Here is a 56,979-nt window from a genome sequence, read left to right on the forward strand (position 1 = left end):
TTGGAAGGAATAAACAATCGAATAAAGGTCATCAAACGAATGGCATACGGTTACCGGGATAGCGAATTCTTTTTCATGAAGATCAAGAGCGTCTTTCCCGGTAATCCGTGAAGAACCTTTTTTATGCCTGCGATTCTTTGATCATCACGCCCGCTGCGAGAGCGAACACAACGATCTCAACCGGTAAAAACCAACGCCTGCGGCACATCCACGTCCCACAACACGCCTGCATCCGCCAGTTCTACCTCGACAACCTGCCCCGCGGCAAACAATGGCCTGGCACCTCGATCCCCGGACAGGCCCTGCAACGCCTGCCCAAAGGCCGCGCCAAAAGCCACCGGATGACCATAGGCACCGTCATGCACAGGTACCCTGATCATCCGCTCGCCCAGCCCCCGCGCCACACTTTCGATACTCGACGGCAGGATAAAGGGCATGTCCCCCAGCAGCACCAGCCAGCCACTGGCATCGGTACAGGCTCCGACGGCGGCCGCGAGGCTGTCGCCCATGCCCGGCGAATCCAGAAGCACCACCTGGCAGCCATAGGCTTCAGCCAGGGCAATCACTTCGCGGCGATCCGGTGTTGTCACCAACACCCTACGAGCCAACAACGCGGGCAAGTTCTTCAAGACCTGTTCGATTACCGGCCTGACCACCCTGTCCCGCCCCTGGCATGAAGCCAGCAACTTGTCCTGCCCGGCCCCTGCCGCCTGCCGATAACGGCTGCCCTGCCCCGCGGCCAGGACCACCGCGCACAGCGACTGACTCAAGCGCTCACCTGCGCAGTGACTTGAGACGGCTTTTTCTGCAGCAGGTCGATGCCGTTCTTGATGGCGACGATCTCCGACATCACCGACAAGGCAATCTCCGCCGGCGTATGGCTGCCGATATGCAGGCCGATAGGCCCGTGCAAGCGTTCGATGGCCTGCGGCTCCAGCCCCAGCTGGGCTAGGTTCTCCCGACGCTTCTGACTGTTGACCCGAGAACCCAGCGCCCCGACGTAAAACGCCCGGGAATTGAGCGCGGTCAGCAGCGCCATGTCATCCAGCCTCGGGTCATGGGTCAACGCGACAATGGCGGTACGCTCGTCGGTCTCGATGCTCAGCACCGCATCGTCCGGCATCCCCGCCACAAAACGCCCATGCTGCTCTTCCCAGCCGTAGACGAACTCCTTGCGCGGATCGCAGATCAGCACTTCGAAGTCCAGCAGCCGCGCCATTTCCGCCACATACCGCGACAACTGCCCGGCGCCGATCAGCAACAGCCGCCAGCGCGGGCCATAGATCGCCCGCAGGGTCGTGTCATCGAAGCTCAGCACGTCGGTCTTGCTGGCCGGTTTCAGCAGCACTTCGCCGCTGCTCAGGTTCAACTCCCGGGCGACGATCTCATGCGCCTCGCAACGTGCCAGCAGTTCGGCGACCCAGGCCGGATCGCCAACCCGCTCCTCGGTCAGGCGCAGGGTGCCGCCGCAAGGCAGGCCAAAACGCGCGGCCTCCTCGCGGGTCACGCCATAGGTCACCAGCTGGACCGGCGGCCCGTCCTGAGGCAGGCGGCCATCGTGCAAACGGGCGATCAGGTCGTCCTCGATACAACCACCCGAGACCGAGCCGATCACCATGCCGTCTTCGCGCAAGGCCAGCATGGCGCCCGGTGGCCGCGGCGCGCTGCCCCAGGTCTGGACCACGCTGTACAAGGTCACGCGCTGCCCCGCGCGGCGCCATTCCAGCACGCTGCGCAGGACATTCAGATCAACGCTGTCCATCAGGCCTTGCTCGCTTGTTGCCAGCCTTGCAGCTGATAACGCACTGGCAGGTTGCGGATACGCTTGCCGGTGGCGGCAAAGATCGCATTGCACAGGGCTGGCGCGATCGGCGGCACGCCCGGCTCACCGACACCACCCAACGGCACATCGCCCGACGGCGTCACCAGGTGCACGGCAACCTCCTTCGGCGCCAGGGACATGCGCGCCACTTCATACATATGGAAGTTGTCCTGCTGGACCTTGCCGTCCTTGAAGCTGATCTCGCCCACCACCGCATTGCCCAGGCCCATCACACAGGCGCCCTCGAATTGCGAGCGGATACGCTCGGGGTTGATCTGCGGACCGCAGTCCACGGCGATATCGGCCTTGTGCACGATCAGGGTGCCATCATCCTTGACCTCGACCTCGATCACCGCCGCCACATAGGTGACGAAGCTGTAGTGCACCGCCAGCCCCAGGCCACGGCCCTTGGGCAGGCTGCGTCCCCAACCCGCCGCCTTGGCCGCGGTCTCCAGCACGCCGCGCATGCGCGCAGTATCGATCGGGTAACGCTCCGGCGACTCACCGTAGTTCCATTCTTCGCTCAAGGTCCGTGGGTCGATCCGGCGATCCGGCCCCAGCAGCTTGAGCTGGTACTTCAACGGGTCCTGACCGGCCTTGTGGGCCAGTTCGTCGACAAAGCTCTGGATGGCGAAACCGTGGGGGATGTTCGACACCGAGCGATACCAGCCAACCCGGGTATGCGCGGCGGCCTCGGGGTTTTCCAGGCGCACGTTGGGAATCGCATAGGCCAGGTTGGTAAAGCCCATGCCCAGCTCGAAGGCGGCCTCATGGTTCATGCCCGGGGCGAACAGCGCGGTGATGCTCGGCGCCACGGTGCGGTGCAGCCAGCCGGACGGCATGCCGTCCTTGTTCAGGCTGGCCTTGAGGTATTCCGCCGACACGGTGTGGAAGTAGGAGTTGTGAATGTCGTCTTCGCGGGTCCATTGCACCCGTACCGCCTTGCCCGGCACTTCCTTGGCGAGGATCGCCGCCTCGAGGATGAAGTCGGGTTTGGATTTACGCCCGAAGCCACCGCCGAGCAGGGTGATGTTGACCGTCACCTTGTCGAAGGGAATACCCAGGCGCTCGGCGATACGTTCGCGGGTCACCTGTGGCGCCTGGCTCGGGGCCCAGGCTTCGCACTGGCCGTCCTTGAAGCGCGCCACGGCGACCATCGGCTCCATCGGCGCCTGCGCCAGGTGCGGCAGGTAGTAGGAGGCTTCCAGGCTGCTGTCGGCGCTGCTCAAGGCTTCGTCGATGTTACCGGTGCTGCGCACCACCTTGCCCGGCTTGAGCGCCGCGGCTTCCAGCTCCTTGCGGTAGGCAATCGAGTCGTAGCCGGCGTTGACGCCATCGTCCCATTCGATCTTCAGCGCCTCGCGGCCCTTGATCGCCGCCCAGGTGTTGCTGGCGATCACCGCCACGCCTCCCAGCGGCTGGAACTCGGACGGCAGCGGACGGCTGTCGATCTGCAGCACCTTGATCACGCCCGGGACCTTCAGCGCCGCGCTGCCATCGAAGGATTTGACCTTGCCGCCATAGACCCGTGGGCGTGCAACCGTAGCGAAGAGCATGCCGTCGAAATGCACATCGGCGCCATAGACCGCCTGACCGTTGACGATATCCACACCGTCAATGGCGCGAGTGCCCTCCTTGCCGATGTAACGGAATTCGCCCGGCTGCTTCAGGCGCAGGCTGTCGCGGGTCGGCACCGCCAGGGCGCTCGCCGCGGCGGCCAGGGCGCCGTAGCCCAGTTCGCGGCCGCTCGGTTGGTGGATCACTTTATGCAGTTGGGCCCGGCACTCGGCCAGCGGGACTTTCCACTGCTCGGCCGCTGCCTGTTCGAGCATGGTCCGGGCGGCCGCGCCGCAGCGGCGCATCGGCTCGTACCAATGGCGCATGCTGCGCGAACCGTCGGTGTCCTGGTTACCGAACAGCGCCTCGTCGCCCGGCGCCTGCTTGACCTTCACCAGCGCCCAGTCGGCCTCAAGCTCGTCGGCAACCACCATGCTCAGGCTGGTACGCACGCCCTGGCCCATCTCCGAACGGTTGCAGAGCACGGTCACGCTGCCATCGGCGGCGATGCTCACGTACACCTTGGGGTCATCGACCCAGCCATGGGGCATGCCGTCGGCACCGAACTTCTTCTCTTCGGCAAAGGCATCCTGCCAGCCCCAACTGGCCGCCAGCACCAGCGCACCGGTGGCGCCAACGCCCTTGAGAAAACCGCGGCGGCTGAGGTTGCTCAAGGCAAAATCATTCGGCAGCTGGCTCATGCCTTGGCCTCCTTCAGGTGGCTGGACGCCTGGCGGATCGCGGTCTTGATCCGGTTGTAAGTGCCGCAACGGCAGATGTTGCCGACCATGGCGGCTTCGATCTGTTCGTCGCTGGGGTTGGGGTTGACCTTGAGCAAGGCGGTGGCCGACATGATCTGCCCGCCCTGGCAGTAGCCGCACTGGGCCACCGCGCTGTCCAGCCAGGCCTGCTGCACGACTTTGCCGACCGGGTCGCTGTGCAGGTTGTCGATGGTGCTGACGTTCTGCCCGACCACCGAGCCGATCGGCGTGATGCAACTGCGCGCCGGGGAGCCGTCGATATGGATGGTGCACGCGCCGCACAGGCCCATGCCGCAACCGAACTTGGTGCCGTTGTAGCCCGCCACGTCGCGGATGGCCCAGAGCAGCGGCATGTCCTCGGTGACATCCAGTTGATGATCTTGACCGTTGAGTTTCAGAGTAATCATGGGCACGCCCGCATATTTTCCGTTTATGGGGTCGAGCAATCTGCCGTTGAGTACAACGACTTGCAGGAGCAGATCGACTCAGGCTAATGGGCTCTCTTATGAAGACGGGACGTCTTCACCGGGCCTTTGGAGGTACAAATAGTTGCATTGTTAGCAGGCTAAGTTAAGCCGCGATTAACAAAAAAGCCTTGCAGGGTGTGAACCCGTGCAAGGCTTTGCTAGTGCGCTCTGAGCTTAGCTCAACGGGCTCAATAGAGATTGGGCTCCATCTCCAACTGAACATGGAAGCGCTCCGCGATATCCTGCTGGATCCTTCGCGCCAGGCTCAACAACTGCAAGCCCGTGGCACCGCCATAGTTGACCAGCACCAGCGACTGCAAGCGATGCACCCCGGCATCGCCATCGCGAAACCCTTTCCAGCCCGCCTGCTCGATCAACCAGCCAGCTGCCAGTTTCACCTGTCCATCCGCCTGTGGATAACCCACCAGCCCCGCATGCCGCTGCCTGATCTCGGCCGCCAGCGCCGCGGGCACCACCGGGTTCTTGAAGAAGCTGCCGGCATTGCCCAGCACGGTCGGGTCCGGCAGCTTTTCGCTGCGGATGCTGCAAATGGCGCGACTGACATCACTGGCCGTCGGCTGCTCGATGCCCTGCTCGCTCAAACGCTGGCGCACCGGGCCGTACTCCAGATGCAGATGCTCGCTGCGGGCCAGGGCAAACCGCACCCGCAGAATCAGCCAGCGGCCGGCCTCTTGCTTGAACAGGCTGTCGCGGTAGGCGAACTGGCATTGTTCCAGGCTGAAATCGCGCAGCTCGCCGCTCTGCCGATCCAGCGCGGTCAGGCCGGCGAACACATCCTTGATCTCGACCCCATAGGCGCCGATGTTCTGCATCGGTGCCGCGCCCACGGTCCCCGGGATCAGGCTGAGGTTTTCCAGGCCGGACAAGCCCTGCTCAAGGGTCCATTGCACGAACGGGTGCCAGGTCTCGCCGGCTTCGGCCTCGACCACCACTTGCTGGCCATCGTCGCTCAGCAGGCGAATGCCCCGGGTGCTCATGCGCAAGACCAGCGCCGGAATATCAGCGGTCAGCAGCAGATTGCTGCCGCCGCCAATCACCAGCAGCGGCAGTCGGTGCTGCGCCGAATAGGCCAGCGCCTCACGCACGTCGGCGTCGCTGTGGGCCTCGGCGAACAGCTGCGCGCGCACATCGACACCGAAAGTGTTGAAGGGCTTGAGGGAAACCTGGGACTGCAGATGCAAGCTCATAGGCGCCCCTTCAGCTCGATGACCAGCCGGTCGCTGGCGTACTCGATCAAGTCCAGCACCTGCTCGAAACCTTGCTCACCGTCGTAGTAAGGATCCGGAACCTCGTCCACCGCCGCCTCGTAGCGACGCAGGAACAGATCCAGTTCGGCCTTGCCCTGGGCCGGCTGCAGCGCCTTGAGGTTGCGCAGGTTGCTCTCGTCCATGGCCAGGATCAGGTCGTAGCGGGCAAAGTCCGCACTGCTGACCTGCTGGGCGCGCTGGGCCGACAGGTCGTAACCGCGCAACAGCGCCGCGCGCTGGCTGCGCTTGTCCGGCGCCTTGCCGATGTGCCATTCGCCGGTCCCGGCGGACGCGACTTCGACCCGATCGGCCAGCCCCGCTTCGCGCAACTTGTGGCGCAATACGCCCTCCGCCGTCGGCGAACGGCAGATATTGCCCAGGCAGACAAACAGAACCCGCATCAGGCCTCCAGCAGGCGACGAACGCGCTCAAGGTCTTCGGCGGTATCGACGCCACCGGGCGGCGCTTGCAGGGCATCGGCGACATGGATGCGCACGCCGTGCCACAAGGCCCGCAACTGCTCCAGCGACTCGGTGTTTTCCAGCCAGCACGGACCCCAGCTGACGAAGTCATGCAGGAAGCCGGCGCGGTAGGCATAGATGCCGATATGGCGGCGATAAGGCACGCCTTCCGGCAGCAGGTCGCGGTTTTTCGCAAAGGCGTCGCGCGCCCAGGGCAACGTGGCGCGGCTGAAGGTCAGGGCCAGGCCGTTGATGTCACTGACCACCTTGACCACGTTCGGGTTGAACAGGGTCTCGACGTCTTCGATCGGCTCGGCCAGGGTGGCCATGCTTGCTTCGGTGTGGGCGGCCAGGTTGGCGGCCACCTGATCGATCACCGCCGGCGGGATCAACGGCTCGTCGCCCTGGACATTGACCACGATGGCGTCTGCCGCCAGGCCCAGCTGGCTGGCGACTTCCGCCAGGCGATCGGTCCCGGAATTGTGGTCTTCGCGGGTCAGCACCGCTTCGGCACCGAAACCCTGGCAGGCCTCGACGATACGCACATCGTCGGTCGCCACCACCACGCGCTGGGCGGCGCTCTTGCAGGCCTGTTCCCAGACGTGCTGGATCATCGGCTTGCCGGCGATCAACTGCAGCGGTTTACCCGGCAGGCGGGTGGAGGCGAATCGGGCTGGAATGACAACGGTAAAGGCTGTGGTCATTTATCCAGGCGCTCGTCGGTGCTGAGGGTGCGGGCTTCGCTTTCCAGCATGACCGGGATGCCATCGCGAATCGGATAGGCCAGGCCGGCGCCCTTGCTGATCAGCTCGGTCTTGTCGGCGCTGAGCTTCAGCGGTCCCTTGCAGATCGGGCAAGCGAGGATATCGAGCAATTTGGTGTCCATGAGAATTCCCTGGATAGAAGCGTTTAAGGCAAAAGACGAGCGGGCAACAGGCGCATCAGCTGTGTATCGAACCAGGCCACGAAGGCCGGGGATGGCACAGCATCCACCGCCAGGTACCACCAGTCGGGAGCCGCGAAGGCACGGCACTTCACCGCATCCTTTTCGGTCATGACCAGCGGCAGCGACGGGGTGAAACTCAGCGCCTGCGCGCTGTATTCGGCGTGGTCGGCAAAAGCATGCGGGACAGGCTGCCAGTGTAGCGTTTCAAGGGTAGTGAAGAAACGTTGCGGATTGCCGATACCGGCCACCGCATGTACCGCCTGCCCTGGCGCGAAGTGCTCAAGCCCGCGGCGTTCGCCGCTTTGCAGATTGACCAGGGCGGTGGGCGCCAGGCGAAAGGCAAACCCATCCTCACGATCGTCGCTGGCGCCGTTGTAGAGCACTGCGTCGACGCTTTGCAGGCGCTCGACCGGCTCGCGCAGCGGCCCGGCCGGCAGGCAGCGCCGGTTGCCCAGGCCGCGCGCGGCATCGATCAGCACCAGTTCGAGGTCGCGGGCCATGCGGTAATGCTGCATGCCGTCGTCGGAGAGAATCAGGTCCAGCGGCTCGGCGGCCAGCAAGGCCCGCACGGCGCGGCTGCGGTCGGGGTCGATCATCAGTGGCACGCCGGTGCGCTGGACGATCAGCAAGGGTTCGTCGCCAGCGATATCGGCGCTCTGCTCGGCGGCGACCCGCCATGGCAACTGCGGCGGCTTGGCGCCGTAACCACGGCTGACCACGCCAACCCGCAGCCCGCTGCGCTGGCAATGCTCGATCATCCACAGGATCAGCGGCGTCTTGCCGGTACCGCCCACGGTGATATTACCCACCACCACCAGCGGCACCGGCGGCTGGTAGACATTGCCCTCGCCGGCCAGGAAGCGTTCACGCTTGCGCACCACCACCCGGCGATAGAGCCATTCCAGGGGCCGCAACAGGCTCAGCGCGGGATGGCCGTTGTACCAGGCAGCGAGCAAACGATCGGACATGGCCATCAGGGTGCTGGCGCCGCCTCGACGGTGGTCATGCGCAGATGGCTGAAACCGAGCTTGCCGGCGGCGTCCATCGCGGTAATGACGGCCTGGTGCTGGGTCTTGCCATCGGCGCTGATGGACAGCGGCAGGTTGGTGTCACCCGCCGACTCCTTCTGCAAGGCTTCGATCAGGCTGGCCAGGTCGCTCTTGGGCAGCACCTGGTTGTTCACCGAAAACACCCCGTCGGCGCTGATGGCGATATCCAGCTGCTTGGTCTGCTGGTCTTCGGCCGGCGAGCCGCTGACGGCCTCCGGCAACTCGACGCGCAACTGGGTTTCCCGGGTAAAGGTGGTGGTCACGACGAAAAACAGCAGCAGGATAAACACCACGTCGATCAACGACGCAAGGTTGATATCAATGGTTTCCCGTGGCTTGCGGCGGAATTTCACGCTTTGCCCTCGGCCAGATCGACGTCGCGGTCGCCCTGCACCACTTCGACCAGCTTGATGGCTTCCTGCTCCATGCCAACCACCAGCTCATCGACCCGGCGTTGCAGGAAACGGTGGAAGAATACCGCCGGGATACCGACCATCAGGCCGGACGCGGTGGTAATCAGCGCCTTGGAGATACCACCGGCCAGCACCGCGGCGTTGCTGGTCATGCCCGAGCCCATGAACGAGCTGAAAATATCGATCATGCCCAGCACCGTCCCCAGCAAGCCCAGCAGCGGCGCCATGGCGGCGATGGTGCCGAGGGCATTGAGGTAGCGCTCCAGTTCGTGAATGACCCGGGCGGCGGCTTCCTCGATGCACTCTTTCATGACCTCGCGACCATGCTTGGAGTTGGCCAGGCCGGCGGCCAGGATCTCGCCCAGGGGTGAATGGGCGCGCAGTTCCTTGAGCTTGTCCTTGTTCAGCTGTTTGTCCTTGATCCAGCGCCACACCTGGCCCAACAGATGCGGCGGGGTAACGCGGCTGGCCCGCAGGGTCCACAGGCGCTCGGCAATGATGCCGACCGCGACAATGGAACTCAGAATGATCGGCAACATCATCCAGCCGCCGGATATGACCAATTCCCACACAGTGACAGTCCCCTCGAAAAAGTGCGCCACTCTAACATAGGGGCCGAATGCACCGAAGAACCTGATGTCGCATGCCTTCAGGCTTTAATAACTCTCGGTTATTTAAGGAGATAGTGGCCATTTGCGCCAAAAGCGTCGCTGCGCCCGCAGGCTCGTCGGTTCGGTGTAGGTGCCCAGCATCAACCGTAGCGCTCCTTGCTCCGCGCTGTCGTAAATGGCGGTCCCTTGCTGGCGATAACGCTCGACGACCTGCGGGTGCGGATGCCCGAAGCCATTGCCGTGCCCTCGGGAAATCAGCACCGCCGAAGGCGCAAGGGCCTTGAGCAAGGCCGGGGACGACGAACTGCGGCTGCCGTGGTGCGGCGCCTGCAACCAATGGGTCTCGACGGCCAGCGGGGTATCCAGCAATGCGCGCTCCGCCAGGGCGTCGATATCCCCCGTCAGCAGCAAACGCTCGCCCTTGGCCTCGACCTGCATCACGCAGGACTTCTGGTTGCCATTCTGCGCATCCGTCCATTGCCACAAAGAAAACCGTACTCCGTCCCAGTGCCATTGCTCGCCGCTGGCGCAAGGCTCTGCCAACAAATAGGCCGGCAAACCCTCGGGATCGCCGCTGACCAGCCTGGCCACCGGCAAGCCGCGCTGGATGGCGTCGGCGCCACCGGCATGATCGGCATCGGCGTGACTGAGCAGCATCAGGTCGAGGCGCGCGATGCCCAGCTTGCGCAACGATGGCAGCACTACCCGGGCGCCCAGGTCGGAATCACCAAAACGCGGGCCGGCGTCATACAGCATCGCGTGCTCGCGAGTCCGCACCAGCACCGCCAGGCCCTGCCCGACATCCAGCTGCCAGACTTCCGCCTCGCCGTATGGCAGCGTGTTTTTCGGCGGAAACACCATCAACAGCAGCATCGGCCATCCCAAGGGACGCAGCGGCACACCCGCGGGCAACAACAGCAGAAAGGCCCCCAGCGCACTGATGCTCCAGGCCCAGAGCGGTATGGCCGGTGCTATCCACGCCGGCCATTGGGCAGCCAATAGCGCCAGACCGCGGAACAATAAATCCAGCAAACCACCGGCCAGCCAGAGCAGGCCTTCGCCCAGGTAAGGCACCGCCAGCAACAAGGTCCCGAGCAACGCCGGCGGCAGCACCAACAGACTGATCCAGGGTTCCGCCAGCAGATTGGCCAGCGGCCCGCTGAGGCTGATGGGCAACCCCAGCGCCAGCAGCACCGGGCACAGGCCGATGGCGATCAACCATTGAATACGGGTCCAGGACTGCCACCAGCGCCAGCCCCCCAGACGCCCGCCAAAGATCAGGATCAGCACCGCCACCGCGGTAAAGGACAGCCAGAACCCTGGCTGCAGGCTGGCCAGGGGCTCGAACAACAGCACCGCATTCAACGCCAGCAGGAACGGCCACCAGGCCCCCAGGTGACGAAAGCGCAGGCGCCAGATCAGTACCAGGGCAACCATCACGCAGGCACGACGCACCGGCACATCGAAGCCCGCCAGCAACCCGTACCCCAGGGCCGAAGCGAACGCCAGCCCACAGGCCCAGGGCAGCCAGGGCCAACGTCCGGGCCACAGGCCGTAGCGGGCCAGCCCCGCCACCAGGGCATACATTACGGCAGCCAGCAAACTGATGTGCTGCCCGGAAATCACCATCAGGTGCACGGTCCCGGTGTCTTGCAGGACACGCCAATCCTCCCGGCTCAGCCCCGAGCCGTCACCCAGCACCAGGGCCGCCAGGCCACCGGCGCGCCCCTGGGCATCGACTTGCAGCAAGCGTTGGCGAATGCGCGCACGCCAGCTCTCCTGCGTGGCGGCCAGCAGTTGCCCATCCTTGACCGTGCCCGTTGCGCCAATGCGCTGGGCCAGCAGCCAGGCCTCGTGATCGAAGGCCTGCAGATTGACCAGCCCAGCGGGCCGCTTGAGTTTTACCGCCAGGCGCCAGCGTTCGCCGCTGTGCACCGGCGGCCCGCCATACCAGGCCAGGCGCAGGCGCTGGGGAATCCGTCCGCGCCGTGCCCGCCCGCCTTCCAGTTCGAAACGCAGCACGCCCTCGGCCTGCTGCGGCAGTCCCACTACCCGGCCCTCAAGCCAGCGGGTCTGTCCGTCGAGCGGTTCCGGCAAACGATCGTCCAGCGCCCATTGCGCACTCACGCAAGCCCACGCCAGGCCCAACAGGAAAAAAGCCAATGGATAGGTGCGAAACGGCAGCAGCATCAAGGCCACCACCGGCAGCACTGCCAGCCATCCGATCGCTGGCAGCGCCGGCAAAAAGCGCAGGCTCAAAAGCCCCGCCGCCAACGCCAGCATCCCTGTGCGCATAAGCCCGTCCTTGAGCAGTTTTTGAGTGTTCCCACTCTCTGGCTTAGCTCAGCGGACAGGGCGCCAGCTTTATCATTTGTCACAAAGTCTGAATGGGCGCCTTCTAGAATCCGGGCATACTTGCCGCTTGAACTGACCGAGAAGCCTTATGCCCCGGCGCCTATTCAAACGTTACATGCCAGATCCAACCAGCATCAGGGAACACAAGTCCTTACGCTTTCTTGGCACGTTGCTGCATGACCCCAACCTCTGGCACCTCAACCGGCACTCCGTGGCACGTGCCATGGCGGTCGGCCTGTTCGCGGCCTTCATGCCGATCCCGGCGCAAATGTTGCTCGCCGCGGTGCTGGCCATTTCCGTGCGCGGCAACATGCCGATTGCCGTGAGCCTGGTCTGGCTGACCAATCCGATCACCATGCCGCCGGTGTTTTTCTGCACCTATCAGGTCGGTGCCTGGTTGATGAACGTGCCCGCCCGGACCCTGCCCGACGAGCTGACCTGGGAATGGATCAGCGGCGAACTCTCGACCCTCTGGCAACCCTTCCTGCTGGGCTCGGTGGTGGCCGGCCTGGTGCTGGGCGCCCTCGCCTATTGCCTGACCATGCTGTACTGGCGCTGGTGGGTCGGCCGGCAATGGCGCCGCCGCAGGCAGAGCCGGCTGTAGAAACGCAAACGGCCTCCCGAGGGAGGCCGTTGTTGTATCTGCGCAGGCTTACTGGCGCATGCCGCGACCGCTGACCAGCAGGCGGGCACAACCGAAGTACAGGACCACGGTGGCGACCAGCATGAAGGTAATGGCCACGCTGATCTGGATGTCGGAAACCCCCAGGATGCCGAAACGGAAGGCGTTGACCATATGCAGCACGGGGTTGGCCAGCGACACCGTCTGCCAGAACGGTGGCAGCAGGGTGATGGAGTAGAACACTCCGCCCAGATAAGTCAGCGGGGTCAGCACGAAGGTCGGGATGATCGAGATATCGTCGAAGTTGCGTGCAAATACCGCGTTGATAAAGCCCAGCAGCGAAAAGATGGTCGCCGTCAGGACCACCACCAGCAAGGTGATGCCCAGGTGATGCACTTGCAGATGGGTGAAGAACAGCGACAGCAGCGTCACGATCACGCCCACCGCCAGCCCCCGCAGCACACCGCCCAGGGTGTAGCCGATGAGGATGGTGTGCGGCGACACCGGCGACACCATCAATTCCTCGATGGAGCGCTGGAACTTGCTGCCGAAGAAACTCGAGACCACGTTGCCGTAGGAGTTGGTGATCACCGACATCATGATCAGGCCCGGCACGATGTACTCCATGTAGGTGAAACCGCCCATGTCGCCGATCTGCCGGCCGATCAGGTTGCCGAAGATCACAAAGTACAGAACCATGGTGATCGCCGGCGGCAGCAGGGTTTGCGGCCAGATCCGGGTAAAACGCCGGACTTCGCGATAGACGATGGTGTTCAGCGCGACAAGGTTGGGCCGTAGCTCGGAACTCATACCGCCACCTTCGACAGGTTTTTCTCCACCAGGGACACGAACAACTCCTCAAGGCGATTGGTTTTGTTACGCAGGCTCAGCACTTCGATGTTCTGCTGGGCCAACTGGCTGAACAGCGCGGTGATGCCCACGGCCTTGTCGACCTGGACTTCCAGGGTGTGACTGTCGACCAGCTTGCTCGGATAGCCGATCAGTTGCGGCGCCACCTTCATGTCGGTCTTCAGGTCGAGCAGGAAGGTTTCCACATGCAGCTGGCTGAGCAGCTGGCGCATGCTGGTGTTCTCGACGATGGTGCCGTGATCGATGATGCCGATGTTGCGGCACAGCTGCTCAGCCTCCTCCAGGTAATGGGTGGTGAGGATGATGGTGATGCCTTTCTGGTTCAGTTCGGTGAGGAAGGTCCACATCGAACGACGCAGCTCGATGTCCACGCCAGCGGTTGGTTCGTCGAGGATCAACAGGCGCGGCTCGTGCACCAGGGCGCGGGCGATCATCAGCCGGCGCTTCATGCCGCCGGACAGCGAGCGCGACGGCACATCGCGCTTGTCCCACAGCCCCAGCTGGGTCAGGTACTGCTCGGCCCGCTCCTTGGCGACCTTGGTCGGGATGCCGTAGTAACCGGCCTGGGTCACGACGATGTCGAAGGTCTTCTCGAACTGGTTGAAGTTGAACTCCTGCGGCACCACGCCGATGCAACGCTTGAGCGCGGCGGGCTCGCGGTCCAGGTCATGGCCGAAGACACTCACCGTGCCGCTGGTCTTGTTCACCAGGGTCGAGAGGATGCCGATGGTGGTGGATTTGCCGGCACCGTTGGGGCCGAGCAAGGCGAAGAAGTCACCTTCGGCGACATCCAGATCGATACCACTCAGGGCCTGGAAACCGTTGCCGTAGGTTTTGGTTAGCTGCCGGATGGACAGAGCGGAACTCATATCGGATTTACGCACCAAGAAGGGAGAACATTATAGGTAAGGGCGGATCGCCTGCATTGCAACGGCGCCGGATACACCCAATGGTGCTTGCCGACGCCGCACAAGTACAGTCACCTGTGTTGATAGTCAGTATTAAGTCAACGCGGTCATCACCGCCTTGCGATAGGCCGGACGCTGCTGCAAGCGTGCGTACCAGGCTTGCAGATTAGACAATGGCGGGCGCTCGATGGGCATTTCGAACCAGGCATAAATGAAACTGCCCAGGGGGATATCGCCCATGCCGATTTCGTCGCCGGACAGGTAGGGATGTTCGGCCAGGGCCTGGTCGACCACCGCCAGCAATTCGCCGCAGCTGTTCAGCGCGGCATTGATCTTGTCCCAGTCCTGCTGCTGCGCCGGCGTGCGCAGCACACCCCAGAACAGGTGGCGGAAGGGTTCGGCAAAGGTCGAGGTGGTCCAGTCCATCCACTTCTCGGCCGAGGCCCGCGCCCGCACATCGTCCGGGTACCAGGCCGTACCGGCGGCATGGCGCGCGACGAGATAACGCACGATGGTGTTGGATTCCCACAGCACGAAGCCGTCGTCCTCGATCAGCGGAATCCGCCCATTGGGGTTCATCGCCCGATACGCCGGGGTATCCACCACGCCGAAGGCGCCACCGGCATCCACCGCCTCGTAGGTCAGGCCGAGTTCTTCGGCGCACCACAATGCTTTCCTGACATTCGACGAGTTTTTCCGACCCCAGATCTTCAGCATGACCGCTCCTCAGTGATGAATGCCGAGGCAGTCTACGCCGGATCAGACCTGACTCAAATCACTCTGCATGTCGCCCAGCAGCATCGGCATCTGCTCGCCGAACAGATGTGGATAACAGGTTTCCAGGTGTTTGAAGAAGAAGGTCTCGGGGACGTCGGCGAACTGTCCGTGGTCCAGCACGTACTCCATCATCTGCTCACCCTGGCGGTTGAAGGGATGGAACACGCTGTCATGACGGCCATCGAACTCCAGTGGCGCCACATCGTACATCTCGCAGAGTTTCCGGTTGAACGCCGGCGTGGCCTTGACCCAGCGCCCTTGCAGGTAAAGCTCGGTATAACCGTGCATGGCAAACACGTCGCTGCGCAGCAATTCCAGCAAACGCGGGGTCGACAGGTGATTGCGCACGTCCGCCAGGCCGATCCGCGCGGCAATCCCGCAATGCCGCGCACAACCGGCGAGCAGGGTGGCCTTGGGCACGCAGTAACTTTCGCCCGCGGCCAGGGCATGGCTGCCACGCAGGGTCTCGGGGTCGCGACTGAAGGTGTAGGGGTTGTAGCGCACGGCCTCGCGCACCGCGTAATAGAGGTTCACCGCCTGCTCCAGCGGATCGCTGCTGGGGCCACGATGAGTTTCCGCGAACTCCACCACCGCGGGATGGTCACTATCGATGAAGCGGCTGGGACTCAAGTACTCGTGCATGGGGATATCTCCGAGTGAAGTCTCGAGTCTAACGACGGCCTCATCCCAGCGATAACGACGTTTCGGCCAAACATCAGAGGCTGCCGCTTCGAGCCTGACAAGATCGACAAGCTGCTGACCCGATGCCTGACGCGCTGCGTCCGCTTCTTCTTACCGCTTCAAGCGCACTGCCCTTTCACCCCTTTTGTCGGATGCCGACTAAGCTCTTTGGGTGATTTTGCCCCTGGCTTCACGGAGGATTAAATATGCTGTTGTTGTGGATACTGGTTCTGCTGGTCGGTATTGCCTACCTGGCCCATCGCCGCATCGCCCCCCTGCCCGCCCTGGGCGTGGTGGCCGTCTACCTGCTGGCCATGGGCGCCTTCAGCCATGCACCGGGCTGGTTGCTGCTGATCTTCTGGGTATTGCTGGCCGCGGTGGCGGCGCCCTTGCTACTGCCCGACCTGCGCCGCAAGAACTTCAGCGCCCCGCTGTTCAACTGGTTCCAGAAAGTCCTGCCGCCGATGTCGCAAACCGAACGCGACGCCATCGATGCCGGCACGGTCTGGTGGGACGGTGAACTGTTCAGCGGCCGTCCGGACTGGAACAAACTGCTGGCCTACCCGAAAGCACAACTGAGCGAAGAGGAACAGGCCTTCATCGACGGCCCCACCGAAGAGCTGTGCGCCATGGTCAGCGACTGGCAGATCGGCCAGTCCATGGACCTGCCGCCCGCAGCCTGGGAGCACATCAAGCAACACGGCTTCTTTGCCCTGATCATTCCCAAGGAGTTCGGCGGCAAGGGCTTCTCCGCCTATGCCCACTCGCAAGTGGCGATGAAACTGGCAACCCGCAGCGGCGACCTGGCGTCCACCGTGATGGTCCCCAACTCCCTCGGCCCGGCCGAATTGCTGCTGCATTACGGCACCGACGAACAGCGTAACCACTACCTGCCGCGACTGGCCCGTGGCGACGATATCCCGTGCTTCGCCCTCACCGGCCCGCTGGCCGGTTCCGACGCTGGCGCCATGCCCGATACCGGGGTGATCTGCAAAGGCCAATGGCAAGGCGAGGAAACCATCGGCCTGCGCCTGAACTGGGAAAAGCGCTACATCACCCTGGGCCCGGTCGCCACCCTCCTCGGCCTCGCCTTCAAGGCCTACGACCCGGACCACCTGCTGGGCGAGGATGAAGACCTGGGGATCAGCCTGGCACTGATTCCGACCGACACCCCCGGCGTGGAAATCGGCCGCCGCCACCTGCCGCTCGGCGCCGCCTTCATGAACGGCCCGAACTCCGGCAAGGACGTGTTCATCCCCCTGGACTTCCTTATCGGCGGCCAGGAAATGCTCGGCAAAGGCTGGATGATGCTGATGAACTGCCTGTCGGTCGGCCGCTCCATTTCCCTGCCGGCCGTCGGCACCGGCGCGGCCAAGTTCACCAGCCTGGTGACCGGCCAATATGCCCAGGTGCGAGAGCAGTTCAACGTCCCGCTCAACGCCTTCGAAGGCATCCAGGAAGCCCTGGCCCGCATCGGCGGCAACGCCTGGCTGATGGACAGCGCACGCATGCTCACGGCCAATGCCGTCGACCTGGGGGAAAAGCCCTCGGTACTGTCGGCGATTCTCAAGTACCACCTGACCGAACGCGGCCGCGAGTGCATCAGCCACGCCATGGACGTGCACGGCGGCAAGGCCATCATCATGGGCCCGAACAACTACCTGGGCCGCAGTTGGCAAGGAGCGCCGATCTTCATCACCGTGGAGGGCGCGAACATCCTCTCGCGCAACCTGATGATCTTCGGCCAGGGCGCCATTCGCTGCCATCCGTTCGTGCTCAAGGAAATGGCCCTGGCCGGGCGCGAAGACCACGATCAGGCGCTGGTGGAGTTCGACGGCCTGCTGCTCAAGCACATCGGCTTTGCCGTGAGCAACGCGGCCAGCACCTTGGTGCTGAACCTGGGCCTGGGGCACTTGGAACAAGCGCCGGGGGACAAGCTCAGCCAGGGTTATTTCCGAGCCCTCAATCGCCAGGCCGCGGCCTTCGCCATGCTGGCCGACCTGAGCATGATGCTGCTGGGTGGCGAACTGAAACGTCGCGAACGCCTGTCGGCACGCCTCGGCGATGTGCTCAGCCATATGTACCTGGCCTCCGCCGCCCTCAAGCGCTACCACGACCTGGATTCGCCGGAGCATCTGCAACCACTGTTCACCTGGGCCATGGAAGAAAGCCTCGGCCAGTCGGAACGGGCGCTGGACGAACTGCTCGAGAACTTCCCGAACCGGGTGCTGGGCTGCCTGCTGCGGGTGGTGGTCTTCCCGTTCGGCCGCCGTCACAAAGGCCCGTCCGATGAACTGGATGCCGAGGTCGCCGCGATCATCGGCCGGGCCAAGGGCGACCCGACCCTGGAAGAACTGCTGGTTGGCTGCTACCGCCCACAATCGGCAGAGGACCCGGTCGGCGCCCTGCAACAGGCCTTCGACTTGTTGAGCGCCAGCCATCCTCTGCAGAAAAAACTGCACGAGGCGCTGAAAAGCGGCCAGGTCAAACCGGTCGCCGGCGAACATGCCATCGACGCCGCGCTGGAAGCCGGCGTATTGCAACCGGTGGAAGCCCAGACCCTGCGCGAGGCTGAAGCCGCCCGCCGCAAAGTCATCGACGTCGATGACTTTGCCAAGGAAGAGCTGACCCTGAGCGAAGGGAAAACCCGCTAAGGCGCAAGACCGTCAGGCGGATTATGAAACCGGGCGCGGGAGCTATATACTCCCGCGCCCGTTTTGCTGTTGAGGACTCATGTCATGTCCAACGTCGTCGCCGATCACCTCGTCCTGCTCGACCATTTGCGCAGTATCCTGGTCGCCGTGGGTGAAGCCGAGCAGGTTCCCGAAGAAAGCCATGCCTTGTTCCTGGAACGCTTCGACGAACTGCGCGCCTCGCTGCCGATCGACCCGATCGAAAGCCAGTACCTGGGCCAGGACCTGCTGTGCCAGGTGATGCAGCGTTATCCACAGGTCGCCCATCTGGTACCGCGCGACCTGCTGTGGTTCTTCGCCGGGGATTGCCTGCACTACATGCCCGACGAAGAAATCGACCTGTACCAGGCGCTTGAAGAACGCCGCTACGAGGCCGAGCAGAACGATGAACCGTTCGACTGGAACCAGGAAAAGCAGCTGCTGGCGCTCTCCGCCCAGGACAGCAAGCACTGAGTCCGGCCCGGACACTACAAAGGCCCGCACGGTTGAACCGGCGGGCCTTTTGTTTTTCTGCCCATGAGCGGCTGGCTCAGCCGGCGCCATCGCCTTCGGGCTGTTCGTAGCCTTTGGCTTCCTGCTTGCCCTGCCGACTCAAGGTCGGCTCCTTGGCCAGGCACTCCACCAGGTAATCGATGAATACCCGCAGCTTCGGCGGCAGGTAACGGGTCGGCGAATGCAGCAACCAGGCGCCGCCATGGTAGGAGGCGAGAAACGTCCAGTCCGGCAGAACCTGCACCAGCAAGCCCTGCTCCAGGGCATGCCGCGCGGTGAAGTACGGCAAGCTGCCGATGCCGATATGTTCCAGCACTGCTCCCAGCCTTACCCCGGTGTGATTGGCCGCATAACGCCCGCGCACGCCGACGGTCACCGACTTGCTGCCCTTCTTGAACTTCCAGCGCGCATCGCTGGGGGTTTCGCCCAGGTAAATGCAGCTGTGGTTGAGCAGGTCGTGGGGATGGCTCGGCGTCCCGTGCTCGGCCAGGTACTGCGGCGTGGCGCACAGCATATGGTCGATGGTCAGCAACTGGCGCCCGACCAGCCCCGCCGGCGGTCGATCGGTGATGCGGATGGCCAGGTCGACGTTATCGTCGATCAGGTCGATGTTGCGATCTTCCAGCAACAGCTCGACATCGACCTTGGGATAGCGCCGCAGAAACTCGGGCATATAGGGATGCACGACAAAACGCCCCACCGCCTTGGGCACGCTGACCCGCACCAGCCCTTCGGCCTCATGGGTGAATTGACCGCTGATTTCCATCACCGACTTGGCGGCGCTGACCATCTCGCTGCAACGCTTGAACACCTCCTCGCCCCCTTCGCTCAAGCGCAACTTGCGCGTGGTGCGTTGCAGCAGGCGAATTGCCAGCGCCTTCTCCAGCCGGGAAATGCTGCGGCTCACCGCCGACGGTGAAGAGCCCAGCTGGCGCGCGGCTTCGGAGAAGCTGCCGACCTCGACGACCTTGACGAAAATCGCCATTTCACCCAGCAGCGGAAGGGGGAGATTTATGCTCACAGCACAACAGTCCTTTGAGGTTTGAACGGATTATCACGCAATTCCGCCGCACCATATAATTAAAAAAGACATTTTAATAAGGGCACGGAATATGACGCTTCGCCTCTTTTTTCATAATGATGAACTCAAGGCCAACGTTGAAGTGCTCGAATGCACCCCGCAGGACAACGAATTCGCGGTGGTCCTGCGTGCCACGATTTTTCATCCCCAAGGCGGCGGTCAACCCTGCGATACCGGCTGGATCGGCGAAAGCCAGGTATTGCGCGTGGTCCAGGAACCCGAGCGGATCGTTCATTACGTCAGCCAGCCGGTGCAACCGGGCATGGTCCAGGTCCAGGTCGATGAACAGCGCCGCCAGTTCAATACCCGCATGCACTCGGCCGGGCACCTGATCGGCCATTTCGGCGAAACCCGCGGCTGGGTCCCGGTCAAGGCCCATCACTGGCCTGGCGAGGGCCGCGTGTCCTTCAAGCCCGGCGACAGTCCGCAGGAACTCGACGTCGACAGCCTGCAGAATGGCATCGATCACTGGATTGCCGCCGACCTGCCGCGCCTGGTCTCGCTGCGTGAAGGTTCGCGGGAAATCGGTTTTGGCGAGCTTCCCGCCTATGGTTGCGGTGGTACCCACGTGAAGCGCCTGAAGGAATTGGGCAACGTCACTATCGCCTCCCTCTCGCAAAAGAAAGGAATGCTTTCGGTTCACTACCACGTGGACTGATTCATCGGCGGTGTCGCCTTGCACATCACGCGACGCATCGCCTGACACAGGGGAAACCCGCGTGCGCGGGTTCGACGACTATCGGATAGAGGGATCTGCAGATGATGCTTGACGTCGAGCGTCTCGATGAGACGTGCATAAAAAAACTGGCCCAGGAACAAGTGCTCGCCCTGCGCATCAAGAACTTCCTGCCGCACGCCCAGGCGATCCAGCTGGGCGACAAGATTCTCGCTCCCGGCTTCGAGGGCTACATCAACGCTCCCAGCATCGGCCGTATCGGCATGGCGTTTTACGAAGCGGAAAACCAGCCGCTGCTGATCGAGGACTATTTCGAGCGCGCCACCGCCAACATCGACGAACTGCGTTCGCGCTGCGCGCCCTACGCCTCTCCTGTCGACACCCTGCGCTGCATGCTCGACGAGTCCTGGCCCGCTGGCGCCCACCTGGAAAACCTGTACGGGCGCAAGATGTACGTCGGCCTGTCCCGGGTGGTGAAGCCCGGCGTGTGCTTCCTCGCCCATCACGACATTTTCGCCAAGGACGCCCCCGACAGCTTCCAGGCCCACAGCCTGGAAGCGCAGTTCGCCTGCAACCTCTATCTGAACATGCCCGAGGCCGGCGGCGCCCTGCAGATGTGGAATCACGATATTTCACCCGACCAGTTCGACGAGATGCGCGGCGACAGCTACGGCATCGATCCCACCCTGCTCGGCACACCCTCGCTGGAAGTCCGCCCGGAGCCCGGGGATTTCATCATGTTCAATTCAAGGCGCATGCACGCCGTCACCCCGGGGGTGGCCAACCCGCGCCTGAGCCTTTCCTTTTTTGTCGGCTATCGCGGCAGCTCGTCCCCCCTGACCTTCTGGAGTTGAAATGCTTTCCAACTATCTAGGCGAATTCCTGGCCCTGGCGACCATCCACTTTCTCGCCGTGGTGGCTCCCGGGCCTGACTTTGCCGTGACCATCCGCCAGAGCGTGCGCTTTGGCCGGGTGGTCGGGCTGTGCACGGCCATCGGCATCGGCGCGGGGATTTCCGTGCATGTGCTGTACACCCTGCTGGGGGTCGGTGCGCTGATGCACACCACGCCATGGCTGCTGAGCGTGGCCAAAGTGGTGGGCGGTGCCTACATTCTTTATCTCGGAGTCAGCCTGCTGCGCAGCAAGCCCAAGACTTCGATCGAAGGCAGCGATGCGGGTAATGATCAAGCACAGCGGCAGACTTTGCCCAAGGCCTTCATGACCGGCTTTCTGACCAACGCCACCAACCCCAAGGCCACGCTGTTCTTCCTGGCGATTTTCACCACGGTGATCAGCGCCACCACGCCCCTCAAGGTGCAGGCGCTCTACGGCGTGTGGATGTGTTGCGTGAACGCGCTGTGGTTCGTGATCGTCGCGCTGTTTTTTTCCAGCCCGCGGGTGCGCTTGCTGTTCATGCGCATGGGCCATTGGTTCGAACGGACCATGGGGGTGATCCTGATTCTGTTCGCCGGGCGCCTGATCCTGTCGATGTAAGCCTCCCAACGCCCTGCTCGATCGAGCCGCCGGCAACTGGCGGCTCGATCCAGACTTTGCTCAGTGCAGATCCACGGTCAACGGATGGATGACAGGGCCTGAAGCAGGGCTCCCTGCGGTTTTGCCATTTCATCCAGTACTGAAAAGTGCGTGCAGCCCGGCACGTGAATCAGCTGCACAGACTCTCCTCGAGCCAAGGCCTGCTTGGCGTATTCATCGGACTGGCGCACCAGTTCCGACAGCTCGTCGGCGCCTACCGCGACCCATGTATTCGCGCCCTTGTCGATATGGTGCAGCGGGCTATACGCATCGATTTCCGCCTCCGAGAGACTCAGCTTCTCGTTCAGCCACGACAGGCTGATGGGTTCCAGATCGACCAGTGCGCTGATGGCCAGGACATCGGTCACCCATGGGTGCGAGCGGAACTGCAGCGCCAGGTGTCCGCCTGCCGAGTGCCCGCTCAAGACCACCTTGTGCCCTGCGATCCCCAGCTGATCGGCGTCGGCCTGGAGATGCTCGAGCAGGCTGCCAATCTCGCTGACGATCTGGGTCATCGAGGCTTGCGGCGCAAGCGTGTATTCGGCCAGGACGACGTTGAACCCCGCCGCCAGGGGCCCGGCGGCGATGAATGCAAAGTCTTCCTTGCTGCAATTCTGCCAATACCCGCCATGGATGAAGATGAGCGTCGGGGCGTCGGCTTTTCCACAAGGCAGCCAGTCATAACGCTGTCGAGGCGCCGTGCCGTAAGACAGGTTGAGGCGACCGGCCGCAGAGGCATAGAAACTGGCGCTACGCGCCTGCAAGGCGGCGTAGATACCGGGGAAATCCGGCACCGCTTGCGTATTGTTGTACGCCGCATCGAGTTGGGCTTGATTCATGTCGCGATAGAGAAGGGTCATTGTCATCTCCGGTGGAAGGAATGTTTGAAAGGGCTTGGCCAGCGATCTGCGGTTCGTTCGGACTTATCCGTATTGGCCAGGGTGACTTCAGGGGATCGGCTTCGCTGTCCACGACTGCTCTCTGTGCGAGGAGTGCCACGCGTGGTGGGGGTTGTAGGCAGGAAGGTGGGCAGAACGCGGCGCGAATGCGTTAAAGAGTGAGTGGAGCCCATGTCAGACGTAAATCAGTCGATTCTTAAAACTTATAGGATTTTTCTTACCAACCACCTTGAGCGAACGGGCGCGCTGGGCGAGCTCAACCAGCGCCGCCATCGTTCGTGATGGGATTGTCGGAATGCTTTCCTAGTAATCAGTTCGTCGTGCTCAAGCCCGCGCAGGATCGCGTTGAGTATTCTCCAGCGCCTGTCGCAGCACCTGCTGCGTCAGGGGCTTGAACACCACATCGTCCATCCCGGCGGACAGGCAGCGCTGGGTTTCCGCATCCTCGGCGCTGGCGGTCGCACCAAGGATCCAGCAGCGCCTGCGCCCCTCCTCGCGCTCCTTCTGGCGGATGCGCAGGGTCAAGTCATAGCCGCCCAGGCGCGGCATCTGGCTGTCGGTGATCAACACGTCGTACTCGGCAGCCAGCCAGGCTTCCCAGGCCGCCTGCCCATCCTCGACCAGCGTCACGCGATGCCCCAGGACCAGCAATTGCTCTTCCAGCGTCAGCCGGCTGAACGCATTGTCTTCGGCGACGAGGATGTTCAGCGAAAGCGCCTCCGTGATCGCTTGTGGCACTTCTGCCGCGGCTTCGGCAGGCGCCTCGACCAGGGGCAGTTGCAGGGTCACGCTGAAGCAGGAGCCGATATCCGGCTCGCTGCTCAGGACGATGCTGCCGCCCATGAGTTCGACCAATTGCCGGGTGATATTCAGCCCCAGGCCGCTGCCAAAGGTTTGCCCGGCCTGGGCCGAGCCGACCTGGGAGAATGGCTGGAACAACCTGGCCTGATCCTCCTCCGAGATACCGATACCGCTGTCGATCACCTCCAGCACCAGGTGCAGATGCTCTGCCTCCCGGCGGCCCGAGGCATGCAGCGTCACCCTGCCCCGCTCGGTGAACTTGATGGCGTTGCTCAACAGGTTGAACAGCACCTGTTTCAAATGCAGCGGATCGATCAGTACCCATTGCTCCATGTCGCCCGTGAACTGCATCTCGAACGCCAGGTGCTTCTGCCGCGCCATGCCGACCACCAGGGGCGCGATAGCTTCAATCTGCGCCTTGAGCTGCACCGGCTCCGGTGCGGAATCGATCATGCCGGACTCGATCCGGGTCAGGTCGAGCACATTGCCGAGCAGCAACAGCAGCCCCTGCGCGGCCTCTTGCGCGATCGCCAGCGAAGCCTGGTCCAGCTCGCCCCGTTCGGCCTTCTGCTGCACCACTTCCTGCAGGCCGATGATGGCGTTCAGCGGGGTACGGATCTCATGGCTCATGGTGGACAGGAACACGCTCTTGGCCTCGTTGGCTGCTTCGGCCTTCTCCCGCGCCAGCGCCAGCTCGCCTTCGGCCTGGCGAGTCTTGCGCACCTGGCGGGTCAGGTAGAAACCCCAGATCAGCGACAGCAGGACCAGCAAGCCGAATACACCGCCGAGCCGCAGGATATTACTGCGGTGATCACGCCAGAAATGGCTGCCGGTGGTAGAAATACGAGGTTCCCAATGCGCCACGATGTCCGCCACCTCCTCCGGGGTAATGGCGACCTGAGCCTTCTCCAGGATGCTGCGCAACTCTTCCTGCCCCTTCAGCACCCCAAGGCTGACCGGCCGGGAGAACTCGTCGAGAATGCCGATCACCCGCAAGCGATTGTTGAAACGCTGCGCGGACAGGAAACGGCCGGTGTAGTCACTGCCGATGAACGCGTCGCTACGTCCGTCATCGACACTGCGCATGGCCTCCAAAAAGTTGGGATAGATCTGTAGCCGGATATCTGGATAGTCCTGCTGGATGATCGGGTTGATGAAGTAGCCGGGGACGCTGGCCAGGCGCTTGCCTTGCAGGTCTTCAAGGCTATGAAAAGGGCTGCCCTGGGTGCGTGCGGATCGTGGTCCGGCCATCAGCACGACCGAGCTTCTCAGATAAGGAAGGAGGATATCCATATCCGCCTCGGTATCAGGATCTGCCGAGGTGACCGAGGTCATCAGGGTCTGGCCCTGGGTTATCTGCGCCTTCATCTCGGTATAGTTCTGCGCCCGGACAGGGCGAAACGTCAGGCCGCTTCGCTGGCTGATCAACTTGAGGTAATCGGGGCCGATACCCCGTACCTGCCCACCGCTGTCCAGTTGCCCCAATGCTCCGAGAGAGTCACTGACGCTCACCGGGATTTCCGGGTGTGCCGCCAGCCAACGGTTCTCGGCGGGCGTCAGTTTCACGCGCTGCTGGGTCAGGCGCAGGCTGCTCCCCGCACTCCAGTTACGCAGGATCTTTTCGCTATGCCGCGAGCGTATGGACGGCAAGGCGCGTTCGATCACGCCATGCAATCGCGTATCGGAAGCGCGCACCAGGAAACCGAAACCACGGCTTTCCACCGGAGCGAAGTTTTCGATATGCAGGTCCAGCAGGTAGTTGATGTTGATCAGGTAGTGAGCCGACACCGCATCGTCGATCACCCCATCGACCTCACCCAGGCTCAATGCCTCGAGCGCGCGCAGCGGCGAGACAAAGGGCAGGACCTGGCTGTTCGGATAAGCGGCGGAGACTTTTTCCTCGGCACGATAGCCGGCAAATACGCCGAGCCGGGTGCCGGTTTTCTCTGGGTCGAAGGGGTGGCTCTCGGCTGTTACCAGCACGGGTTGGTTCGGTTCATAGGCCTGGGTCAGTAGCAGGCCGTGGTCCTCGGCATCCACCGCGGAGCCGCCGCCGACCAGGTCGATCTCGCCATTGTGCAAGGCGGCCAACGCCGCCTGCCGGGAAGCAAACAGACGGACGTGAGGGGGGACTTCGAACAGCAAGGCCAGATAGTCCGCGGTGATTCCCTGAAAGCGATTGACGTCGAGCATGCCCAGCGGCGGGTAGTCGGGCAGTGCCACGCCGATCGTGAGCGGACCTCTGCTTGCCAGCCACTGGCGGTCTGCTTCGCTCAGCCATGGTCGGCTGGTCACTGCCACCCTTGCGATAAGGGAGATGTCTGATTCCTGCGCGAGTAGTAGCGGCGATGGAGCAAGTAACAGGCAGAGAACGACAATCCGACAGCACGCTGGAATCATGGAATACCTTCCTGGAATTCGAACCCCGGCAACCGGCGTAAGCGGGCCATTGCCCCACGAACAACAGCATCACCCTCTTATGGAAAGTGACGCTTTGATCTGTGGCAAATAGGGGATGGATCAAGAGTGATCCGTCGGTATTCTAGCCGGGCGCCGGCTGTTGTGAAATCAGCGGCGAGAACCTCTCTTGAGCGGCCTTCCATTTGCTCTCTGGCGCGCTCGGAAAAGCTGGATAACAGCGGGCTGGCGACAGAGATCCGGCCGGGCTGGGAACAGGTCGGCGAGCAAAAGGATTTGTGCCCGCCGCCAATAGCAATCAGTTGTAGTTGATAACGAAGCTCATGGTCGCATCGCCTTTGCCCGGTTTCATCTCGTCCCCTGTCGGAGCGTACTTGGCTTTGCCGGAGAATCGGTAAATGGAGCCATCGGCAGCATCCCTGTTCCAGTCGAGAGCGACGGATCGGGCGATGTCGAACGGCAACTTGACGCCCTTGTCGTTGACCAGGGAAATTCCCACCCCCGATGCGACACCGGACTGGCCCAGATTGGAAAGCTTGAGCATGCCGTCGGCCTGGGAGGTGCCTTCGAAGTAGACTTTCACCGGGACTTTCGTATCAGGTTTCAAACCGTCGCAGCGCACATCAAAATTAAACGGTACTTCTTTGACACTGCCATTCTTGATGCTCTGGATGGTTTGCTTGCCCATCGGGACGTTGACCGCAGCACCTACCGATTCGCACCCGGCGAAAAATACATCGTTAACCAGTTTGACAGTACCTTCTGATTCAACCGTTAATATATAGTCTACATGTTTCCAAACTGACTTGAACTTCAAGAACATATCTCCTGAAGCAACATCACGACCAGTACGAACGAAGATAACGTTAATATTCTGGGGAGCGTAGGGACCATATCCTGCGGGTACATGCTCGGAGTAAGGGAGACAATCAATGCTCTGACTACTTGAACTAGTCCGCACACAAAATTTGACACCTATCCCTTTCACTCCAGTCTCATAGACTTTATCTTCCGATGACGGAAGCAACGCCGACTCTAGGGAAATAGATACTTGGCTTGCTACTCCTCCACAGTTGCGAAGGGGGCCATCAGGCCAGAGGCTGACTGTATATTTCGCAAGCTCTGCACCAATGGGGGCCGCAGTGACAGCTATCTCGGCGGGCAAGGTAATAGTCTTTACAGAAGGAGAAGGTTCGGGTCCCTGCCAATAACAGGCAGCAAAAGTATCTCCAGCAACCAACGAGCCTGACACGGCAGTTATCCCGAATATCAGTTTACGCATAAAAATTCTCTTTCAAGCTCATTTTTTGACACTCACCAATAACGTTATCGACATAATTATTCAGCGAGCAAAAAACCAAGACTATTAATGGCCAACTTCCACAACATGAATAACTCACTGAGGATCGTCGTAAGTCAGCCTGAAATAACACGTTCATACTTGGTCATTCCGCCGTAGTCGCCGATGACCTCAAACTCAACTTTGAGATCGTTGGCCTGGACGCCATTCGGCAGCCCCGGAATCTCGACCTGGACAGTCGCGGTCGGCGCGACCATATCGATCGGCGCGGTGAAGCTCTTGCTTCCCATCCGCAACGTGATCGCAGCAAAAGACAGGTGGAACGCCGATGGGTTGGTCACCTCCAGATAGGGTTTGCCATCTTTGGCCAGCAGCCGCCATTTGAGTTGCTGCGGAGCCTGTGCGACCTTCCCCGGTAGCCCGGCCGGCCGGTAGAACAGCTTGAGGCGCTGCTGCACGGCGATTTGCAGGGTATTTTCCTCCCGGGACTTTTGCGGAACCTCGCGCACGTTCAGCCAGAACACCGACTCCTTGTCGGTCGGCAGGCCTTTGCCGCTGTACAGGATGCGCAGCACTTGCTGCTGCTCGCCGCTCAGGCGCTTGAGCACCGGGGTAATGGCGAAGGGCACATCCTCGCTCTTGTCGGCCGCCTCTACCCAGGCCTGGAACATCAGGTCCTCGGCCGCGCTGTTCTTGATCACCAGGGACGCTTGCTTGCTCGGCGCCGCCAGCACCACACGGGTGTTTTCCAGATTGATGCCAGCCTGGGAAGAGGTAGAAAAAAGCAGGGACACACTGGCCAGAATCGCTCCAGCGATGACTGGAATCTTCACGGTAAATGCTCTACTCCGTGTGAATCGAACGACTGAGGCCCAGTGTTTCGCCATGTGAAAAACATCGATGACTCGACGAGGCGACTGTGCCGGCATGGGTAATGTTCGAATGAATCGGGGAGAGGAATGTACAGGGAATGTCCCTCGCTATCAGTAGGACGATTCTCAAAAGCCCCTGATTCTGGGCCATCGCGCCAATATCCAGCGCGGAAATCGTAAGTGCAGGCAGCGCCACAACTCCTCGGGTATTTGCAACCCTGAAGTTTTCAGGTCGATATGAATGTGCAGCTGTTGTTTAAGCAACATGACCGCCAACTTTACACCCCATCAACCTGACTAACGACAAAAAAAACACAACATAAGAGGTTTCAATATCTGGAGAACATACGAATACAAGCCGACTTTCTCAAGATAAATAAACTAGCGTTCCGTCATTTATATCCGAACTCCAACAATCGCCACGCAAAACTTTCAGCGACGCTGAAACTTCCCAATACCGCCCCCCCAAAAAAAGAGGTCAGCCAGAAGCGGTCCGAGGCATGCAGCCAAACCAAAAGCAGCGCGGGGCATGGCACAAAGCCCATCAAAGTGGCCCCTTTTACAGGTGTGCAGCAGAACAGGCGTCGACAGCAGCGAGCAACATCCTCCTGCCTCACCTTTCAAACCGGAAAGGGCTAACCACCAGTTAAGAAAGTTCTGGTTTTTTTGCCCCCTGCCTTTTGCTTAATTAATCACCCCGACCAGCCAGCAAATACAAGCTCCCCCAGAAAACTCCACAGCAGTGCCAATCAATGTTTGAAGCAAACGAATCAATTGAACATCGAAAGTGCAGAACGCCCTTTAAAAACCATGACGGGATAAAGGTCTTCATGCCCCTTCCGGACAACCGCTTCCAAGTACACGAAATCAAAGTTGATTGAGAGAAACGACCCGCGATTACGTATTGGCTCAGCACCCGAAGGGCCAGGCGCTCTCCCCTCCTTCCAGCCTCCCATCCATGGCCTGGGAGGACTGACACACCGTCTTTCACGATCGCTCGGAGCAGGCCGTCACTCCTGCTCCGCACCCGTAGTACCCGTTCTGCTGGGGGGACCAGCAGAGTATTCATATAGAGGATGCACCATGAACAAAAGTTATGCATTGATCTGGAACCAGGCCACTGGTTGCTGGAACGTCGCCAGCGAAGGCACCCGACGCCGAGGCAAATCAAGCCGGCTCAAGGTCGTGATCGCCGCCGGCTTCTCGCTGCTGGGCCTGCTGGCTCAGGCCCCGGCCTTCGCCCTGCCGGGAGGAGCGGCGATAGTCGCGGGCGAGGCCGGCATTCACACCACCAGCGACGGCAAGCAAATGACCGTCGAGCAGCAGAGCAACAAGCTGATCACCCACTGGAACGACTTCAGCGTCGCCGGCGACGAAAGCGTCAGCTTCCATCAGCCCGGTAGCCAGTCGGTCGCCCTCAACCGAGTGGTCGGCACCAACGGCAGTGATATCCAGGGCCGCATCGACGCCAACGGCCAGGTGTTCCTGATCAACCCCAATGGCGTGGTCTTTGGCAAATCCGCCCAGGTCAACGTCGGCGGCCTGGTGGCCTCCACGCAGAACATCAGCGACAAGGACTTCCTCGACGGCACCTATCACTTCGCCGGCGACTCCAGCGCTGCGGTGAGCAACGCCGGCCAGATCACCGCCAGCGAAGGCGGCAGCGTCGCCCTGCTCGGCGCACAGGTCAGCAACAGCGGCGTGATCCAGGCGCAAATGGGTAGCGTCGCGCTGGGCGCGGGCAAGGACTTCAGCGTCAACTTCGACGGCAACGGCCTGCTCAACCTGCAGGTGAACGGTGCCGCGGTGGATGCCCTGGTGCAGAACGGTGGCCTGCTCAAGGCCGACGGCGGCCAGGTGTTGATGACCGCCAGCAGCGCCAGCAGTCTGCTGAAAAACGTAGTGAGCAACCAGGGCGTGATCGAGGCCAAGACCTTGCAGAACAAGGCCGGCAAGATTGTCCTCGACGGTGGCGACAACGGTATCGTCCAGGTGGCCGGACGCCAGGACGCCAGCGCCCTGGGAGGCCAGGGCAACGGTGGCGTGGTGGAAAACCGCGGTGCCCGGGTCGAAGTGCAACTGGCCGCGCAAGTGGACACCCGCGCCGACAAGGGATCGACCGGTACCTGGAAGATCCTCTCGGACGAGGTGAGCGTTTCCAAGGCCGACAACAGCACCCGCGGCCTGGTCATCGGTGGCGGCCTCAACGGCAACAGTGCAACAGGTGGCACCACCGGCGCTGCCCCGACCCTGCATGCCGATACCCTGGCCCAGAACCTGGCCCGGACCAACGTCGAACTGAGCAGCAAGGGCAACCTGTCGGTCAACCAGGCGGTTTCCTGGAACAGCGGCAACAAGCTCGGTCTGACCGCCGAACGCGGCGACGTCCAGCTGAACGCGGCCTTGAACGCCACCGGCGCCGGAGCAACCCTGGCCCTGAATGCCGCGCAGGGCGGCATCCGCCTGAATGACAATGTCGCGTTGAGCGGATCGGGAGCCAGCCTTGAGTTGAATTCCAAAAACGGCCACAGCCTCAAGGATGACAAGAGCGTCACCCTCTCTGGTGCGGATGCCCGCTTCAGCGCCAACGGCGAGGCCTATCAGGTGGTGCAGAACCTGAAGCAGCTGCGCGATATCGAAAACGACATGACTGGCCGTTATGTACTGGGTAACCAGATCACCGGCCAAGGCCGCTTCAAGACGCTTGGCGAAAAAAGCGCCTTCACCGGCAAGCTCGATGGCCTGGGCAATACCATCAGCGACCTGTCGATCTATGGCACCGGTGCCTTTGTCGGGCTGTTCAGCGCAAACCTGGGGCAGATCAGCAACCTGAACCTCGAACGCATTTCAGCCAGCGGCGCCGATTCCAAGGACTACAACACCCAGGTCGGCAGCCTTGCCGCGATGAACATGGGTAGCATCCGCAACGTCAAGGCCAAGGATGTACGGGTGACCGGGGCGTCTCACTTCAACACCCTGGGTGGCCTGGTCGCTCTCAACCTGAACGGCGACATCGCCAACTCCTCGGCCAGCGGCCTGGTGATCGGCAACAAGTACACCTATGCAATGGGTGGCCTGGTGGCCGAAAACGTCTCCAGCTCCGGCGGCGTGGCGAGAATCACCAATAGCCATGCCGATATCAACCTCAGGGGGCAAATGAACAGTGATATCAGAAACGCAGGTGGATTGGTGGGCTCGAACCGCGGAGTCATCGCCAACGCCTCCAGCACCGGCACGATCAGCCTTGCCGCCGCCAACCTGAACATCGGTGGCCTGGTCGGTGAGAATACTGGGGCTGGCAGCATCACCAACTCAAGCTCCAGCACTCATATCTCGGGTAGCCAGGCGCGTCGGATCGGTGGCCTGGTCGGCTCCAACCTGGGTTCTCTGACCAACTCTCACGCCAGTGGCGAGGTAACCGGCAACGGCACGGAAGCGATTGGCGGCCTGGTGGGCAAGAATCAGGGGGGGGCGATCGCCAACAGCTCTTCCAGCAGCAGCGTGTCCGACCTGTACGGTAAAAATGTAGGCGGCCTGATTGGCCACAACCAGGGCGGCCGCATCGATAACGCCTCGTTCTCCGGCACGGTAAAAGGCGGCAGGACTGCCAATATCGGTGGCCTGATCGGCCTGAACCAGGACAGTTCGGTCAGCAACAGCTCGGCCAAAGGCAATGTGTCAGGTTTGTACGATAGCAATGTGGGTGGTCTGATTGGCTACAGCCAGAACAGCCATATCGATAACGTGACCGTCTCTGGCGCGGTGAATGGCGACCGCAAGGCGAAGGTCGGCGGACTGATCGGTTTTAGCGAAGACTCCTCCATCGCCAACGCATCTTCCACCTCGATGTCCGTTACTGGTGGCAATAACACCTTTATCGGTGGCCTCGTCGGCTATAGCCAGAATAGCGATATCGCCAACTCATCGGTATCCACCACAGTGACCAGCGGCAGCGGAAGCCAGATCGGCGGCCTGGTCGGCTACAGCAAAAATACCGACATCACCAACGCCTCGGCATCCGCCACGGTGACTGGCATCGGCAATAACCTGGCCGGCGGTCTGGTGGGCCACTACGAGGATAGCCGTATCACCAACGCCTCGGCATCCGGCACGGTGAGCAGCGGCAACGACAGCATGGTCGGCGGCCTGGTTGGTTACAACCAACGTGGCGATATCACCAACTCCACGGCATCCGCCGCGGTGAGCGGTGGCGACAATAGCCAGGTCGGCGGCCTGGTCGGCAGACAACAGGGCAAAGTCACCAACTCCTTCGCCAAAGGCTCGGCCAAAGGCGGTCGCTATAGCAGCGTGGGAGGTATGGCCGGGTCGAATGAAGGGGAGATCCGCAACTCCACAACCACCAGTGACGTCAGCGGCGGTTATGGCGCGCGCCTGGGCGGGCTGGCGGGAATGAACTTCGCCAAGATGTACCAGTCGTCAGCAGGTGGCAAAGTCGATGGCTCTGCCTCCGCCGGACAATTCTACGGTGGCCTGGTCGGCATCAACTCCTGGTCGGAATTGCAATCCAACAACAGCGTCTTTGGTGAAGCGGCCAAAGTGCAGCCGGTTGGCCTGCAGTTCTAAGAGCAGAAACCCTGCCCCTCGTCATAGGGGAGCAGGGCTTGTTGTCTGAGTGAAAAAGAGGGGGGTAATGATTCAGCCGAATCATTGCCCCTCTCTTTTTATCTGGCCCCTCTCTGCGCCCTCCTCCCGTGCTCTACTTCTCGGCCGCGGCCTCAACAGGGTCGACACCCGAAACGCTGGACCGGGTGAGGCGGTAGATGGATGCGCAGTAGAACAGCAGCGCCAAGGTCGCCAGCAAGCCGCCGGCCAAGCCGACATAGGCGAACCCGAGCTGGCCCCCTACCCAACTGCCAAGCAGCGCGCCACCACCGATGCCGATATTGTAGATCCCCGAAAACAGCGCCATTGCCACATCGGTCGCGTCCGGCGCGAGCACCAGGACCCTGGACTGCAGCGCCAGCCCGAAGCCCATGATCGCCATCCCCCAGATCAGGCTGAGCCCACCCAGATACGAAACCTCCCCGCTCAACGGCAGCAGCAATGCCAGGCACAGAATGAGCAAGGCCACCGTCACCAGCAGAAAGCGCTGTGGGCTGTAGCGGTGAAACCTGCCGAACAGTAGCGAGCCGATAATACCCGCCCCGCCGAACAGCAGCAGGATGAGGGTCACCACATCGCCGTTCAAGCCGGCCACCCCCTTGATGAAAGGCTCGATATAGCTGTAGGCAGTGAACTGCGCGGTGACCACCAGGGCCGTCAACACATAGAGCGCCACCAGCGCAGGCCGCTTGAACAATATCGGCAGGCTTCTGAGAGAACCCGAGTTCTGGCTGGGCAACAACGGCAAGCTCCTGGCCAGCCAGAACACCAGCGCGGTGGCCAGGCCAGCAATCACGATAAAGGTGGTGCGCCAGCCCATGGCCTCGCCCAGCAGCCTGCCGAGGGGAATACCCAGCACCATCGCCAGGGAAGTACCGGTGGCCAGCAGGCCCAGGGCCTGGACCTGTTTTCCCGGTGGTGCCAGACGCACCGCCAGGGATGCGGTGATGGACCAGAACAGCGCATGGGATAGGGCCACACCGATGCGGCTCAGCAACAACATGCCGAAACTCGTGGCCAGCCCCGACAGGATGTGACTGGCAATGAACATCCCGAACAGCACGAGCAACAGCTTGCGCCGCTCGACGTTGCGCGTCAGCAGCATGACCGGCAGCGAAGTCAGGGACACTATCCAGGCATAGAGGGTGAGCATCAGGCCGACCCGGTCCGTCGACAGATCGAAGCTGCTGCCGATCGAGCTCAACAGCCCGACGGGAACGAACTCCGTGGTGTTGAACACAAAGGCCGCCAAGGCCAGTGCAATGACTGCCCGCCAATTACCCTTAGTTGTCGCCACGCAGATACTCATTTAAAGGTTGCACCACGCTATCGATGGTCAATCAGGCCCGGACCGTCGCAAACCCCGTGCCAAGCGCGCACTCACAAAGGCTGGGCGCACGGTCGGGAGCATGCAGGCGCCGAACAGGACTGCGCCAGCGTACAGGACAAGGGGAAAAACAGCGCCATCCCGCGCTACAGGGGACAAATGGACCGAAGCTCGGCCACTGCCGACAGAAACGAAAAAAGGGTCCCGAATGGGACCCTTTTTCGATGAACTACAGACCTTTGAAAATCTGTAGCTCTATGTTTGGAGCGGGAAACGAGACTCGAACTCGCGACCCCGACCTTGGCAAGGTCGTGCTCTACCAACTGAGCTATTCCCGCAAATGGCGTCCCCTAGGGGACTCGAACCCCTGTTACCGCCGTGAAAGGGCGGTGTCCTAGGCCACTAGACGAAGGGGACACGCTACCCGGAACACATGGTGTGTGTTTCGGTGTCCAGATCCGCATCCGAAGACTTGGTTCTGGTTTCACTCAGCCCCGCCCGAAAGCAGTGCCGTTTAAAATTGGAGCGGGAAACGAGACTCGAACTCGCGACCCCGACCTTGGCAAGGTCGTGCTCTACCAACTGAGCTATTCCCGCATTGGCGTCCCCTAGGGGACTCGAACCCCTGTTACCGCCGTGAAAGGGCGGTGTCCTAGGCCACTAGACGAAGGGGACACACTACAACATTCACTCCCTGCCGCGTTTCGCTGTGTGCTTTACGCTGCAAGTGGCGCGCATTCTATGGATGGATTGGAGGGTCGTCAACCCCCTGATATAAATTTATTTAAATCAATGACTTCGGGGTGGTTTGCGAGCCCTTTCGGGCATTTGTGCAGCCTGTGCCTTGACGCCTATATTCTGACACTCGACAAGGCGCTATAGTCCACATCCATAGGTGATGGCAATATGAAACCAGCCAGACATTTCCTATATAAGCAGAGAATCGGCCTGTTTCTGCTCGTCGACCTGCGCTAGGCGCCCCAAGGCTAAGTCACTACACTCGCCACTCGTACGCGAACCCCAGAAAGAGGTCTTACACGGTGACACCACTCATGATCACCCTGCTAGTAGTAGCCGGGATCGTACTTTTGATCGCCATTGGCTACATGAACCATGTGGTGGAAAACAACAAACTGGAAAAGGCCCGTACCAAGGTCGAACTCAATGACCGCCTGCGCCGCTGCGGCGAAATCACCGAGACCTTCCCCGGCCAGTTCATGTCGCCGGCGCTCAAGCTGCTGATGACCCGCCTGGAGCTCAACGTCGTTCAGCGCCTGTTGAACCTGAACAAGTCCGATGCCGCGCTCAAGGCACGTATTACCGAGTTGAATGCGCTGGTCGGCCAGGGCGAATCGATTCCGGTCAACAACCCGCCCTGCCCGATCCAGACCGAAGCCAAGGCCAAGGACGTGCGTTTTCTCCTGGAAGCCCTGCATGGGCAGGTGACGCGCGCCGCCCAGGACGGTTTCCTGCCGACCAACGAAGCCAAGCACTGGATCAGGGAAATCCGCCACATCCTGGTGCTGCTGCACATCGAGTTCTTCAACAATCTCGGCCAGTACGCCCTGCAGCAGGAGCAACCCGGCCAGGCGCGCCTGGCGTTCGAGCGTGGCGTGCAGTACCTGCGCAAGCAGCCGGACCCGGCGGTCTATCGGGAACAGTTGGAGTACCTGGAAAAACTCCTGGCCCGCTCCAACGCGATGGTGTTGACCAACACCCAGCCGGTCGAAGGCGAGGTCAACCAATTGACCGAAGGCCTGAAAGTGGTCGAAGCCGACGCCGACTGGAAGAAGAAAGCCATTTACGACTGACCGGCAACAGCCGTGCGAGCAACTCGCACGGCACGGCCTATAAAGGCTGCGCCCCTGGCGGCGCAGCCTGTAGCAAGCATCCGCGGCATTACAACCGGAAATGCCCGACCATCCCCTTCAACTCCGCCCCCAACTGCGCCAGCTCGATGCTCGACGCTGCATTGCCCTGCATGGCCAGTGACGACTGATCGGCACTGGCGCGGATGCTGGTGACGCTGCGATTGATCTCTTCGGCGACCGAGCTTTGTTGTTCGGCGGCCGCGGCGATCTGCTGGTTCATCTGCTGAATCAGCGACACCGCCGTGGCGATGCTGCCCAGCGCGCTTTCGGTCTGCAGCGCATCGCTGACCGCCAGCTTGACCAGTTCACCGCTGCTCTGGATCTGCTGCACCGAGGACTGCGCCGCCGAGCGCAAGGCACTGACCAGGCGCTCGATCTCTTCGGTGGATTGCTGGGTGCGCTTGGCCAGGGCCCGCACTTCGTCGGCGACCACCGCAAAGCCCCTGCCCTGCTCGCCGGCACGCGCCGCTTCGATGGCCGCGTTCAGCGCCAGCAGGTTGGTCTGTTCGGCGACACTCTTGATCACGCTGAGCACGGTGCCGATGTTCTGGATCTCGGCGCTGAGGCTTTCGATGCTGGAGCTGGCACTGGTGGCCGAATCCGCCAACTGCTCGATGCGCTGCATGCTCTGGCGCACCACCTGCTGGCCACTTTCGACCTTGTCGTCGGCGGTCTGCGCCGCTTGCGCCGCTTCTTCGGCGTTGCGCGCGACATCGTGCACGGTGGCGGTCATCTGGTTCATTGCCGTCGCCACCTGCTCGGTTTCTTCCTTCTGGCTGCTGACCTCCAGATTGGTCTGCTCGGTCACCGCCGACAGCGACTGGGCCGAGCTGGCCAACTGCTCGATGCCCGCCTGCAAGCCGCTGACAATACCGCTCAGGCCACTGCCCATCTGTTGCATCGCCAGCATCAACTGGCCGATTTCATCCCGGCGCGTCACTTCCACTGTCGTGCTCAGGTCGCCGGCGGCGATCTGCTGCGCCACGCGCATCACGCTGCGCAGCGGAGTGACGATCAAACGGGTAATGATCCAGGCCGCCAGCACGCCCACCAGCAATGCCAGGGCCGACGAAGCGACGATCAGCAGCGAGTTCTTTCTCAGCTCCGCCTGCATCGACTGATCCTGCGCGCCGTACGCCTGGTCGACCCGCTCCATCACCTGCGCAGCGCGCTCGTGCAGCTGCTGATAGACCTTTTTCTCCTGCGCCAGCAAGCCGGTGTATTCAGCGAGCTTTTCGCTGAAGCCGCCGATATGCCCGACCACCTCGTTGAGCACGGTCTGATAACCGGCGTCCTTGACCACGGTCTTGAGCTGCTCGGCCTGGGCCAGGGCCTGGTCGGCCTGCTCGATCTTGCCCTGCTCGACCTCTTCCTCGCCCTTGCGGCTCTGGTCCAGGCGCACCCGGGCTTCGTTCATGGCTTGCAGCATCAGGCGCGAGACCTGGCTAACCTGATTGGCCTGCTCGACGAACTCGCTGCCCTCCTTGCCGGCGGATTCCTTGAGCGTATAGGTGCCGTCATCGGCCAGACCGGCCTGCAGTACGTCGAGGTTGTTGGCCACGCTGGACACCGACCAGCTGGCCATTTCCAGCGCCAAGTCCTTGGCCTGGGTCAGCTCGACGAACTCGTCGAAGGCCTTGCGGTAAGCCCCCAGCGCCTGCTCGACGTCGGTCATCACCGGCACGTTCGCCGCCGAGCGCTCCTTGAGCTGCGCCGCCAGCCCCAGCAGGCCATCGACGCCCTCATGCAAGGCGTCCGCGGTTTTTGCGTCGCCGTGCAAGGCATAGTTCTGTTCGAGCAGGCGGACCTTGAGCAGACCGCTGTTGAGCGACGACATCTGCTTGAGGCCATCGAAACGCTGGCTGATGGTCTGCAGGGACCAGACGCCTATGGCCGCCACCAGCGCTGTCAGAAGCAGCACCAGGGTGAAACCGACACCCAGTTTTTTCGCCATGCCGAGGTTGGCAAAACGTCCGTTCGTGGCCGAATTCATTGCGCTCAGTCCCCTTCCAGTCCCCAATGGCGACAGGGCCATTGTCCAGTTTTGCAGGTTCGCAACGGGCTGCACTGGAGCACAAGTCTCTGGCGTCGGAATAATGGCAAAAAGCTACGTTCAGGTCGTTTTCAGAATGGTCGAGGTCGATCCGGTACAGCCCTGGCAATACTCGTTCATCAGGGCCGTCGATAAGGCAGGCGAGCCTCAGATGGCGGTGGCGCCACCGTCGACCGCCAGTGCATGGCCAGTGGTGAAGGCCGCGCCGTCGCTGCACAGATACAGCACCGCGCTGGCGATTTCCTCGACCTTGCCGATCCGTCCGACCGGGTGCATGGCCGCGGCGAATTCGGCTTTCTTCGGATCGGCCTCGTAGGCGCGGCGGAACATGTCAGTGTCGATCACCGCCGGACACACCGCGTTGACGCGGATTTTCTTCTTCGCGTACTCGATGGCCGCCGACTTGGTCAGGCCGATCACCGCATGCTTGGAGGCGGCATAGATGCTCATCTTCGGCGCCGCGCCCAGACCGGCCACCGATGCGGTGTTGACGATCGCCCCGCCGCCCTGGGCGAGCATCAGCGGCAACTGGTGCTTCATGCACAGCCAGACGCCCTTGACGTTGACCGCCATGATCGCGTCGAACTCGTCCAGGGTGCCGTCCGCCAGCTTGCCCTTCTCGATTTCGATCCCGGCATTGTTGAAGGCATAGTCGAGGCGCCCGTAGAGGCTTGCCACCTGTGCCATCAGGTTCTGCACATCCGCCTCGTCGGTGACGTTGCAACGCACGAACGACGCCTCGCCACCGGCGGCGCGAATCAATTGCACCGTGCCTTCGCCGCCGGCGACGTCCAGGTCGGCCGCCACCACTTTCAGCCCCTCTGCGGCGAACGCCAGGGCCGTGGCCCGGCCAATACCCGCCGCTGCGCCGGTGACCAAAACGACCTGGCCGGAAAACGTCATGCTCATGGTGATGCCCTCGATGGAATGCATGGATCGGATTGGCCCAGTCTAGGCACAGGCAACGGGCACGCGGCAGCACTATCAGAGGGCCGGTTGCCCACTTATCCGCGATGGTGATGAAGGCGGCCATACGACCATCACGCCTCTGGATCGCGCCCTATTCGCTACAGCGGCAAACCTTGCGGCATCAGGGCTGAAGGTCTATCAACTAGGGTTCCATTGATCCTCGAGTGCCTGCCATGACCACCCTGACCAATCGCCAGTTTCTGCTCGCCAAACGCCCGGTGGGCGCGGCAACCCGCGAAACCTTCACCTACCAGCAGGTTGCCGTCGGCGAACCGGCGGCCGGGCAGATCCTGGTGAAGAACCAATACCTGTCCCTCGACCCGGCCATGCGCGGCTGGATGAACGAAGGCAAGTCCTACATCCCGCCGGTGGCCATCGGCGAAGTGATGCGTGCGCTGGGCGTGGGCCAGGTGATCGCTTCGAACAACCCCGGCTTCGCCGTCGGCGACTACGTCAATGGCGCCCTGGGCGTGCAGGACTATTTCCTCGGCGAGCCGCGCGGCTTCTACAAGGTCGATCCGAAACTGGCGCCGCTGCCGCGCTACCTGTCGGCCCTGGGCATGACCGGCATGACCGCCTATTTCGCCCTGCTGGACGTCGGTGCGCCAAAGGCCGGTGAAACCGTGGTGCTGTCGGGCGCGGCCGGCGCGGTGGGCAGCATTGCCGGGCAGATCGCCAAGATCAAAGGCTGCCGGGTGGTCGGCATCGCCGGTGGCCAGGACAAGTGCAAGTTCCTGATTGATGAGCTGGGCTTCGACGGGGCCATCGACTACAAGAGCGAAGACGTCCATGCCGGCCTCAAGCGCGAATGCCCGAAAGGCGTCGATGTGTATTTCGACAACGTTGGCGGCGACATTCTCGATGCGGTGCTCAGCCGCCTGAACTTCAAGGCGCGGGTGGTGATCTGCGGCGCCATCAGCCAGTACAACAATAAGGAAGCGGTCAAAGGCCCGGCCAACTACCTGTCGCTGCTGGTCAATCGCGCGCGCATGGAAGGCTTTGTGGTGATGGACTATGCGGCCCAGTTCGCCACCGCCGGGCAGGAAATGGCCGGCTGGATGGCCAAGGGGCAGCTCAAGAGCAAGGAGGATATTGTCGAGGGGCTGGAGACTTTCCCGGAAACGCTGATGAAGCTGTTCAGCGGCGAGAACTTCGGCAAGCTGGTATTGAAGGTTTGAGACAGGCTTTTTGAATGGCGTTGGCTGGTCGATTGTTTCGCGAGCAAGCTCGCTCCTACAGGAAACGCGTCCCCTGTAGGAGCGAGCTTGCTCGCGATAGCGCGAAGCGCGCTTACGCCAGCTCGGCTACCACGGCCGCCAGGGCCTTGGCCGGGTCCGCCGCCTGGCTGATCGGACGGCCGATCACCAGGTAATCGGAGCCGGCATCCAACGCCTGGCGCGGAGTAAGGATGCGCCGCTGGTCGTCCTGGGCGCTGCCCGCCGGACGAATCCCCGGGGTCACCAGTTGCAGCGACGGGTGCGCGGCCTTCAGCGCCTGGGCTTCCAGGGCCGAACAGACCAGACCGTCCATGCCGGCCTTTTCCGCCAGGGCGGCGAGGCGCAACACCTGCTCCTGCGGTTCGATATCCAGGCCGATGCCAGCCAGGTCTTCTCGCTCCATGCTGGTCAGCACGGTCACGCCGATCAGCAGCGGTTTCGGGCCGCTGCGCTGGTCGAGCACTTCGCGGCAGGCCGCCATCATGCGCAAGCCGCCGGAGCAGTGCACATTGACCATCCACACGCCCATCTCCGCGGCAGCCTTGACGGCCATCGCGGTGGTGTTGGGGATGTCATGGAATTTCAGGTCGAGGAAGACTTCAAAACCCTTGTCGCGCAGGGTGCCGACGATTTCCGAGGCGCAACTGGTGAACAGTTCCTTGCCGACTTTGACCCGGCACAGCTTGGGGTCCAGCTGATCAGCCAGTTTCAGTGCGGCGTCACGGGTGGGAAAGTCCAGGGCGACGATGATAGGAGTCTGGCAAGCGGACATGAAGGGGGCTCTCAGGCAAGTCGAAATCGGCGCGGATTGTAGCGCAAGCGACGGCGCTCCGGGACCCGATGATCGGTAATTCATCGCCAACGGCAGCTTGCGTATCGATAAAACCGTGCAAATGCCCGAGCCTGGCGGCAATTGTGTCGAGCCCGATACACTCCCGACACGCCGACAACAACCAGCCCGGCTACCCTCGCCAGCCGCAACACTCCCGAACAGCACTTCCAGCCCCAGGGCCGGACGCCTATGCTGAAGCCACCACCTCGCCGCCCCTCTTTGTGGCAGGCAGCCTACCTGGCAGATGATCGCACGCATGCATAACACTCCAGCTCCCCTCAATGACGATCAGAAAGCACCTGGCACGGGTGACGACAAGCGCTGGAACACCCGGGCGCTGATCGTCGACGACGACATACCGATCCGCGAACTGCTGATCGACTACCTGGCCCGTTTCAACATCCACGCCACCGGTGTGACCGACGGAGCGGCGATGCGCCAGGCCTTGCAGGCGGAACACTTCGACGTGGTGGTGCTCGACCTGATGCTGCCCGGCGAGGATGGCCTGTCCCTGTGCCGCTGGCTGCGTAACGAATCGGACATCCCGATCCTGATGCTCACCGCCCGTTGCGAACCCACCGACCGGATCATCGGCCTGGAGCTGGGGGCCGACGACTATATGGCCAAGCCCTTCGAGCCCCGGGAACTGGTGGCGCGGATCCAGACCATCCTGCGTCGGGTCCGCGACGACCGCACCGAACAGCGGGCCAATATCCGCTTCGACAACTGGCGCCTCAACAGCGTGCTGCGCCAGTTGATCTCCGCCGACGGTCTTGTCGTACCGCTGTCCAACGCCGAGTTCCGCCTGCTCTGGGTGTTCATCGAACGTCCGCGCCGGGTGCTGAGCCGCGAACAGTTGCTGGACGCCGCCCGTGGCCGCTCCATCGAAGCCTTCGATCGCAGCATCGACCTGCTGGTCTCGCGCCTGCGGCAGAAGCTCGGCGACGACCCGAAATCGCCGCAGTTGATCAAGACCGTGCGCGGTGAAGGCTACCTGTTCGACGCCCGAGACATCGGCTGATGCGTGGGCGCTTCGATACGTTGTTCGGCCGCCTGTTCGGGGTGTTGCTGATCGCGATCGTGCTCGCCCACCTGCTCGCCTTCTTCTGGTTCCGCCTCTACGGCCCGCCCCCGCGCCCGCCGGCCGGCGAGTTCAGCGGCCAGCCGCTGCCCGGCAACGGGCGCTTCGAACCGCGGCCGCCGCGCCCCTGGTTCGGCGGGCCGATCGTGCCGCTGACCTTCCAGTTCATCTCGCTGATCATCGCCGCCTGGTACGGCGCCAAGCTGCTGACCCGGCCGATCCAGCGCCTGAGCGACGCCGCCGAGCGTCTCAGCGAAGACCTCGACAGCCCGCCGCTGGACGAGTCCGGCCCGCGGGAAGCACGGCAGGCGGCCCATACCTTCAACCTGATGCAACGGCGCATCCAGGAACAGGTCAAGCAGCGCGGGCGCATGCTCGGCGCGGTTTCCCATGACCTGCGCACACCCCTGTCGCGCCTCAAGCTGCGGCTGGAACAGATCGAAGACCACAGGCTGCAGGGCCAGATGCGCCAGGACCTCGACGACATGATCAGCATGCTCGACGCGACCCTGAGCTACCTGCACGAACAGCGCACCAGCGAGGCTGTGCAGTGGATGGATGTGCAGGCGCTGGTGGAATCGCTCTGTGAAAACGCCCAGGACCAGGGCGCCGACGTGCAGACCAGCGGCCATTGCGCGCCCCTGCAAGTGCAGCCGATGGCCCTGCGTTCCTGCCTGAACAACCTGCTGGACAACGCCCTGCGCTATGCCGGGCATGCCCGCATCAGCCTGCAGGACAGCCGCGAGCAGGTGCTGATCCGGGTCATCGACCATGGCCCGGGCATCGCCGAAGACCAGCGCGAAGCGGTGTTCGAACCCTTCTATCGGCTGGAAGGCTCGCGCAACCGCAACTCCGGCGGCGTCGGCCTGGGCATGACCATCGCCCGCGAGGCCGCCGAACGCCTGGGCGGGCAACTGCACCTGGAAGAAACCCCAGGCGGCGGCCTGACCACCGTGGTGCGCCTGCCCCGCGTCTGAACCGCCGGTGTGTACCGACCGGTACAACGCTCACATACCCACGACACCTCGCCGCCTGAGCGCCGCCGTCACCGTAGCCGCTGCCGAGCAGCGCGAGGCTGCGATCGGCTTGGGCGGCACTCCGACGTAGCGGTCGTAAACCAGTCAACACCTTAGCTCCGGCAGACCACCCATGCTGCGTTTGTGAGCATCAGGTTTCTGCCTGGAAGAATGCATGGCCTGGTTTTACGGCGCTTCGCGGTCGATCGCAGTCTCGCAGGCTCGGCAGCGGCTACAGGAGCGGGCACGAATGCCCGCGTTCTGCATGGATCAGCGCTTGTCTTCGACCCGCGCCTGGCTGGCGCTCCAGTCGGTCAACAGGCTGTAGGCCACGGCCAGCAGGGTCGGGCCGATGAACAGGCCGATGAAACCGAAGGCGATCAGCCCGCCGAAGACCCCGAGCAGCACGATCACCAGCGGCAGGTTGCCGCCCCGGCTGATCAGGTAGGGTTTGAGCACGTTGTCGACGCCACTGATGATGAAGGTGCCCCAGATACCGAGGAACACCGCCATCCCGTATTCGCCTTTCCAGGCCAGCCAGGCGGTGGCTGGAATCCACACCAGCGGCGGGCCCATGGGAATCAGGCTGAGCAGGAAGGTGACAATCCCCAGTACCAGCGCGCCCGGCACGCCGGCGATCAGGAAGCCGATCAGGGCCAGGATCGCCTGGGCCGCCGCGGTGCCGATCACACCGTTGACCACCCGCTGCACCGTACCGGCCACCAGCTCGATGTAGTAGCCGGCGCGGTCGCCGATCAGGCGCTCCAGCAGCCCATGGACGAACGCCGCCAGGCGCGGGCCGTCGCGATAGAAGAAAAACACGAAGACGATGCTCAGGGTCAGTTCGAGGATCCCGCCACCGATCTGCGCGCTGCGAGCCAGAAGCCAGTTGCCGACCTGCCCCAGGTAAGGCTTGATCGCCAGCATCATCGCCGCGCCCTGCTGGTCGATGCTGTCCCACAGCCCCACCAGGCGTTCACCGACGAAGGGCACGCCGGCCAGCCAGCTCGGCGCTTCGGGCAGGCCGTCGACCTGCACATCCTTGATAAAGGCGGTGGCATCGCGCACATGGTCGGCCAGGTTGAAACCGAGCCAGACCAGCGGCGCCGCCACCAGCAGCATCCAGCCCAGGGTCAGCACGGCCGCGGCCAGGGACTCGCGGCCATTGAGCCAGCGGGTCAGCAGGCGCATCAGCGGCCAGCTGGCAAACGCCAGGACCGCCCCCCAGAACAACGCGGACCAGAACGGCGCCATGACCCAGAAGCTGGCGCCGAACAGCACCAGAAGCAGGATCTGCACCAACAGGCGATCATTATTGAGCATGTAGGATCTCGAGAAAGGTCAACTCACCAAGCGTAGGCGAAAGGCGGATCACCCGTTCGCCTGCGCCCGTTCAATGCAACAGTTCAGCGCAGCAGCTCAAGGCGCAGGCCTGGGGCCTCGCTGCCGCCGGTTTCCATGCGGGCCGCCCGCACGCCCTGGCCGATCAGGGCCTGGCGCCAGGCTTCGGCATTCGGCCCGGAAACACTGACCCGCAAGGTGGCATCGAGGTTCAACCCGCGTGACAGCAAGGTCAGCCAGGTGGGCTGGGGTTCGCCGCCGAGCTTGGGCAGGTCCAGTTCGCCGGTGTCCTTGAGCTGGCGCAACAGAGTAGCCGAGGTCGGCAACAACTCGCCCAGGGGAGTACTGGCGTCGAACTGCTCGACATGCAGGTACGCCCGGCGATTGCCACGGGTAATGCTGTACAGGGCCACCAGCGAGTTGTCGTTGGGCGCGGCCAGGCGCAACAGCAGGTAGGCCTGCTGGACATCGGCGCCGTACAGCTTGGCGTTGCCGAACACCTCGTTGGCCCACAGGCTGCTTTCCCCGCAATCCCGGGCCTGGCACCAGAACAACAGTTCGGCGCCCTGCTTCTGCAAGGCTTCGCGGGCAGCCGTAAAGGCCGCGGTCGAGGAATGCTCCGGCGGCAGCTCGTAGGTCACCGACGTCGCGGTGCCGCGCGCGCCGACCTGGCCATCGAAACGCAGCTGGCCGCTGATCTTGCGGATCGAGCCCATGGGATAGATCCGCTCCATCTCGGCCGCCGGACGGTAGTCGACGATCTGCGCGTCAGGCATGCGCGGCACGATCGGCAGGTCATGGCTGCCGGGCAAGTCGGCGGCGAGGAGCAAGGGGCTGGCACAGGACAGCAGCAGGACACTGAATAAACGCATGGATGCTCTCATCGGATCAGCATGGCCTGGGCACCCTTGATGACACTGGCGTCATCCGTACGCTGCGGAACCTGCAGCCCGCGCTGCACCGCCGGTCGCGCCTCGAGGGTCGCCATCCAGCGTTGCAGGGCCGTCAGGCCTTCCACCGGAACCCCGGACCAGTCATGGCCGCGTACCCAGGGAAAGGTGGCGATATCGGCAATGCTGTAGTCGCCGGCGAGGAATTCGACCTCCTGCAAGCGGGTGTCGAGCACCTCGTACAGGCGCCGGGTTTCATGCTGGTAACGATCGATGGCGCCCTGGAGCTTTTCCGGAAAGTAGCGGAAGAACACATTGGCCTGGCCCTGCATCGGGCCGATGCCGCCCATCTGGAACATCAGCCACTGGATCACTCGGGAACGGCCCTTGGGATCGCTGGGCAGCAACTGCCCACTGAGTTCAGCCAGATAGAGGAGAATCGCGCCGGATTCGAACACGGCGAAATCGCCGTTGGCGCGGTCGACAATCGCCGGAATCCGGCCATTGGGATTGATCTTGAGAAAGCCTGGAGCCTTTTGTTCCTTCTTGTCGAAACTCAGGGCATGCACCGTATAAGGCAGGCCGAGTTCCTCGAGCACGATAGAGACCTTGTGGCCATTCGGGGTCGCAGCGGTGTAGAGATCTATCATGGTTGTCTCCCATTTCAACCCGCCCAGCCTCGACAGTTGCCCGCTGCAAGTCAAGAAACGGCGAAAAACCTATTGAAACAGTCTGCAACAAGGCTCGCGCCGGCTTCGTCGTTCAAGTGCAGGTGATGGCCACCAGGCAGCTGTTCCCGGCTAAAGGGTAGCCGCTCCAGCAACTCCGGGTGCTTGGCCAGCATACCGTCGGCCGCCACCACCAGATGGGTCGGACAGGACAGGCGCTGGACGAAGGTCATGGCCTGTTCCTGGGTCAGGCGCAGCGGCGAAGCCAGGGTCAGGCGGCTGTCGCTGCGCCAGGTGTAGCCCCCCGGGACCGGCATCAGGCCGCGTTGCGCGAGCAGTTCGGCGGCTTCGCGGCTGACTGCGACCATGCCCTTCATCCGCACTTCGATGGCGCGGTCCAGGGTGGCGTAGACCGGCTTGCGCTTTTCCCGCAGGTCCAGCTGGGCCTGCAGGGCCATGCCCATGCGCTCGGCGGCATTCTCACCGGTGGCGGTCGGCGGAATCACCCCGTCGATCAGCGCCAGGTGGCTTACCCGCTCGGGCAACGAGCCGGCCAGCACCAGCGAGACGATCGCGCCCAGGGAATGCCCGAGCAGGCCAAAACGTTTCCAGCCCAACTGCTCGGCGACCTGCAACACGTCATACGCATAATCCCAGAGCGCATAGCTGGCAGCCAGGGGGCGGTGCCCGGAATGGCCATGCCCGGCCATGTCCAGGGCGACGATGCGCAAGCCGCGCAGCCGGGGCGCCAGCCGCGCGAAGCTGTTGGCGTTGTCCAGCCAGCCGTGCAAGGCAATGACCGGCAAACCGTCCTCGGGGCCGAACAGGTGCGCCGCCAGCTCGATATGCGGCAGGCTCAGGCGGACTTCTTCCACCGCGGCGCTCATGCGCAGCTCCGTTCGGTGCGGGTTTCCCAGCGGCTGAAGAGTTTTTTCAGCAGGGCCGCGGTGTCCTGCGGGCGCTCCAGCGGGAACATGTGCCCGCCCGGCATGCTCAGGGATTCGCCATGGGGCATGCGCCCGACACTGCTGGCGTGATGCTTCATCACCACCCGGCTCTGACGCCCGCGCACCACCGCCAGCGGCACCTTCAACTGCCGGGGGCGGCCCGGGCTGGTGTGCGGTACGCCGCGATAGATGCTGATCTCGGTGGCCGGGTCGAAGCGCAGCCGCAAACGGCCGTCGACCTGATGCAGGCCGTGTTGCAGGTAGGCGTCGAAACACTCGGGGTCGAAGCCACGGAACAGGGTCTTGCCGGCAAAGTACTTGCGCGCCGACTCCAGGTCGCTGAACTCCTCGCGCCGGCCCAGGGTCCGGCCGGCGGGGGTCAGGCGGTCGATAAAACCGAAACGCTTGGCGGCGCGAATCACCCATTGATCGGCACGGGTCAGCACCGGCGAGTCAAGCATCACCACCCCGCGATACAGCTCCGGGCAACGCAGCGCCGCGTGCAGGTGCAGGACGCCGCCGAAGGAATGGCCGACGCCCCACACCGGTTCGGCCTGCTGTTGCAGATGGTGGATCAGTTCGTCCACCAGGTTGAGCCAGTTGTCGTCCGCCGGAAAGCGCGGATCGTGGGCGTGCTGCTGCAAATGCGCCACTTGATATTCGGGCGCCAGGGCGGCGAACAACTTGCCGTAGGTCCCCGAGGGAAACCCGTTGGCGTGAGCGAAAAACACCTGTTGCGACATACCGGCTAACTCATGAACAAAAAACGATGGCTGATTGTCCGCACGCCATTGCCCGACGGCAATGACAGTAACGGTCAAGAATGATGACACTCCGCTTCAGCCTATGGGTACCGCTCAACGCGCCGGCGGCGTCTGCCCCAGCGGCACCACGGCCATGGTCAGGCGCGATACGCAGCTGGCCTTGCCTTCGTCGCTGCAGAGGCGAATATCCCAGACATGGGTGGTACGCCCGATATGAATCGCCCTGGCCACCGCCGTCACCCGGCCGGAACGCAGGCCGCGCAGATGGTTGGCGTTGATCTCCAGGCCCACGCAGTAGAACTTGCTGGCGTCGATGCACAGGTAGCTGGCCATGGAGCCGACCGTTTCCGCCAGCACCACCGAGGCGCCGCCGTGCAGCAGGCCATAGGGTTGGTGGGTGCGATGGTCGATCACCATGCTAGCGGTCAGGGATTCGTCGTCGAAGGACTCGAAGCGGATGTCCAGCACCTCACCGATGGTGTTTTTCTGGATCGCGTTCAGTTGCTCGATGTTCGGGGTGGTACGCCATAGGCTCATCACTGCATCCTTTAGGGGGGTTAACCGCGCTCAATCCTGCCACAGCACCGCTTCGGAGCGCTCGCTCCACTCTTTGAAGCGCTCGCCGTAGGTGGCTTCGATGACATTGCGCTTGATCTTCAGGGTCGGGGTCAGAAAGCCGTTTTCCACCGCCCAACTGTCCTTCACCACCACCAGGCGGTGCAAGCGTTCATGTTTATCGAGCGCGCCGTTGACCTCATCGAGCAGGTTTTCCAGGCTCGCATGCAGGCCGCCACGGGCACCGCCGGCGGCGTCCTGCAAACCGGCCGCGGACAACACGCACAGGCCCAGCGGCGCACTCAGGCCATCGCCGACCACACACACCTGCTCGATCCGCGAATGCACCGCCAGCCGGTTCTCGATCGGCGCCGGGGCCACGTACTTGCCCTTGCTGGTCTTGAAGATTTCCTTGAGCCGCCCGGTCAGGCGCAGATTGCCATCGGCGTCCTGCTCGCCCTTGTCGCCGGTGCGCAGGAAACCATCCGCGGTGACGGTTTCCGCGGTCTTCTGTGGGTCCTTGAAGTAGCCGAGCATGGTCGCCCCACTGCGCACCTGGACCTCTCCGGCCTCGTCGATCCGCACCTCGACGTCCGGGCAAGGCCGACCGATCCAGCCGGGTACATGCTGGCCGCTGCGGCCGATGTGAGAATAACCGCAACTTTCGGTCATGCCGTACACCTCCAGCACGTCGAGGCCCAGGCGCTGGTACCAGTCCAACAGGGTCTGCGGCACCGGCGCGGCGCCGGACAAGGCGACCCGCAGTGCATCCAGCCCCAGCCCGGCCAGCACCTTGTGCCCGACCCGCTTGCCGATGAACGGCAGACCCAGCAGGAAGTCCAGGCGCTTGGCCGGAACCTTGCTGTACACGCCCATCTGGAACTTGGTCCAGATCCGCGGCACACCGAACAGCGCCGTGGGCCGCGCCCGCTGCAGGTCGGTGAGAAAGGTCTCCAGGCTCTCGGCGAAGAACACTGTCTGCCCGGTATAGATCGCCGCCAGCTCGACGAACATGCGCTCGGCCACATGGCACAGCGGCAGGTAGGACAACAGCCGGTCCGTCGGCCCGAGGCCGAACAGCTGGGTGCCGCGGGTCGCCGCAAAGCCCAGGGTGCCGAAGCTGTGCATCACGCCCTTGGGCAGGCCGGTGGTGCCCGAGGTGTAAATGATGGTCGCCAGTTGCTCGGCGGCGGGGTTGGGGTCGTCCTGGATCGGCGAGCACTGCTGCAACTGGTCCCAGGTGAAGTCAAAGCGGCCTTCGGGGCAGATCGGCAGGCTGATGGTCGGCAGCCCGGGCTTCACGCCGGGGGCCATCACCGGCCAGTCATCCAGCTTGCCGATGAACACCAGGGCCGACTCGGAATGCTCCAGCACCTGGGCCACCGAATCGGCGGTCAGGTTGGGATACAGCGGCACGGAAACGTGACCGGCCATCCAGATCGCCAGGTCGGCGATGATCCAGTGGGCGCAGTTCTTGGAAATGATCGCGACATGACTGCCCGGCGGCAGCTCGCGGGCGCGCAGCCAGTGGGCGGCGCAGCGGGCCTGGTGGCCGACGTCGGCCCAGGTCAGCTCTTCGACCCGGCCACCGCCCAGGGGCTGGACCAGGAAACGTTGGCGGGGATGACGAGCTTCGCGCTCGTAGAACACTTCCAGCGGCAAACGAAAAGCAGCAGACATGCGACTCGCTCCTTTGTTTTTGTTCTGATCGTGAGGCTAGCCAACCAAGCACTTGCTCGGGCGACTATTCCACGCACAAAGGAACGCTGCAAGTTAAGAAATGTAGCGAAAAGCACAGATCGTCGTAGGAGCGAGGCTTGCCCGCGATAAGAGGAACGCGCTGCTTCAGACAGTCCGCGCCGCTTCCTTTCGCGGGCAAGCCTCGCTCCTACAGGGTTCAGGGATTCTTGATGCTGTTGAGGGTCATCAGGCCGGCCAGCGGCCAGTCGCCTTCGAGTTCCGCCAGGCCTGCGGTGTGCATCGGCTGGGGATTGCGCAGATGGCCATGCTGCAGGAGGCCGATCAGGTTACCCACCAGCGGCTGGTGGCTGACCAGCAGCACGTTGTCCGCCGAATCGAGCTGGGCGACCACCGACAACGGGTTGTTGTCCGGCGTCAGCCAGGACACGGTGCGGATATCCGCTTCGAAGCCCAGGGCTTCGCGCACCAGCTTCGCCGTCTGCTGCGCCCGCGCATAAGGGCTGGCGATGATCGCGCTGAGCGGCTGGCCGATCAGGTGCGCGGCGCTGCGCAGCGCTTCCTCGCGGCCATGCTCGGTCAGGTTGCGCTCGGCATCGCTGCGTGCATGCGGCTCGGCTTCACCGTGGCGCAACACCCAGAGCTTCACAGCTTGGGCTCCTCGTCGCGCACCGGATGGGGCGCCGGTGGCACCACGTGCGGCGCTTCGCCTTCAGGGGCGCGCGGGGCCGGCCAGTCGGCGAACGGCCAAGGCTTCTGGTCGGTGTGGAAACTGCCGAAGCGGCCGATCTGCGCCAGGAACTGGCTCAGGCTGTCGCCGAAGTTCATCAGGCTGGCACTTGGCGAGCCGTAGATCAGCCGGTAGATCAACTGCACCAGCACCAACGCGCCGAGGATGAATTGCGCCACTTGCCAGACCAGCACGAACACCAGCATCCACAGCACACGCAGGAGGATGGATTCATACTTGGCTTCGGAATTCGTATCGTTCATGTCTCGCTCCTGTCCTGCTCAGTTGAAACCACTGGGGGAGATAAAGTCGACATCGGTTTTCGGCTCGCCGCGCATCAGCAGCTCGATGACCTGATTCAGCGTGCGACCTTCAAACAGGATGGCATGTAATCCGGCCACCAGCGGCATATATACGCCCACTTCCTGTGCCTTGACCTTGAGCACCTTGAGGGTGTTCACGCCTTCGGCCACCTCGCCGAGCCGGTCCACCGCCTCTTCCAGGCTCAGGCCTTCGCCCAGGGCGAAACCGACCTGATAGTTGCGGCTCTTGGGCGACGAGCAGGTGACGATCAGATCGCCAACCCCCGCCAGGCCGAGGAAGGTCATCGGGTTGGCGCCCTGGCTGACGGCGAAACGGGTCATTTCCGCCAGCGCCCGGGTAATCAGCATGCTCTTGGTGTTTTCCCCCATGCCCAGCGCCACGGCCATGCCGGCGATGATCGCGTAGACGTTCTTCAACGCCCCGCCCAGCTCGACGCCGAAGCGGTCGGCGCTGGCATAGACGCGGAAGGTACGGCCATGCAGGGCCGCCTGCACGCGCTGGCAGAGTTCTTCGTCTTCACTGGCGACCACGGTGGCGGTCAAGGCGTGCTCGGCCACTTCACGGGCCAGGTTCGGCCCGGACAGCACGCCGATCCGCGCTTGGGGCGCGATCTCTTCGAGGATTTCGCTCATCAGCTTGAAGGTCTGCGCCTCGATGCCCTTGGTCAGGCTGACCAGCAGCTTGCCGGCGAGCAGCTGCGCATGGGGTGCCAGCACCGAGCGCAGAGCGCTGGAGGGCAAGGCGACAAAACACAGATCACTGTCGTTCAGGGTGGCCAGAAGATCGGTCACCGGCTCCACCGCCGGATGAATCTTGATGCCTTTGAGGTAACGCGGATTTTCGCGATGAATGCGAATGGCCTCCGCCTGCTCCGGGTCACGCATCCACTGCCGCACCCGATGGCCGTTCTCGGCCAGCAGATTGGCCACGGCGGTACCAAAGCTTCCGCCTCCCAGGACCGCGATAGGGCGCTGTTCAGTCATATGCAATCCGTCAATCCATACAGTGGCGATGGCGGCATTATACGGGGCGGCCCTGCGGCGGCCAGCCCCGTGAACAATTAGGCACAAATGCCGGGAAAACGCCGATTAGACCCCGGATTGTCGGGGTTATCGACTGGAAAACCCGGTCATCTCGGTTAACATGCGCGGCAATTATCCGTTATCAAGGCTGTGCCGTGTATCCTGGCCCTCCCCTCTCCCGCCCATCGCTCTTGCTGGCGCTGCTTTGCAGCACCCCGGCGTTGGCCGACGATCTGTTCCTGGACAGCCAGCCGCTGCCGGAAATCCTCACCGCCACCCGTCTGAAACAGTCCCCCGCGGCCGTGCCCGGCAGCATGACCGTGCTCGACAGCGAACTGATCAACGCCAGCGGCGCCCGCGACATCAGCGAGCTGCTGCGCCTGGTGCCGGGGATGATGGTCGGCAATATCAACGGCAACCAGGCCGCGGTGAACTATCACGGCACCAATGCCAGCGAAGCGCGGCGCATGCAGGTGCTGATCGACGGGCGCTCGGTGTACCGGGCGGGCCTGGCCACCGTGGACTGGAGCGACATTCCGGTGACCATGGAGGACATCGAGCGCATCGAGGTGTTCCGCGGCCCCAATACCGTCAGTTACGGCGCCAATGCGCTGATGGCGGTGATCAACATCATTACCCGCTCGCCCGCCAACAGCCACGGCACGCGGGTCAAGGTCACCCGCGGCCAGCGCGGTATCAGCGACTGGTACGCCAGCCAGGGCACCGGCTGGGACAGCGGCGACCTGCGCCTTTCGCTCTCCGGGCAGGAAGACGACGGTTTCGACAGCGATCGCAACGGCGCCGACTACCGCGACAGCCGGCGCTTGAACCGCTTCAGCCTGTCGGTCAGCCAGATGCTCAACGAGCAGCAGAGCATCGACTGGCAGCTCAGCGCCAAGGAAGGCAGCAACCAGCGCCCCTATACCTACCGCCCGGTGTTCTCCGGTATCACCTCGGCCGGCTACAACTCCGACGTGATAGCCAAGGACTATGCCGGCTCGCTGCGCTGGAACCTCGACATCAACCCGGACCATAGCCTTTATATACAAGGCTCGGCCCAGCACTGGGACCGCCAGCAGAACTGGCGCGCCTGTGACGCCGAAGTGTCGTTCAGCCCGGAACTGACCCGCCTCTGGCAGCTCAACCCGAACTACGCCGAACTGCTGGCCCGGCACATGGAGAATTTCACCGGCTCCGGCGCCCCTCCGGGCACCGCGGCCGAACAGGCCCTGGCGAACCAGGTGCTGACGCAATGGAAGGACGGCGCCAAGCGCACGGTGTGCGGGGATATCGACCAGAGCGCCCGTGAATCGCGCTACGACCTCGAACTGCAGGACACCCTGAGCCTGTCCGACGGCGTGCGCCTGGTCAGCGGCCTGAACTATCGCTACGACCGCGCCGACTCGGAAACCTATTTCAACGGCACCCTCGACGACAGCACCTGGCGCGCGTTCGGCCAGCTGGAATGGCGCGCCACCGAACACTGGCTGCTGCAGGGCGGCGCCATGTTCGAGGACTCGCAACTGAGCGGCAGCTCGCTGACCCCGCGGGTGGCGGTCAACTACCTGATCAACCCGCGCCACGGCCTGCGGGCGGTGTATTCGGAAGCGATCCGCTCGCCGGACATGTTCGAGAACAACGTCAACTGGAGCTACCGGGTCACCAAGCTGAGCCCGACCGCCTACGGCCAGCCCAGCGCCCAGTATTTCGTCAAGACCCGCGGCCCGGGCAACCTCGACCAGGAACGCATGCGCTCGCGGGAGCTGGGCTACAACGGCCTTTTCGCCGACCTCGGGCTGAACCTCGATGTGAAGCTGTTCTACGACGAAATCAGCGGGATGATCAGCGAGCCGCTGCGCAACAACCAGTACATTGCCAGCAACAGCAACTCCTCACGCTTCGTCGGCACTGAAACCCAGCTGGACTGGCGCCTGGACCCGGCGGACCGGCTGCGCCTGACGTACGCCTATGTCGATGCCGAGGCCAGCAACCCGCTGGACGAGCAATTGACCGCGCGCCACAGCGGCTCGGCGGGCTGGTTGCGCGACTGGGGCCAGGGCTGGTCCAGCGCGCTCTTCTACTATGGTTCCAGCGCACTCAACGGTTACCGCTTCGAACGGGTCGATACCCGCGTCGCCAAGCGCATCCCCCTGGGCAAGGGCAGCCTGGAGCTGGCCGGCGTGCTCCAGCAACGGCTCGACAACGAGCCCACCACCTTTGTCGACAACAACTATGACTCGCAACACGTCCTCTACTTCAGTGCGGAGTTGACGTTCTAGCATGAGCCACCGTCAGTCAGGGATGACGCTTGCCTTGAGCCGATTCCGGGTTCGCCTGCTGCTGTTCTGTTGCCTCTGGGGTGCACTCCCCGCATGGGCGGCCCAGGTGTTGCTGACCGGCGCCGAAGACAGCACCGGCGTGCGGGCCTTCGCCCAGGCACTGGCGCAACAGCGGCCACAGGACGAAGTGCGCTTCGAACTCCTGGCCAACCTGCCTGCCCCCGGTCAATTGCCGGCGGGCACCCGGCTGATCCTGCTCGACCCGGCGAGCCTGGAGTGGCGCCAGAAAGATACCCAGGGCCCGGCCACCCTGGTACTGCGCATCGGCCGGATCCAGGCCCAGCAGCGCCTTGGGGCAACGGCCTCGCCCCGGCTGAGCCTGTTATGGAGCGACCCGCCGCTGGCTCGGCAATTGCAATTGATCCGCAAGATCCTCCCCCAGGCCCGGCGGATCGGCGTGCTCTACGGCGCCGACAGTGAATTCCTGCTCAAGGAACTGCACCAGGCCGCCCATCCCCTGGGGCTGGAAATCGTCGCCGAGCGCTGGGACGACACCAATGACAGTCGCCCGCTGCAAAGCCTGCTGAAAAGCAGCGACGTCCTGCTGGGGCTGGACGACCCACAGCTGTACAACCCGAAAACCGCGAAGAACCTGTTATTGAGCAGCTATGCCCGGCAGCTGGCGCTGATTGGCCCCAATGCCGGTTTCGTCAAGGCTGGCAGCCTGGCCAGCACCTACAGCGACCAGGACGACTGGTTGCAGGTGCTCGACGATTTGCTGGACCGGCCCACGACCCACTGGCCGCGTACCCTGTATCCGCAACCGTTCAAGGTGTTGAGCAACCCGCAAGTGGCACGCTCCCTGGGTGTCGAACCGATTGACGAGCAATCGGTGGCGACCCAGCTGGCCGAAGGAGAAAAACGCCCATGACCTTCCGTCGCCGTTGGGACATCAGTACCCGCACCCAGATCATCTGTCTCGGCCCGGCGCTGCTGCTGACCCTGCTGCTGATCAGCTTCTTTACCTTCGTGCGGATCCAGGATCTGCGCCAGGAGCTCAACCACACTGGCCAGTTGATCGCCAACCAGCTGGCGCCGGCCACCGAGTACGGGGTGATCTCGGGCAACAGCGAAGGCCTCGAGAGCCTGCTCAAGGCCACCCTGGCCACGCCCCATGTGCGCTTTCTCGAAGTCCAGGACAGCCGCAACAAGATCCTGGTGTACGTCGAGCAGCCTTCGGAGACCCACAACCGCTCCCAGCAGGTAGAAGTGTTCCAGGCCCCGGTACGCCTGCAACGCATCCAGCTCAGCAACGACTTTTTCCAGGACGACCCGAGCGCCAGCGTGAGCCCGAACGAGGACTACCTGGGGCGGGTGATCGTCGGCATGTCCAACGACGCCTTCAGCCAGCGCCAGCAGGAGATCCTGCTCAAGGCCGGCATCCTCGCGCTGTTCGCCCTGCTGTTCACCTTCCTCCTGGCCCGCCGCCTGGCGGCCAGCCTGTCGCAGCCGATCAGCGCCATGGGTACCGCGGTCAAGGCCATTCAACAGGGTGACTTCAAGACTCCGCTGCCGATCGTCGACGATGCCGAGCTGGGCGATCTTTCGCGGCATATCAACAACCTCGCCGCCGGCCTCGAGCAGGCCAGCCGCGAGCAGCACCAGGCCATGGCGCAATTGATCCAGACCCGCGAAGAAGCGGAACGGGCCAACAACGCCAAGTCGGACTTCCTGGCGATGATGAGCCATGAACTGCGCACGCCCATGAACGGCGTGCTGGGCATGCTGCAACTGCTCGAAACCACGGAAATGACTGATGAGCAGCACGAGTACGCGGCGCTGGCCTCCGAGTCCACCGAGCACCTGCTCAAGGTGATCAACGACATCCTCGACTTTTCGCGCATCGAGCGCTCGGCCCTGGAGCTGGAGCACATCCCGTTCAACCTCGCCGAACTCATCAGCAGCTCGGCCCAGGCCTTCCAGCACAGCGCCGCGCAGCGCGGGCTGGACCTGCAACTGCGCTTGCCGCCCGGCATGGAGTCGCTGCAAGTCAAAGGCGACCCGACGCGCATCCGGCAGATCCTGGTGAACCTGATCGGCAACGCCTTGAAGTTCACCGAACAAGGCAGCGTCACCATCGAGCCGCAATGGCAGGCCCTGGACCATGAACTGCTGTGGTTCACCTGTAGCGTGCGCGACAGCGGGATCGGCATCAGCCCGCAAAGCCTGGAACTGATGTTCAACGCCTTCCAGCAGGCCGACAGTTCGATTTCCCGGCGTTATGGCGGCACCGGCCTGGGGCTGCCGATCGCCCGCACCCTGGCCGAACGCATGGGCGGCACCCTGCGCGCGCAGAGCGAGGAAGGCCGCGGCTCGGTGTTCACCCTGGAGATCCCGCTGGCGCTGTACCAGCAAAGCCTGCCGGTGCTGGCGCCGCGG

Annotated in this window: 50 protein-coding genes, 4 tRNA genes and 1 pseudogene (1 of these 55 only partly in view); 15 read left to right on the top strand and 40 right to left on the bottom strand. The window is 63.0% G+C overall.

The window, feature by feature from the left end; all coding sequences use genetic code 11:
- A partial coding sequence (locus tag J4D28_RS04055) for a transposase (RefSeq protein ID WP_036984840.1) occupies positions 1-111 on the top strand: 111 nt, incomplete at its 5' end.
- Between the two features lie 65 nt (positions 112-176).
- Here J4D28_RS04055 and J4D28_RS04060 read toward each other — a convergent pair.
- The 12 genes from J4D28_RS04060 to J4D28_RS04115 all read right to left on the bottom strand — a co-directional run bounded on the left by J4D28_RS04060 (position 177) and on the right by J4D28_RS04115 (position 11,650).
- Positions 177-770, bottom strand: a complete 594-nt coding sequence (locus J4D28_RS04060; RefSeq protein ID WP_009047826.1) for an NTP transferase domain-containing protein — start codon at positions 768-770, stop codon at positions 177-179.
- Positions 767-1,762, bottom strand: a complete 996-nt coding sequence (locus J4D28_RS04065) for an XdhC family protein (protein WP_016702175.1) — start codon at positions 1,760-1,762, stop codon at positions 767-769. The genes J4D28_RS04060 and J4D28_RS04065 overlap by 4 nt, the downstream gene beginning before the upstream one ends.
- Positions 1,762-4,080 (bottom strand): xanthine dehydrogenase family protein molybdopterin-binding subunit, encoded by a 2,319-nt coding sequence (locus J4D28_RS04070; protein ID WP_016702176.1) that lies wholly within the window; start codon positions 4,078-4,080, stop codon positions 1,762-1,764. Before J4D28_RS04070 ends, J4D28_RS04065 begins: the two co-directional genes overlap by 1 nt.
- Positions 4,077-4,547 carry a (2Fe-2S)-binding protein gene (locus tag J4D28_RS04075; protein ID WP_009047823.1) on the bottom strand — a complete coding sequence of 157 codons (471 nt, stop codon included), beginning with the start codon at positions 4,545-4,547 and terminating at the stop codon, positions 4,077-4,079. Before J4D28_RS04075 ends, J4D28_RS04070 begins: the two co-directional genes overlap by 4 nt.
- Before the next feature lie 248 nt (positions 4,548-4,795).
- The gene (gene murB, locus J4D28_RS04080) at positions 4,796-5,815 is read right to left on the bottom strand and encodes a UDP-N-acetylmuramate dehydrogenase (RefSeq protein WP_103331299.1); all 1,020 of its coding nucleotides are present in this window, start codon (positions 5,813-5,815) and stop codon (positions 4,796-4,798) included.
- Positions 5,812-6,276 carry a low molecular weight protein-tyrosine-phosphatase gene (locus J4D28_RS04085; RefSeq protein ID WP_007931667.1) on the bottom strand — a complete coding sequence of 155 codons (465 nt, stop codon included), beginning with the start codon at positions 6,274-6,276 and terminating at the stop codon, positions 5,812-5,814. The genes murB and J4D28_RS04085 overlap by 4 nt, the downstream gene beginning before the upstream one ends.
- Positions 6,276-7,040: a 3-deoxy-manno-octulosonate cytidylyltransferase gene (gene kdsB / locus J4D28_RS04090; protein ID WP_028683135.1), complete on the bottom strand. Its 765-nt coding sequence runs from the start codon at positions 7,038-7,040 to the stop codon at positions 6,276-6,278. The genes J4D28_RS04085 and kdsB overlap by 1 nt, the downstream gene beginning before the upstream one ends.
- Positions 7,037-7,222, bottom strand: coding sequence for a Trm112 family protein (locus J4D28_RS04095; protein ID WP_007931663.1), 186 nt, complete (start codon positions 7,220-7,222; stop codon positions 7,037-7,039). The genes kdsB and J4D28_RS04095 overlap by 4 nt, the downstream gene beginning before the upstream one ends.
- Positions 7,223-7,245: 23 nt before the next feature.
- A complete protein-coding gene (gene lpxK / locus J4D28_RS04100; RefSeq protein ID WP_063429110.1) occupies positions 7,246-8,256 on the bottom strand; it encodes a tetraacyldisaccharide 4'-kinase in 1,011 nt (336 codons plus the stop codon).
- Entirely contained in the window at positions 8,256-8,684 is a 429-nt protein-coding gene (locus tag J4D28_RS04105) for a biopolymer transporter ExbD (protein ID WP_009047818.1), read from the bottom strand. The genes lpxK and J4D28_RS04105 overlap by 1 nt, the downstream gene beginning before the upstream one ends.
- Complete coding sequence (locus tag J4D28_RS04110) at positions 8,681-9,316, bottom strand: MotA/TolQ/ExbB proton channel family protein (RefSeq protein ID WP_009047817.1); 636 nt, start codon at positions 9,314-9,316, stop codon at positions 8,681-8,683. The genes J4D28_RS04105 and J4D28_RS04110 overlap by 4 nt, the downstream gene beginning before the upstream one ends.
- Before the next feature lie 102 nt (positions 9,317-9,418).
- Positions 9,419-11,650, bottom strand: a complete 2,232-nt coding sequence (locus J4D28_RS04115) for a DNA internalization-related competence protein ComEC/Rec2 (protein ID WP_103331298.1) — start codon at positions 11,648-11,650, stop codon at positions 9,419-9,421.
- 148 nt (positions 11,651-11,798) lie between these two features.
- On the opposite strand from J4D28_RS04115, the gene J4D28_RS04120 reads away from it, so the two are divergent.
- Entirely contained in the window at positions 11,799-12,314 is a 516-nt protein-coding gene (locus J4D28_RS04120) for a DUF2062 domain-containing protein (RefSeq protein WP_009047815.1), read from the top strand.
- A gap of 48 nt (positions 12,315-12,362) precedes the next feature.
- On the opposite strand, the gene J4D28_RS04125 is transcribed toward J4D28_RS04120, so the two are convergent.
- The 4 genes from J4D28_RS04125 to J4D28_RS04140 form a co-directional block, all read right to left on the bottom strand.
- Positions 12,363-13,142, bottom strand: coding sequence for an ABC transporter permease (locus J4D28_RS04125; RefSeq protein ID WP_007931651.1), 780 nt, complete (start codon positions 13,140-13,142; stop codon positions 12,363-12,365).
- Positions 13,139-14,071: an ABC transporter ATP-binding protein gene (locus J4D28_RS04130; protein ID WP_009047814.1), complete on the bottom strand. Its 933-nt coding sequence runs from the start codon at positions 14,069-14,071 to the stop codon at positions 13,139-13,141. Before J4D28_RS04130 ends, J4D28_RS04125 begins: the two co-directional genes overlap by 4 nt.
- A 132-nt stretch (positions 14,072-14,203) precedes the next feature.
- Complete coding sequence (locus tag J4D28_RS04135; protein ID WP_009047813.1) at positions 14,204-14,827, bottom strand: glutathione S-transferase family protein; 624 nt, start codon at positions 14,825-14,827, stop codon at positions 14,204-14,206.
- A gap of 42 nt (positions 14,828-14,869) precedes the next feature.
- Positions 14,870-15,529, bottom strand: coding sequence for a transglutaminase family protein (locus J4D28_RS04140; protein ID WP_009047812.1), 660 nt, complete (start codon positions 15,527-15,529; stop codon positions 14,870-14,872).
- Positions 15,530-15,774: 245 nt separating this feature from the next.
- Between J4D28_RS04140 and J4D28_RS04145 the strand changes: the two genes are divergently transcribed.
- Both J4D28_RS04145 and J4D28_RS04150 read left to right on the top strand, forming a co-directional pair.
- Positions 15,775-18,222, top strand: coding sequence for an acyl-CoA dehydrogenase (locus tag J4D28_RS04145; RefSeq protein ID WP_009047811.1), 2,448 nt, complete (start codon positions 15,775-15,777; stop codon positions 18,220-18,222).
- 84 nt (positions 18,223-18,306) lie between these two features.
- Positions 18,307-18,714 (top strand): PA2817 family protein, encoded by a 408-nt coding sequence (locus J4D28_RS04150; protein WP_007931642.1) that lies wholly within the window; start codon positions 18,307-18,309, stop codon positions 18,712-18,714.
- Positions 18,715-18,790: 76 nt separating this feature from the next.
- Here the strand turns inward: J4D28_RS04150 and J4D28_RS04155 are convergent, their stop codons facing one another.
- On the bottom strand, positions 18,791-19,774 hold the full coding sequence (locus J4D28_RS04155) for a LysR family transcriptional regulator (protein ID WP_009047810.1): 984 nt from the start codon (positions 19,772-19,774) through the stop codon (positions 18,791-18,793).
- 91 nt (positions 19,775-19,865) lie between these two features.
- Here J4D28_RS04155 and J4D28_RS04160 point away from each other — a divergent pair, with 91 nt between their 5' ends.
- The 3 genes from J4D28_RS04160 (at position 19,866) to J4D28_RS04170 (ending at position 22,004) form a co-directional block, all read left to right on the top strand.
- Positions 19,866-20,492, top strand: a complete 627-nt coding sequence (locus tag J4D28_RS04160) for a hypothetical protein (RefSeq protein ID WP_009047809.1) — start codon at positions 19,866-19,868, stop codon at positions 20,490-20,492.
- 101 nt (positions 20,493-20,593) lie between these two features.
- Complete coding sequence (locus J4D28_RS04165; protein WP_009047808.1) at positions 20,594-21,364, top strand: 2OG-Fe(II) oxygenase; 771 nt, start codon at positions 20,594-20,596, stop codon at positions 21,362-21,364.
- Position 21,365: 1 nt separating this feature from the next.
- Positions 21,366-22,004, top strand: coding sequence for a LysE family translocator (locus J4D28_RS04170; RefSeq protein WP_016702183.1), 639 nt, complete (start codon positions 21,366-21,368; stop codon positions 22,002-22,004).
- A gap of 77 nt (positions 22,005-22,081) precedes the next feature.
- Here the strand turns inward: J4D28_RS04170 and J4D28_RS04175 are convergent, their stop codons facing one another.
- The 4 genes from J4D28_RS04175 to J4D28_RS04190 form a co-directional block, all read right to left on the bottom strand.
- Complete coding sequence (locus J4D28_RS04175; RefSeq protein WP_009047806.1) at positions 22,082-22,903, bottom strand: alpha/beta hydrolase; 822 nt, start codon at positions 22,901-22,903, stop codon at positions 22,082-22,084.
- Between the two features lie 363 nt (positions 22,904-23,266).
- On the bottom strand, positions 23,267-26,143 hold the full coding sequence (locus J4D28_RS04180; protein WP_009047805.1) for an ATP-binding protein: 2,877 nt from the start codon (positions 26,141-26,143) through the stop codon (positions 23,267-23,269).
- A 316-nt stretch (positions 26,144-26,459) separates the two neighbouring features.
- The gene (locus J4D28_RS04185; RefSeq protein ID WP_009047804.1) at positions 26,460-27,443 is read right to left on the bottom strand and encodes a fimbrial protein; all 984 of its coding nucleotides are present in this window, start codon (positions 27,441-27,443) and stop codon (positions 26,460-26,462) included.
- 134 nt (positions 27,444-27,577) lie between these two features.
- Positions 27,578-28,294 (bottom strand): molecular chaperone, encoded by a 717-nt coding sequence (locus J4D28_RS04190; protein WP_009047803.1) that lies wholly within the window; start codon positions 28,292-28,294, stop codon positions 27,578-27,580.
- A 1,122-nt stretch (positions 28,295-29,416) separates the two neighbouring features.
- On the opposite strand from J4D28_RS04190, the gene J4D28_RS04195 reads away from it, so the two are divergent.
- A complete protein-coding gene (locus J4D28_RS04195; RefSeq protein WP_009047802.1) occupies positions 29,417-32,917 on the top strand; it encodes a GLUG motif-containing protein in 3,501 nt (1,166 codons plus the stop codon).
- Positions 32,918-33,050: 133 nt separating this feature from the next.
- Here the strand turns inward: J4D28_RS04195 and J4D28_RS04200 are convergent, their stop codons facing one another.
- The 5 genes from J4D28_RS04200 to J4D28_RS04220 all read right to left on the bottom strand — a co-directional run bounded on the left by J4D28_RS04200 (position 33,051) and on the right by J4D28_RS04220 (position 34,958).
- A complete protein-coding gene (locus J4D28_RS04200) occupies positions 33,051-34,265 on the bottom strand; it encodes a sugar transporter (protein ID WP_009047801.1) in 1,215 nt (404 codons plus the stop codon).
- A 280-nt stretch (positions 34,266-34,545) separates the two neighbouring features.
- Positions 34,546-34,621: transfer RNA gene (locus tag J4D28_RS04205), tRNA-Gly, on the bottom strand.
- A 3-nt stretch (positions 34,622-34,624) separates the two neighbouring features.
- Positions 34,625-34,700 (bottom strand) — tRNA-Glu (locus J4D28_RS04210).
- A gap of 104 nt (positions 34,701-34,804) precedes the next feature.
- Positions 34,805-34,880: transfer RNA gene (locus J4D28_RS04215), tRNA-Gly, on the bottom strand.
- 2 nt (positions 34,881-34,882) lie between these two features.
- Positions 34,883-34,958 (bottom strand) — tRNA-Glu (locus tag J4D28_RS04220).
- A 365-nt stretch (positions 34,959-35,323) separates the two neighbouring features.
- On the opposite strand from J4D28_RS04220, the gene J4D28_RS04225 reads away from it, so the two are divergent.
- On the top strand, positions 35,324-36,094 hold the full coding sequence (locus J4D28_RS04225; RefSeq protein WP_016702189.1) for a hypothetical protein: 771 nt from the start codon (positions 35,324-35,326) through the stop codon (positions 36,092-36,094).
- A gap of 88 nt (positions 36,095-36,182) precedes the next feature.
- On the opposite strand, the gene J4D28_RS30630 is transcribed toward J4D28_RS04225, so the two are convergent.
- The 3 genes and pseudogenes from J4D28_RS30630 to J4D28_RS04235 all read right to left on the bottom strand — a co-directional run bounded on the left by J4D28_RS30630 (position 36,183) and on the right by J4D28_RS04235 (position 39,116).
- A complete protein-coding gene (locus J4D28_RS30630; protein ID WP_371858165.1) occupies positions 36,183-37,064 on the bottom strand; it encodes a methyl-accepting chemotaxis protein in 882 nt (293 codons plus the stop codon).
- Positions 37,065-37,094: 30 nt separating this feature from the next.
- A pseudogene (locus tag J4D28_RS30635) lies at positions 37,095-38,189 on the bottom strand (methyl-accepting chemotaxis protein); the annotation flags it as partial.
- 165 nt (positions 38,190-38,354) lie between these two features.
- Positions 38,355-39,116, bottom strand: a complete 762-nt coding sequence (locus J4D28_RS04235; RefSeq protein ID WP_009047798.1) for an SDR family oxidoreductase — start codon at positions 39,114-39,116, stop codon at positions 38,355-38,357.
- Between the two features lie 233 nt (positions 39,117-39,349).
- On the opposite strand from J4D28_RS04235, the gene J4D28_RS04240 reads away from it, so the two are divergent.
- Entirely contained in the window at positions 39,350-40,354 is a 1,005-nt protein-coding gene (locus J4D28_RS04240) for an NADP-dependent oxidoreductase (RefSeq protein ID WP_103331297.1), read from the top strand.
- Between the two features lie 112 nt (positions 40,355-40,466).
- On the opposite strand, the gene pyrF is transcribed toward J4D28_RS04240, so the two are convergent.
- Positions 40,467-41,165: an orotidine-5'-phosphate decarboxylase gene (gene pyrF, locus J4D28_RS04245; protein WP_007931610.1), complete on the bottom strand. Its 699-nt coding sequence runs from the start codon at positions 41,163-41,165 to the stop codon at positions 40,467-40,469.
- Positions 41,166-41,481: 316 nt separating this feature from the next.
- On the opposite strand from pyrF, the gene J4D28_RS04250 reads away from it, so the two are divergent.
- Positions 41,482-42,246, top strand: a complete 765-nt coding sequence (locus J4D28_RS04250) for a response regulator (protein ID WP_009047795.1) — start codon at positions 41,482-41,484, stop codon at positions 42,244-42,246.
- A complete protein-coding gene (locus tag J4D28_RS04255; RefSeq protein ID WP_103331296.1) occupies positions 42,246-43,283 on the top strand; it encodes a HAMP domain-containing sensor histidine kinase in 1,038 nt (345 codons plus the stop codon). Before J4D28_RS04250 ends, J4D28_RS04255 begins: the two co-directional genes overlap by 1 nt.
- A 309-nt stretch (positions 43,284-43,592) precedes the next feature.
- Here J4D28_RS04255 and J4D28_RS04260 read toward each other — a convergent pair whose 3' ends face one another.
- From J4D28_RS04260 to J4D28_RS04305, 10 genes are all read right to left on the bottom strand, one after another.
- Complete coding sequence (locus J4D28_RS04260) at positions 43,593-44,645, bottom strand: AI-2E family transporter (protein ID WP_009047793.1); 1,053 nt, start codon at positions 44,643-44,645, stop codon at positions 43,593-43,595.
- Between the two features lie 83 nt (positions 44,646-44,728).
- Positions 44,729-45,535 carry a DUF4892 domain-containing protein gene (locus tag J4D28_RS04265; RefSeq protein WP_038631081.1) on the bottom strand — a complete coding sequence of 269 codons (807 nt, stop codon included), beginning with the start codon at positions 45,533-45,535 and terminating at the stop codon, positions 44,729-44,731.
- Positions 45,536-45,543: 8 nt separating this feature from the next.
- Positions 45,544-46,203, bottom strand: a complete 660-nt coding sequence (locus J4D28_RS04270) for a glutathione S-transferase family protein (RefSeq protein WP_103331295.1) — start codon at positions 46,201-46,203, stop codon at positions 45,544-45,546.
- A 50-nt stretch (positions 46,204-46,253) separates the two neighbouring features.
- Positions 46,254-47,108 (bottom strand): alpha/beta hydrolase, encoded by an 855-nt coding sequence (locus J4D28_RS04275; RefSeq protein ID WP_103331294.1) that lies wholly within the window; start codon positions 47,106-47,108, stop codon positions 46,254-46,256.
- Positions 47,105-47,911, bottom strand: coding sequence for an alpha/beta fold hydrolase (locus J4D28_RS04280; protein ID WP_103331293.1), 807 nt, complete (start codon positions 47,909-47,911; stop codon positions 47,105-47,107). The genes J4D28_RS04275 and J4D28_RS04280 overlap by 4 nt, the downstream gene beginning before the upstream one ends.
- A gap of 114 nt (positions 47,912-48,025) precedes the next feature.
- A complete protein-coding gene (locus tag J4D28_RS04285) occupies positions 48,026-48,469 on the bottom strand; it encodes a hotdog fold thioesterase (RefSeq protein WP_007931583.1) in 444 nt (147 codons plus the stop codon).
- A gap of 30 nt (positions 48,470-48,499) precedes the next feature.
- Positions 48,500-50,167, bottom strand: coding sequence for an AMP-binding protein (locus J4D28_RS04290; RefSeq protein ID WP_009047788.1), 1,668 nt, complete (start codon positions 50,165-50,167; stop codon positions 48,500-48,502).
- 217 nt (positions 50,168-50,384) lie between these two features.
- On the bottom strand, positions 50,385-50,834 hold the full coding sequence (gene sixA / locus J4D28_RS04295) for a phosphohistidine phosphatase SixA (protein ID WP_009047787.1): 450 nt from the start codon (positions 50,832-50,834) through the stop codon (positions 50,385-50,387).
- Complete coding sequence (locus tag J4D28_RS04300; protein WP_007931570.1) at positions 50,831-51,178, bottom strand: DUF4389 domain-containing protein; 348 nt, start codon at positions 51,176-51,178, stop codon at positions 50,831-50,833. The genes sixA and J4D28_RS04300 overlap by 4 nt, the downstream gene beginning before the upstream one ends.
- 18 nt (positions 51,179-51,196) lie before the next feature.
- A complete protein-coding gene (locus tag J4D28_RS04305) occupies positions 51,197-52,222 on the bottom strand; it encodes an NAD(P)H-dependent glycerol-3-phosphate dehydrogenase (RefSeq protein WP_009042808.1) in 1,026 nt (341 codons plus the stop codon).
- Between the two features lie 194 nt (positions 52,223-52,416).
- On the opposite strand from J4D28_RS04305, the gene J4D28_RS04310 reads away from it, so the two are divergent.
- The 3 genes in view from J4D28_RS04310 to J4D28_RS04320 are tightly spaced (at most 1 nt apart) and all read left to right on the top strand, a layout consistent with a single transcriptional unit that may run on beyond the window.
- A complete protein-coding gene (locus tag J4D28_RS04310; RefSeq protein ID WP_103331292.1) occupies positions 52,417-54,540 on the top strand; it encodes a TonB-dependent siderophore receptor in 2,124 nt (707 codons plus the stop codon).
- 1 nt (position 54,541) lies between these two features.
- Entirely contained in the window at positions 54,542-55,471 is a 930-nt protein-coding gene (locus J4D28_RS04315; RefSeq protein WP_028681900.1) for an ABC transporter substrate-binding protein, read from the top strand.
- Positions 55,468-56,979 carry the 5' portion of an ATP-binding protein gene (locus tag J4D28_RS04320; protein ID WP_041987187.1) on the top strand. It continues 390 nt past the right edge of the window, so only the first 1,512 of its 1,902 coding nucleotides appear in the window; its start codon is at positions 55,468-55,470; its stop codon lies off the right edge, out of view. Before J4D28_RS04315 ends, J4D28_RS04320 begins: the two co-directional genes overlap by 4 nt.

The sequence above is a fragment of the Pseudomonas sp. GW531-T4 genome, from assembly GCF_017349615.1.
GTDB classification, from domain to species: domain Bacteria; phylum Pseudomonadota; class Gammaproteobacteria; order Pseudomonadales; family Pseudomonadaceae; genus Aquipseudomonas; species Aquipseudomonas chlororaphis_I.

Excerpts from the sequence above, each read along its gene's own strand:
- J4D28_RS04065 (WP_016702175.1), bottom strand. The coding sequence starts at position 1,762 with ATGGACAGCGTTGATCTGAATGTCCTGCGCAGCGTGCTGGAATGGCGC.
- J4D28_RS04070 (WP_016702176.1), bottom strand. The coding sequence starts at position 4,080 with ATGAGCCAGCTGCCGAATGATTTTGCCTTGAGCAACCTCAGCCGCCGC.
- J4D28_RS04075 (WP_009047823.1), bottom strand. The coding sequence starts at position 4,547 with ATGATTACTCTGAAACTCAACGGTCAAGATCATCAACTGGATGTCACC.
- murB (WP_103331299.1), bottom strand. The coding sequence starts at position 5,815 with ATGAGCTTGCATCTGCAGTCCCAGGTTTCCCTCAAGCCCTTCAACACT.
- J4D28_RS04085 (WP_007931667.1), bottom strand. The coding sequence starts at position 6,276 with ATGCGGGTTCTGTTTGTCTGCCTGGGCAATATCTGCCGTTCGCCGACG.
- kdsB (WP_028683135.1), bottom strand. The coding sequence starts at position 7,040 with ATGACCACAGCCTTTACCGTTGTCATTCCAGCCCGATTCGCCTCCACC.
- J4D28_RS04095 (WP_007931663.1), bottom strand. The coding sequence starts at position 7,222 with ATGGACACCAAATTGCTCGATATCCTCGCTTGCCCGATCTGCAAGGGA.
- lpxK (WP_063429110.1), bottom strand. The coding sequence starts at position 8,256 with ATGGCCATGTCCGATCGTTTGCTCGCTGCCTGGTACAACGGCCATCCC.
- J4D28_RS04115 (WP_103331298.1), bottom strand. The coding sequence starts at position 11,650 with ATGCGCACAGGGATGCTGGCGTTGGCGGCGGGGCTTTTGAGCCTGCGC.
- J4D28_RS04120 (WP_009047815.1), top strand. The coding sequence starts at position 11,799 with ATGCCCCGGCGCCTATTCAAACGTTACATGCCAGATCCAACCAGCATC.
- J4D28_RS04125 (WP_007931651.1), bottom strand. The coding sequence starts at position 13,142 with ATGAGTTCCGAGCTACGGCCCAACCTTGTCGCGCTGAACACCATCGTC.
- J4D28_RS04130 (WP_009047814.1), bottom strand. The coding sequence starts at position 14,071 with ATGAGTTCCGCTCTGTCCATCCGGCAGCTAACCAAAACCTACGGCAAC.
- J4D28_RS04135 (WP_009047813.1), bottom strand. The coding sequence starts at position 14,827 with ATGCTGAAGATCTGGGGTCGGAAAAACTCGTCGAATGTCAGGAAAGCA.
- J4D28_RS04140 (WP_009047812.1), bottom strand. The coding sequence starts at position 15,529 with ATGCACGAGTACTTGAGTCCCAGCCGCTTCATCGATAGTGACCATCCC.
- J4D28_RS04145 (WP_009047811.1), top strand. The coding sequence starts at position 15,775 with ATGCTGTTGTTGTGGATACTGGTTCTGCTGGTCGGTATTGCCTACCTG.
- J4D28_RS04150 (WP_007931642.1), top strand. The coding sequence starts at position 18,307 with ATGTCCAACGTCGTCGCCGATCACCTCGTCCTGCTCGACCATTTGCGC.
- J4D28_RS04160 (WP_009047809.1), top strand. The coding sequence starts at position 19,866 with ATGACGCTTCGCCTCTTTTTTCATAATGATGAACTCAAGGCCAACGTT.
- J4D28_RS04165 (WP_009047808.1), top strand. The coding sequence starts at position 20,594 with ATGATGCTTGACGTCGAGCGTCTCGATGAGACGTGCATAAAAAAACTG.
- J4D28_RS04170 (WP_016702183.1), top strand. The coding sequence starts at position 21,366 with ATGCTTTCCAACTATCTAGGCGAATTCCTGGCCCTGGCGACCATCCAC.
- J4D28_RS04175 (WP_009047806.1), bottom strand. The coding sequence starts at position 22,903 with ATGACCCTTCTCTATCGCGACATGAATCAAGCCCAACTCGATGCGGCG.
- J4D28_RS04180 (WP_009047805.1), bottom strand. The coding sequence starts at position 26,143 with ATGATTCCAGCGTGCTGTCGGATTGTCGTTCTCTGCCTGTTACTTGCT.
- J4D28_RS04185 (WP_009047804.1), bottom strand. The coding sequence starts at position 27,443 with ATGCGTAAACTGATATTCGGGATAACTGCCGTGTCAGGCTCGTTGGTT.
- J4D28_RS04195 (WP_009047802.1), top strand. The coding sequence starts at position 29,417 with ATGAACAAAAGTTATGCATTGATCTGGAACCAGGCCACTGGTTGCTGG.
- J4D28_RS04200 (WP_009047801.1), bottom strand. The coding sequence starts at position 34,265 with ATGAGTATCTGCGTGGCGACAACTAAGGGTAATTGGCGGGCAGTCATT.
- J4D28_RS30630 (WP_371858165.1), bottom strand. The coding sequence starts at position 37,064 with ATGCTGGCGATGCAACAGATGGGCAGTGGCCTGAGCGGTATTGTCAGC.
- J4D28_RS04235 (WP_009047798.1), bottom strand. The coding sequence starts at position 39,116 with ATGAGCATGACGTTTTCCGGCCAGGTCGTTTTGGTCACCGGCGCAGCG.
- J4D28_RS04240 (WP_103331297.1), top strand. The coding sequence starts at position 39,350 with ATGACCACCCTGACCAATCGCCAGTTTCTGCTCGCCAAACGCCCGGTG.
- pyrF (WP_007931610.1), bottom strand. The coding sequence starts at position 41,165 with ATGTCCGCTTGCCAGACTCCTATCATCGTCGCCCTGGACTTTCCCACC.
- J4D28_RS04250 (WP_009047795.1), top strand. The coding sequence starts at position 41,482 with ATGCATAACACTCCAGCTCCCCTCAATGACGATCAGAAAGCACCTGGC.
- J4D28_RS04255 (WP_103331296.1), top strand. The coding sequence starts at position 42,246 with ATGCGTGGGCGCTTCGATACGTTGTTCGGCCGCCTGTTCGGGGTGTTG.
- J4D28_RS04260 (WP_009047793.1), bottom strand. The coding sequence starts at position 44,645 with ATGCTCAATAATGATCGCCTGTTGGTGCAGATCCTGCTTCTGGTGCTG.
- J4D28_RS04265 (WP_038631081.1), bottom strand. The coding sequence starts at position 45,535 with ATGCGTTTATTCAGTGTCCTGCTGCTGTCCTGTGCCAGCCCCTTGCTC.
- J4D28_RS04270 (WP_103331295.1), bottom strand. The coding sequence starts at position 46,203 with ATGATAGATCTCTACACCGCTGCGACCCCGAATGGCCACAAGGTCTCT.
- J4D28_RS04275 (WP_103331294.1), bottom strand. The coding sequence starts at position 47,108 with ATGAGCGCCGCGGTGGAAGAAGTCCGCCTGAGCCTGCCGCATATCGAG.
- J4D28_RS04280 (WP_103331293.1), bottom strand. The coding sequence starts at position 47,911 with ATGTCGCAACAGGTGTTTTTCGCTCACGCCAACGGGTTTCCCTCGGGG.
- J4D28_RS04285 (WP_007931583.1), bottom strand. The coding sequence starts at position 48,469 with ATGAGCCTATGGCGTACCACCCCGAACATCGAGCAACTGAACGCGATC.
- J4D28_RS04290 (WP_009047788.1), bottom strand. The coding sequence starts at position 50,167 with ATGTCTGCTGCTTTTCGTTTGCCGCTGGAAGTGTTCTACGAGCGCGAA.
- J4D28_RS04300 (WP_007931570.1), bottom strand. The coding sequence starts at position 51,178 with ATGAACGATACGAATTCCGAAGCCAAGTATGAATCCATCCTCCTGCGT.
- J4D28_RS04305 (WP_009042808.1), bottom strand. The coding sequence starts at position 52,222 with ATGACTGAACAGCGCCCTATCGCGGTCCTGGGAGGCGGAAGCTTTGGT.
- J4D28_RS04315 (WP_028681900.1), top strand. The coding sequence starts at position 54,542 with ATGAGCCACCGTCAGTCAGGGATGACGCTTGCCTTGAGCCGATTCCGG.